A 57,671-nucleotide genomic window follows, 5' to 3' on the forward strand; every position below is an offset into this window, starting at 1 on the left:
GTGTACCACGTTGCCAGGGGCGACTGGCTCGGTCACGTCGCCGAACGCTTCCTTGGCGACTTCAACCGCTACCCGGAGATCCAGGATCTCAACACGAACCAGATCCCGCATGACTCCGGGCCGGACGGTCCCGACCACATCGAACCCGGCTGGCAACTCGCCCTCCCCGCCGACGCCCACGACCGGGGAGCACGCCCTCATGCCACCGGACAGGTCACCTCTACGCCATCCGGGACACCGTCGCCCGAGCCGCCCAGCCCGGGTCCCTCCACGCCGTCCCAACCCGCGGAGCCCGACCCCGACGGCGTCGTTCCCGAACCGACAACGCCTGCCACGACGGCGCCGACCACCACCACTGCGCCGACCCGGGAGCCGCCGGCGGGCCCGCAGACGGCACCCGAGGCCGATACCGGCGTCGAGATTCCCGGCGGCTGGCTCACCGTTCCAATGGCCGCCGCGATCGTCGCGGCCGCCGCACTGGTATGGCGCCGACGACGGAGCCGATACCGGCACCGTCCCATCGATGCCGGCGACCCGACCGACCCGGACCTGCGACCGCTTCCTCCAACTGTGGCGCGGATTCGGAACACTGTCCGGGCACAGGCACCCGATCTGCTCGATCCGCCGACGCCGCCACAGCCCACCGTCACCGAGTATGCCGCTGGCGACGGCCCCGACCTTGCCGAGCCTGGTCCGAGCGGACCGGAGCTCGCCGGCATCGGCGAACCGTTGCCGCCCGGAGGCATCGGACTCACCGGCCCCGGCGCCGACCCGGCGGCCCGCGCACTCCTCGTCGCCGCTCTGTCCAGCGGTACACCCGACGACCCGGACGCCCGCGGCCAGGTCATCATCCCCGCCGACGCGTTGACCACCCTCCTTGGGACCGGGGCCGTCGACCTCGGCCCGATTCCGAGGCTGCAGGTGACGACGAGCCTGTCGGATGCTCTGACCCGCACCGAAGAATTGCTGATCGAACGGCGACGACTGCTCGAGGACCATGACGTCGCCGACCTCACCGGCATGCGCGAGGCCAACCCGCTCCACCCGCCGATGCCGCCGGTGCTGCTGCTGTGCGAGCCGCCACCACCTGAGCTGAGTGCCCGGCTGACGACGGCCCTCCACCTGGGCGCACCGCTCCAGGTCGGCGCCGTCGTCCTCGGCGCGTGGCCCCGGGGAGACACTCTGACCGTCCGATCGGACGGGCGCACCGACGGCGACCGCCGTCTTGCGGTCCTCGACACCGCGACCGCGACAGAGCTGCTCGACGTCGTGCAGGAAGCCCAGACCGGTGAGCCGGGCCCCGCCGCGGAGGCGCCCGGCGCGGACATGACGACGCCGCCGTCGGAGCCGCAACCCGGGCCGTCGCAGACCGCGTCGGTCCGGGTTCGACTTCTCGGCGAGCCGGCCATCTTCGACCGCGACGGCGTTCCGGTGACCGGGTTGCGCCACCACGCTCGCGAACTGCTCGTCTACCTTGCCGTGCATCGGTCTGGCGCGAACCTGTCCGACATCATGGAGGCGTTCTGGCCTAACGCTACCGTCCCCCGCGCTCGTGAACGGCTGTCCACTGAGACGGGTGACCTGCGGAGACGGATCCGCCAGGCCGCCGGCGACAGATCCGTGCAGCCGGTCGTCAACACCGGCAGTCGCTATCACCTCAACCCCGATCTTCTCGACCTCGACGTCTGGCACCTGGTCGACGAGCTACGTCGCGCCTCCGCCGCCACCGAGCCGGACGAGAAGATCGCCGCCCTGCGCCGCGCGATCGACGCTCACACCGGCGTCCTCGCCGAGGGCCACGACTACGACTGGATCGAGCAGCCCCGCGAGCAGGTGCGTCGGAACGGTATCCGAGCACGCCTGCATCTGGCCGAACTTCTTGGCCCGTCAAACCGGCACGCCGCGGTTCAGCTCACTCAGGAGGCCGTTGCCATCGATCCGCTGAACGAGGACGTCGCACGGCGGGCGATGCGGGCGTTGGCCGCGGTGGGGGAGGTCATGGGTGTGCGGGCTCAGCTGGAGCGGTTGCGTGCCGCGCTCGACGAGATCGACGAGGAACCGACCGCGGAGACGCTCGCGTTGGCGGCGGAGATCCAGAGCCGGAGGGGCGCTGCAACGCATCGTGCGAACCGTGCCAATTGATCATCACTGTGACGATGCTGCGGTTCGCGTCCACGAACAGAGCCGAGGCTCACTAATCTGCCGTTTACAGGATGTCCGATCAAGCCACTCGGCGGCCCTGAGAAAATGCAATTAATGGCAGGCAGAGACTCGTCGCATACGCTACTGTCAAGCGCCGTGACTAGCGTTGCTGTTCCCGACAGTGCAGTGGTGAATGCGCCGGCATGGCTTTGGGGCGGCAAAGTCGACAAACTCTTCCGGACGGCTGGGTTTCGCGTTCGCCGTGAAGGGTCCGGAGGCGATCGTCGCATTCGCACCGTCGAGATGGAGAGGCGAGTCCGGCCCGATCTTCTCTCGATTGAAAATCTGGCAGGCCCCGGGATTCCTTTGCCCAGATTTCATAGGATTGTGGACGTTGCCCGGCGCGATGAATGGGAGGCCGTCGACAAGAGTATCTTCGAGGGACTCAGCACGAAGCGGCGAGCGTTAAGCTCGCAAGGCAACGATGTAATCGACGCTTTGAATCGCCTGCAAATCCAAATCGCAACCTCGTCAGCTGCCCAGTTGGAGCAAGTCGCAGGTGACGCCTACTCGTTGCTGCGGCGGATGGCCATTGAGACCGATTCAAAAGTTCGGCCATTCGCTAATGCTGGAGTTCATCTAGTAAATAGATCGGTTGAGCTTGTTCACCGCCTCAAGACCATCGGAATGTTCCTTCGACTCGAAAGTGAACCACAATTGGCGAGGGGGCTACTGGGAGCCGCAAGCAAGGCTCTTAAATCTGGGGAACATATCTTCGCTTCCGCCTTTGGCTTGACAAGCGGAGTAGTTACTCTCGATGCGTATCTTGGTCCACTAGTTGGAGCTTTGACTCCGTTCGTTTGGGCCGTGGCGCCGACTCGGACGTTCGGCTCCGTGATGTTTACGTTGGGCCAGCCGATCGTCGGTACCGCAAGTTCCGCTGCGGAGCCACTCAACCTTCTACTTTCGCGCGGTCCAACTGAGGCGACTAAGCTACCGAGGATTCAAGTGGATTCCTCAAGCGCCGCCGCCAACTGGTGGATTGAGCGTCTGAATCTCATGTTCGGAGTGCTGACGAATCCTGGGGTGCACTCGACCAGCGGGGAAAGATACTCGGCAATTAAGCATCTCCAAAACGCTGCGACCGTTGAGCAGCTATTTCGGCGAGTTGGCGCTATTCAGGCTGTTCACCGCGATCGCGATGCGCGTCAAGTCTTACTTTTTACAGTCCTCGACACTCTGGAAAGATTGACCGGTCAACCGATTGAGCAATTGTGTCTCCTTTCGAATGCGCGGCGCGCGTTGGTCCGTTGTCGGGCAGCTATTCCTTCCGGGGCAGCTGACGTCTTGATGCCTGCCGCGGAACGCTCCGTGGTGGCTTTGGAGGACGCTCAGAATGGATTCTATCTGCGACGTCAGCTTCGTCAAGCCAACGTAGAAATCCTGCTCCCGAGTGGCGCAACGCGTTCTTTGGAGCCAGAAAGGGCGGTGGCAATGTACGTGAAGGTACTTCGAAACGCGACCCACGGCCACGGCGCCAAGCACGCAAATAAGATTGAAATCACAAACGCACTGCTAGCGCATCACAACGGGGAACTTCCGCATGACCTGGGGCTCGTTGGATACCTGTACCTATTGGATCTGTTAGGAAATCCGGAGGCGTTGGCTGCGCGGCTTTACAGGGGAGGAAAGGATTAGGGCTGCGTAATTGGAAAAGCGGACGCGAAAAGCGGCTGTGTCGCGCGGACCGGTTGAGTAGTCATGCAGTCACCCGGAACTGGGCTTCCGAACGAGATGTCGTTCGCGCTCCTGCATGTCAACATTATTTGCAGCAATCCGATGAGGCCCGCGAGTACCGTCGAGGCCAATTCGATGCATGTCCAGCGCCGCGAACAGCGGCGTCGTTTCTCTGTTGCTCTTCGGCCGGCGTGGTCCTATCGGCTCGACGAACCATGGCCGCCTGGGCTATGGCCACGCCTTTCTCGTTCAGCCTCGCGGACACTCCCGACTGTCGAGCCAGACACCTTGTGCGATCCAATCGAAGTGTCGAGTTCGTGACGGGCTGCGTGCCGAGTTGGAGCGCAACCATCGACGGACCGGAGGCACGGTCCTGCCATGAGCCGTTCGGCCGTGCAGATCCGGCGTCCCGGCTAACGCGCGCAGCCGTTTCGCATGGGTAGTGCCTCCATCTGCACGAGGACCGGTTCTTCGCTCCGGCCGGCCTGTTCGGGGTCTACGGTGATCGTGTGGATCTCTTTCAGATGCCTCGACCGGAGCACTTGGCACAGCCGGCATGGGATTCGATCGAACTTGCGCTAAGCAGGCTGCGGCGCGCCTGGGAGTTCGATGATCTGCCGGACGTTGTGGGCAAGGCGAAGGAATTGGTGGAGACCGTCGCGAAGGTGACGGTTGAAGCAGCTGAAGGAGCTGTGGCCGACTCTGTTGACTTCCAGCCGATTGTGAAGGCCGCGCAGAAGGCACTCGGGCGCCAGCCGGGCAATGATCTTTCGCAGGATCAGAACCTTCGTGCTATGGCACAGGCGGCCCAGACAATTGCGATGAGCCTGGCGCCGATCCGGAACGGATACGGAACGGGACATGGCCGCGCGCGCGTCCCAGATGTTGTCGTGGAGATGGCAACGCTCTCGCTAGAGTCGGCCCTGATGTGGTCCAGGTGGGCTCTGCGGCGACTTGGACACTTGCTCGCCGACTATCCGAACGAACTCATTGCCGCCGTCCAGACGGGTACGAGTCGGACGGTACTGAGGGAGAAGTTCGACGCGAGTGCACTGGCTCAGCAACCGAGCGAAGTGCAGCACCGGATCGGCGTTGTGTTTGGCCAACAGTCGGCTGGCGGCTTCGGCAACGCAACTGAGGTCGGCGTGGACCCAGTGGTCGAGGGCGGATACGACGAGTATCCCGTCGATTATCGTCGCGGAGTCCTGGAGGGAATGCTGTTGACCGGCGGGGGCTTCATCGGACTCACTGACTTCTACGCGTCGCGGTTCGTCTCCGTCCTGTCGTCACTTCCAGAGCGCGAGATACAAAGCGTGCTCGAAAGTCTTCGCGAGAGCGTGACCGGGGCTTCGTGGATTGACACGTGGCGCGGCACTACCAAAGTCAAGCCGGCAGATGTCGTTTCAGCCCTACAGAGCGAGGTCGCGCGGCTTCCTTCGGAATGCGCGGAGGCTTTCCAGAGTCTGTGTTGTGAACTCCTGGCCACGGGCGGGTCGGCAGAACTTTAGGACGAAGACTGAAGGCCAGCCCTCACCGAATCGCACCCTCATGCCGCTGCCGGGACTCTCGCTCGCCACGATGATCGTCGCTGCTCGAGCTCGCCAGTTGCTTACGGGCATTCTGTTTCGCGCCGTCGTCAGACAGACAGAACCCAGCTCTCGTCTTCAATGAGCAGGTCGTACCGACCGGTCACCGAGTAGACCGATCGCTCCTCTCCGGCTGCAACCTCCACCGGTTGATCGTTTTACGACTACTGTCGATCCGCCTGGGCACACGAGCGGGGCGCCAGGACGGCAACTCGCATCCAGTAGCCACACAACGCCGACTCCGGCAGTGACTAGATCCGCCGGTACCTTGAATCTCCAAGCCAACCACCGCCGCCGGCGCGCATTCGCGTTGGTCTCGGCGGTCCTCATCTGTTGGCCGATGGACTCTCGTCGAGTGGCGTTGGCTGATCGGCACGCCTCGGCAAACTTCGGCGTCTCTCGAACGTTGTACTCGGGTTCTTCCGTGGCGATTGCTTCTTTCTCCGCCGACTCCGCCGCGGCTCGGTCGGAGTACCACTCGACCGTCATGGAGGCCATCCGTGCTCGCCACAGCTTCTCCTTGCGATGGTCTCGCCAGCGCTGCTCAGGATTGTGGCTCGCGCCGATGTACAACAGGCTCCCGGCGTCGTCATACAGGCGGTACACGGCGCAGCGGTCACCTGGGCTGAAATGCCGGGCACTGCTAATGATTGACTCCAAAATCAGGCTTGAGGAAGGGACCGAGCCGAGAAGAAGAGAGCGCCGCGGACGTGGGCAGAGGAGTTCACGGGTTTACCACCCTGGCTTCGAAAGGGGATTTGTGACACTTCCTGGCATCGGGCAGCACGAGCTTACTCATCTGCCGCTGTCCAGGGGCGCCGGTTCAATTAGGTCGCTGCGTGTGGATGACCGGCCGGTCCGGCGGCAATTCGGCCGGAACCTGGTGCTCAGGCTCGTCGTAGGCCCCGCTGCCCGGCTCCCGAGTCGGTGCGACCTCGTCCGTAGAGCGTTCTGCCTCCGGTTCGCGACCGCCGCGAGAGGGTACGTGCGACAGCGATCGCCGACGTGCATTCGTAGGAAGGTTCCGCGTCGAGATTGCGGCGCGGTCCCGCTGGAGAGAGTGAGGGCAGCGATGGCTGGCAAGTTCGAGGTGTACACCGACAAGGCAGGCAAGTTCCGGTTCCGGCTCAAGGCCTCTAACGGGCAGGTCGTCGCGACCGGCGAGGCGTACGAGACCAAGGCTGCGGCGAAGGACGGCTGCGAGGCCGTACAGCGCGCGGCGAACGGCGCACAGATCGTAGAGACCGACGCCTGATCTTACGCCCGTCCTCTGGGGCCCGGATCAACCAGACAACGAACCAGGGCCGCTGCCCGCGCGCATCCCGTACCGGGCGGCGGCCTTGTCCGTACTCCGCTCCGCCCAAGATCGAGGCACTACGTTCGACCTACTTGCGCTGCCGCGCATCATCGTCGCGGCCGGCATCCGGGCCTGCGACGACCTTTGCTTGATCACGCGCGAACATCTGCCGCTGGGCGCGTTGTCATGCGTTGGAGCCCACTCGTCCGTCAGCGGTCGACGGGCTAGTTCGGCCGCGTAGTGCCAGAGATGCGCGTTGTGCCGGTGATGATCGCGGCGGTGACACTCGGCATATCCACCAACGAGCGTGATCACGCAGCCCACTCACCACGCGCCTCGGCCGCCTCTGCCGCAGCCTGATTGAACGGTGCGTCCACCCGACGATCATCGCTCCAATAGCGTGATCGCTCGCACCGCCGATCGAAGAATAGGACTCCGACGCTGCCTCACCCTCACGTCCGGATCTGGCTAGTCGCGCGGCCCATCGGATTGGTCGCACGATCGGCGGCTGCCCACAGGTCACCACTAGGGCCATTCGTCGGTGATCTCGTGTCGTGTCCCCCGATGCCGGGCAGCGAGCGTGTCGACGCCGATACCGGCGCGACGACCGAGCCCGCAAGAACCTCGACCAGCACGCCAACTACATCCTCGCCGTCTTCATGGCCTCGGGAACACGATCGGCTCACGGTAGTCAATGAGCCCGCACTCGATCATGGCCACGAATGGGTGACCCGGTCTAGCCCTCGCCGGGCAACTCATCTTGAATGCATGAGAAACAATCTCATTGGGAGGACGGATCATGAATCGGTTTCGTCGGCTGTCGACAAGGTTTGCAGGTACCGTTCTCCTTGCTGCTGTGACTCTCGTGGGTTCCCCGGCTCACGCGGCCACGGTTCCCAACATGTACCACTGTTCGAACTACACGAAGCAGTGCTGGCAGACAAATCCTCCGCACGTCGCGTCGATTATCAATAGGTGCTATTGGTACAACACCTACGTCTACAACGCCGCATGGGCGTCGACCACATGTGACAAGTACACGCCGCGGTAACAATCGCGTGTTCTGCGCTGCCTACAGATTTGTGTCACCAGACACCCAATCTCCGAAGGACGGGAACAGTCGAGTGCAAGACCCGAGTATCTCTTGCTCATTTGCATTCAGACGCTTACATCCGCCGCGGGCAGCGCGGCTCTGCTGATCTGGCCCCGAAGAGCGTGGCTCTGCCGATCTGCTGCGCTACGCGCGCTGAACTGATCTGCCGCGATTGGCTCGGTCGCCTGAGGGTCCGGGGGAGGGTTGGCCGACGGGAGCGCCGATTCGTGATCAAGATGGCGGCGCCGCTAGGATCTGTGAAGGAGCCGGACTGCCATTAACCCGCAAGGATGGCGTTTGGTTCCTCGATCATGCTTCGTTACGGACATCCCACATTGGTCGCTTAGCGGCTACGAGGCGCACGGGCGTCTGTCCGCCGCCGGCGTCCTGCTGCACATCGAGACCGACCGCTTCGGCCACACAGCGCTGTCCTGCTGCGCGAACATTCCGATTACAGGATGTCGCCGATCGTGATGTCGTCCGTCAGGAACACTACGACACCCAATTACATCGCAGGGTGTAGATCATGAAGTCTGAGTGCAAGACTGCCGCAGCAGAGGGTGCAGTTGGCGCGTGGTTGAGCGGAGGCGACGATGAGATCTATCCGCTGGGAAGAAGTTGGACGGCCCTTGTCGCTTGCGGTGACCTGGGCGGCGCGATCACTTCGACAACCACCTGCACCGCAGCGCAAAGAGCGCCTCTCAATCGCGTCTGATCCGACACCAGCCGCCATAATTCAAGATCATGTAGTCGCTTTGATCCACGCCGAATCGATACACATTTCGGAACGCCACGACACCGTAATGCAAGGTCAGGAGCGGACGCTGGCTCTTGTTGTAACGGCCGTCGGCGCGACTCTCGCGTTCGCCGCAGGCGCAGATTATCCGGAGGTATACTGCGCTTTGCCTATTGCGCTATCCCTAATATTCACTTTTACCCTTCATCTGTATGCCGACGCGGCGGCGAAAATTGCCTATCATGAGTATCTTCAGACGCTGATAAACACTGCAATCTGGGCGTCAAGAAGCAACTAGTCGCTGACAATCCCACCGCTTTTGCCGATACGGCCGATAACTCCCTCCTCCGCTATAAGGCTGTGAGCGCGACCCGTGCCCCTGAGGTAAATCTAAGCCAGCAGCTTACGGTTCTCGCGCATGGCCTGATCGTGGTCATCCTCTTTTGTTGGGGCCAGTGGATCGCGTTGCGGAGTGACATATTTCCTGCCTGGGTCAAGTGGATCTATCCCGTGATAGCGATCAGCTTGTTGACCGTGGTGACACTGGCCGCTAAGGAGCTTAAGAGTGCTGAAGTACGAGCACGCCGAGCGTGCGGGATTGGTCGCTAGGTTCGACTCGGACACACTGGCCGGGTAGCCTGATCACTCCGTGTCTGCGACCGGACTCTCGCCACGTGGCCGAGGGTTTCGGCGCAGCTCCTTGGCCGCTACCGCGACCAGAGTTGCCATCACCGCCTTCGACCTCCGGATCCACCTACCGGTGCGGCGGGCGCTCGGACCCGCTGGAACGTTCGGTCCACCTGGTTCGAGGGGGTGGTGTACGTCGAGACCCGCGCGGCAGCCTCTACCTGGAGGGCCAACACGGCGGTGTTCCAGCATCTTGTTGCGGCGCGATCTCGGCATCGCCAGGTCCGCGGTCATCGCACGAATCGAGACGCGACCGACAACGACCCCATGCCGGTGATCGTCTGGCCGGAAGGATCGGACGGACCGTTTCGGTGCTGGTAGACGGCAGGCGTGCACTGGCTCGCAGCGGCGATACCACCGCAGCGGATCTTGGCGTCCGGATTTGCCGCTGACCGCTCGGCGTCAGCCGGTCGCGACGGAGTACGAGCGGATGTCCGCGCCATGGTCCGGCGCCACGAACCCGTACCCGACCCGCCCTGATCGAGGACCGACGGATCATGTCGAGTGCCAATGGATTGCCGCGAGAGCACCGAGCAGGATGAACGGACCGACGGCTACATGATCGCCACGTCGGACGCGGCCGGATGCCAGCATCGTGAGGGTGCAGGCCGCGGCGATGGCCGCGGTGGCCAGGGTCGACGTGACGAGGGCGTCAAGGCCTAGCCATCCGACGTTCATGCCGACCACGACGGCGAGCATTCCATCGCCGCGGCCCATGCCCATCGCGGACCACAGGATGGGCACCAGGTAGAGCGCGCCGAGCCCGACACCGCCGACGATCGCCCGCCCCAGGTGAAACGCGCTGCCGGTCGCGATAGCAGCGATTCCGAGCAGGCCCAGGCTGCCCACGCAGGCAGTCACGGTGAGAGTGTCGGGCAGACGCATGACTGCCACATCGACGAAGGCCAGAGCAACCGCCAGCAGCGCTGTCCACGTCCATGCCGCCAGCACCCAGCCCGACGGTGCCGCAACCGCTATTCCGACCAACACTGCCGCGCAGGTCAACTCGACGACGCCTGGCGTCGGACCGAGCGGCGACCGGCACAGGGGGCACCGTCCGTCGAGCGGTGCGGCGATAAGGAGGCCCGCCCGTGCGCCAACGGCAATCGCGCCGCAGGCCGGGCATCGGCGTCGTAGCGGCTGACGGTAGGCGACGGAATGAGCGAAGATCAGGCCGCGCAGCCACGGCCCGGTCACCAGGGCAAGCGCAGCAGCGAAGATCCCCGCGTCAGCGATCGTCATCCTGACCTGACAGGACCAGCAGTCCGCGGAGGTTGCTGCACGTTCCCAGTATCGGTTGGAGCGCTTCCTTACGGGACCCCGCACAAGCGAGGCCGACGTGAGGCTTGGCTGGAGTTCAGGTCAGCGGGGCGGCGACGGACGCCATGAACGGGACCGGGTCGATAGCGCTCGCCGACGTGTGGTCCCCGTCGTGTACCTCATAATGCAGGTGCGGCCCGGACGAGTTGCCCGACGAGCCGACCACGCCGATGACCTCGCCGACGGCGACGAGCTGACCGGGTGTCACGTACGGCTGCGTGAGCATGTGGCAGTAGCGGGTGATGATCCCGGCGTCGTGTTCGATGTCGACGTACCAGCCGCAGCCGCGGATCTGGGGTGAGCCGTCGACGTCGCAGCCGTGGCTGGCGGGGGAGACGTTGCAGCGGGCGGTGGTGACGGTGCCGGCGCTGGCGGCCCGGATCGGGGTTTCGCGGGCGGCGGCGATGTCGACGCCATGGTGGGTGGGGCGTTGTGGTGTGCGGAATCCGGACACGACCGTCCCGTTGACCGGTTGGGTCCACGTGCCGGTCGCGGCGGGGCCGCAGTCGAGCTCGGGCAGGTCGGTGCCGGTGATGGCGTGGACCAGCTGTGTGGCGTCGGGTTCGTGGCGGGCGTAGGCGTCGGGGTAGGCGCTGCGCTGGACGGCCTGGGCGGCCTCGGTGAGCGGTAGCTGCTCCCAGCCGTCGAGGGTGAGCAGCTTTTCGTAGAACCTACTGGCGGCGTAGGCGGGGTCGAGCAGCTGTGCGGCGGTGCCCCAGCCCTGGCTGGGGCGTTGCTGGAACAGCCCGACGGAGTCGTCGGGGCCGCTGGGCAGGTTTCGTAGGTCGGACTCCTGGATCGCGGTCGCCACCGCGATGATCCATCCCCGCTCGGGCACGTCCATTTGTGCGCCGGCGGCGACGATGGTGGCGGCGTGGGCGACCTGCTCGTCGGCGTACCGCCCGACGGTTGCCGGTGGGGTTGTGGCTGAACTGCTCGGGGCCCGGCTGCTGCAGCCGCTTCCCGGTCCGCCGCCGAGGATGAGCACGACGCCGGCTGCACAGCTGACGATGAGACCGAGGACGCCTGTGATGACGCTTCCGATCACTTTGCCGTTCATGTCGACCGGTCGGCGTGGGAGTCGGTCTGCGGGTGGGTTCGTGGTTCGGTGGTCACAGAATTCTCTCCAGAAATGCAGAAAGGGCGCGCTGTGCGCGCCCTTGAGGACGGATGAGTGGACAGGCGAAGTCCGCCGCGGTCAGTGATCGGGCGTGCTGGGCTCGCTAGCGGGGTTCTGGGTGAGCCGTTGGACCGGTGGGACGGGGGAGTCGAGGAGGCCGAGCTTGCCGGCGCTGCGGATGAACTCGACCTGGCGTCGGCTGAAGTCGTGTCGGCGGTTGACGTCGCGTTGCCGGATGGCGGTGGCGACGTGCAGCGAGCCGTCGGGGCAGACTTGGTGGTACGTGCGGATCGCGGCCTCGACGGTGTCGATGCCGAGGAGCAGTGCGGTGCGGTAGGCGCCGTAGGTGTCGCGGGGCGCGCCGAGGCCGGGGGTCCAGCGGCGCCAGCCGAACGCTGGCATTGCCCGGTTGCGGCGGCCGGTCTGACGTTGGAACCAGCGACGGAACCGGCCGAGGACGGCCTCGAGGAGCGCCGGCCCGGCGAGGGACATCAGCGGGAAGAACCAGATGGCGTCGGGCGCCGCGCCGGGTTGTTGTCCGTGGCGGAGGTTGGCGGTCGCGCTCGCCAGGGCGAAGCACCAGACGAGGACGCCGAAGACCCCGGCCGGTTCGCCGCGCCAGGCGCTGTAGACGGTCAGGAGAACACACACGCCGGCGGCCGCGTCGAGGCTGATGAAGACGGCCATTGGCCACGGGTCGGGCAGGTTGAGGCCGCTTGGTGCTGCGGCCCAGTCGATGAGGTCCTGCGACGACAGGGCGATCGGGGTGACGATGACGATGGCGAGCAGGACGACGACCATGGCGAGCATGGCGCCGATGGCGAACCGTGCGATGGCGGGCCGCTGTGCGCGTCCCGGAGGCTCATGTTCTCTCGACGGAGTCGCCGGCGGCCGTTCGGTGGCCTTCACAGGGAGACTGCCCTTCTGCGTGACGGCGGTGCCGGCGCCCGTCGGCGCCGGCACCGCCTGGTGTGCGGGATGCCGGTGCTCGGCGCGCCCTGGTCGATCAGGACCTGGCCGCGCCTACCCGGGCGAGAAGTGGATTGGTCAGGTGACCGTCGGCGGGCGGGTCAGCGGGTCGTCAGCGAGGAAGACATGCTCGTCGATGCGGTGCGCCGGCAGTCCGTTGACGAGCGCGGTGACCAGGAGCCGCGCCATCCCGTACTCCGGGTCGGCGTCGAGGGCGCGTTCCAGGGCGATATTGGCGACGGAGCCGTTGCCCATGCGCCACGCGGCGAAGGCGAGCAGGGTCGCCGGTGCGGCGGCGAGCGCCGGTTCGGCGCGCCGGGTCAGGTCCGTCCACAGGGTGACATGGCCGTCGTGGCCGTGGGTGCGTCGGAAGACGTAATCGCGGACCGTGACGCGGGTGAGCAGGACGGTGAACCAGGCGGCCTCGTCGTCGGTCAGCCGGTCGCCGTTGTTGTGCCGTTCGTACGCGGTGGCGGCGGCGTGCCGGCCGGCCTTGTCGACGATGTCGTCCGGGTCGTCGGCGCGGGCGGTGATGTGCCGGAGCCGGTGCCATGCCCGCAGGGTCGCCGCGTGCATTGCCGCTCGATCCTGGCCGGTGACCGGTTTGAACTGCTCGACGAGGGCAGCCCGGTTGGGTAGGGCGGCGGATCCGGCGTGAACCATGGCGGCGACCGTCGTGGTGGTGGCGTCGAACGGGATCCCGTCGGCGACGCCTTCGGCCGGCTGTCGGGGGTGGTACCTACCCTCGGCGACACAGATTGCCTCCACGACGGCGATGTCGTGGGAGGTAAGGAATCCGTGCAGCGTGTCGATGGCTGGCGTCATGTGCTGGAGGTCGCCGTAGCCGATGACGGCGGCGGAGTCGATGTTGGCGTTGCCGATCGGCCCGGCGAGGTCGTCGACCGCGGCCTGCAGCTCATGCGTCGTGGAGAGGTCTCCGAGAGGGCTGCCGGCGGTCATCACGATGTTGCTGGCACGCATTCCGACGACGATGACGTCACCGGCGGTCGGTACGAAGCCGAGCAGATGAGGGACGAGGGCGATGAGGTCGACGGGTCCGCGGATCGTGATCTGAGAGGGTTCGGACATTGCGTTCCTTCCGGATGTGGGCATGCCGGTGGCCCGCCACTGGGAGCCCAGGGGCGGGCCGGGCGATGCTCGTGGATGACGTGCTGGTGTCGCGCTACTCGGATGCCGGTGCTGCTTGGTAGCGGTCGGGCCGGTGCCGGGTCTGGACGGCTTGTCCTACGGCGACCCAGTGCCGGCAGGCCTTGCTGATCGGGGCGCGTGAGTTGGGTCGCCGCAACACGTTGGCGAGTTCAGCGGGGCTGAAGTCGGTGTTCGGATGGGTACGGAGGTGGTCGAGGACGGCTTGCCGGAGTGCGCCTCTGGGTAGCCGAGATTGCTCGCCGGCCCGTCTGTCGGTTCGCGAACTGCCGAGGTCGGCTCCGGCGCGGCGGTAGGGTCGCGCCCTCATGATGTCTTCCCGTCGGTGATCCGGTCAGCCGCCATGATCACCCTCGGTCTGGCAGATGGAGCAGGCAGAGCCGCCGATGCTGCCCGGGGAGGCACAGCTCGAGTCGTCCTGTTGGGGATCGACGACCCGGCCCAGCCTGGCCGCAAGTCGGCTGTACTCGGCATGACGGCTGCCGGCGTTGAGGTCTCGGGCCAGTGCTACGGCTTGGTGGACCAGGCGCGCGTCGGTGATGGACAGCAGGAAAGTCAGCAGATCGTCGGGCTCCGGATGCCACGTGTCATATCCAGTCGATGGGTCGATGTCGCGTCGGCGTAGGAGTGGCCGCGTTCCGTCAGCGTTGGGCTCGCCGTGCAGGGCCGGGTCCCAGATGCGGATCTGGTTGCCGCCGGCCTCTTTCGCCGCGTACATCGCGACGTCGGCCCGGGTCCGGGCACGTCGCGCGTCACCTGCGTGGCCGCTGTTGCTGGCGATTCCGATGCTGGCTCGTGGCTGCACCCGGCGGCCGGCGATGACGGCCGGGCCGGCCATGGCCGCGCCGATCGCCGTCGCCAGGCCTTCGGCGTCGGTACCGGGCACGACGATGGTGAACTCGTCCCCGCCTTGGCGGACCAGACATCCGCCGGCCGGAACGGCTCGGGCGAGCCGGTACGCGACGGCCGACAGGTACCGGTCGCCGGCGGCGTGCCCGAAGTTCGCGTTAATGGCGTGGAGGCCGTCGACGTCCGCCAGCGCGACGGTGACCAGTTCGCCGGAGCGGGTGGCGTCGTCGAGCCGGGCCTCGACGACGGCCCGGGTCGGCAGTCCGGTCAGCGGGTCGCGCAGGGCGCGGTCGACGCGGGCGTGTGCCCAGGCCCGCCAGTGGACGGTCGCGATGACGAATCCGGACGCGAACGCGGCACCACCGGCCGCGACAGGCGTACACACCGGCCCGCCGTAACCGGTCATGATGGCTGCGCCCGCGACCACCGCTGCGATACCGGCGACGGCGATCTCCACCAGCGCCGTGGCCCAACGTGTTGTCGATCCGGTTTCGGAGCGAGCCGCCTGGGCCTTCACCGGTGGCTCCCTGCGATCGCTGGCACCGTGGCTTCTGGAGCTGGTCTGGTGTTCGCGCCTACGCCGAGGCCGAGTCGGCCTCCGATGACCGGTCCGAGCCGGACCGAGGCGACCGCGGCGGGCAGGTGCCGACGTTGCCAGCCGGTCAGTGCCCCGCCGAGATCGGCGCCGTACTTCGCGACCTGGGTCAGCGCGGCGACGAGCCCGGCTGCCTGTTCGATGCCGTTGTTGACCCCACGTGCGGTGTGTGGTCGCACCGGAGCCAGCGCGTCGCCGAGCAGGGCGGCGTAGCCGTCTCCGACCGGCCACACCATCTGCCGTGGAGGCTCGATGTCGGCGACAGCGACCGCCGTACGCACCGTGGTGGTGTGCACGACGGCTGCCTGAGCCGCCGTCAGGGTGCCGGCAGCCGCGACGTCGACGTGATCGCGTGCCTCAGGTCCGACGTGGTGAGGCAGGACGAACGGGCGCCGCTGCGGCGAGGCGCCGAACAGGCGGGTGTACTCCGCCGGTGTGGCGTCGAGGTAGAGCGTCCAGTCGGCGCCGTCGGGCAGCGGCGCGACGTTGAACTGTACGCCGGGGCAGGGTTCGAACCGTTCGAAGTGGGCCAGACCCGCGACGGTGGGCGCCGTTCCACGGTGTGCGACGTATCCGGCGTAGCGCATCCGCCGGTCGGGTTCCAGCAGCGCCCGGCCGGTCGAGGCGCGACCGTCGGCGAACACCACGACATCGGCCCGACTTACCGAGCCGTCCGCGAAGTGCAAAGTAGGCATGCCGTGGTTCGTGCGCAGGTCCGTCACCCGGTGGCCGGAGTGGACGACGGCCGGGGGCAGGCGGCGTGCGAGTGCGGTGTGCAGCAGCGGCCAGGTTGTGTAGCGGCCCGGGTAGACCCGATGGGTCGTCTCGGTCCGGCCGTCCCGGATCCGGGTGTGGACAATGCGTTCGGATCGGACGTGGACGAACTCGGACTGGTCGACGCCGAGGCGGTCGAGCACGTCCAGCGTCGAGTGTTCGACGGTGAGCAGCCCACCGGTCTGCGGGCGCGCGTCGGGGACGGCTTCGTAGACCGTCACGTGCTCGAATCCGGCCTGCAGCAACAGCAGTGCTGTCGCCGGGCCGGTCAGGGATCCACCGACAACGGCGACTGACAGTCGTCGCGGGCCGGTGGGGTGATGGTGTTCGGTGCCCATCTCGGGCCTCCTTCGCAGATGAAGGAACCCGGGCAGGCCAGCGGCCGTGCCCGGGTTCACAAGAGGGTTGTGTGCCGGGTACGGCCGGACCGCGCCATTTATGGCCGATCACAGCGGTACGGGTCGTGCGGTCGGGACGTCAGCCGGTCAGGTCAGCGCCTCGTGCGTCTGCTTGACCGGATGGGGACGGGTCAGGTGTTGCGGAGTTCGCCGTTCAGGTCGGCCTTCTCCGGGTCCATCAGGTAGGCGTCCGGGATCGGGTCGTCCTCTCGGTGGACCCAGCCGTAGCCGTCGAGGCTGCCGCGCATGATGCTGCGGAATGTCGCGTCGAGCGTCGGCGTCGGTTCGCCTTCGGTGGCCGCCTCCATCGCGCGGAGCTGCGCGTTCAGCGTCTCGGCGGCGGCGACGAGCTCGTCGGTGGACAGGGTGTAGATGCGGCCGTGCCGGGTGATGGCCAGTGTCCGGGCCCGGTCGACGGCCTCGCGGACGAACGCGGGGAAGAACCCGGCCATGGCCTTGGCAACCTGCGCGTAGTCGGTGTCCGGGTCGAGTTTCCGATCGCCGACGACGGCCTTGATCAGCCGCTCGACACCGGCGGCGTCGAGGGCGGCGATCTCGATGACCGCGTCGAACCGGCCGGGCCGCAGCATGCCTTTGTGGATGCGGTCCAGGTGGTTCGTCGTGACCACCAGCATGATCTCCGACCCCTTGGACGTGGCCCCGTCCAGCGCCTCCAGCAACCGCGACACCTTCTCCGTGTCGCCGGTCGAGGTCTCGTTGTCGATGTCCTCGATGAACAGCACGGCCGGCTGGTAGAGCCGGGCGGTGCGCAGTGTGTCCTCGATGGAGTCCCGGCCGGCTTTGGCGAACACGGCCGTCCAGCCGTGCTCGACCGCCAGTTGTGCGGTCACCAGTCCGGCCGAGGTCTTGCCGGTGCCATACGGGCCGTGCAGGAGGACGGCCCGCTTCAACGGGATCCGTTCGGCGCGCAGGTCGTCGGCGTGCCGTAGCGGCGCCCACAGCGTGTTCTCCAGCAGCCTGCTGGCGGCAGTGGAGAACACGATCTCGGCCGGGTCGAACCCGGTCAGATCGATGAACTGCGGCGCGTTCGCGCCGACGATGGCCGAACCGCGGTAGATGCTGCCGCCGGCAAGTTCGGAGTCGATGTCGGCGAACAGGGCGTCGATCTCGGCGGCGAACCGGCGCGGGCCGGTGACGACGAGTCCGAAGATGTTGCCGTACTCCCGTTCGGAGGCCTCGTGCGCGATCAGCGACACGCCCTTCAGCGCAGGCAACGACAGCCGGCCTTCGGGCACCTGCGCCTTTGCCGTCGTGCTGATGTCGATGGTGCGCAGCTGCGGCGGTTCGCTGCCGAACATGTGCATCGTCCGTTCGCCGAACGCGCCGCCGTAGCGGCGCTTGAGCACGGACAGCAGGGCGTGGGCGCCGTCGTTGAACCGGTACGGGTAGACGCGGTGCCAGCGGGTCTCGGTGCCGGCCTCCCGCTCGGCCCGGTCGATGATGTCGCGGGCGGCCTCGTAGGTGGTGCCGGTGGGGACGAGGATCTTGGTCCCGTCGTAGAACTCGACTCCCTCCCCGGCGACCATCGCCGTGCTGCCGCTCATCCGGTCGGCCAGCACCTTCAGCAGGTCCTCCGCGCTGACGCCCAGGTCGGGCATCGTGGTGTTCCGGTCTGTCATCGCTGGTCCTTTCTGTTGTCGCCGCACGAGGTGCGCGGCGCGGGATTGTTCTCGGACGCAGCGCCGTCGGTGGCGGCGTCCGGATCGGCGGGGGGCAGGGTGCATGGCCCGCCGAGTTGGGCGATCTGGATCGGCAGCGCACTGACGTCACCGACCCGACGCGCGTAGTCGATGTGTTCGGCGACCGCTCTGCGGGTGGTGGCGTCGACGGCGCAGTGGATGAGGTGGCGGCAGCCGGCCTGGGCGGTGCGGTGCGCCGCCGTGTCGAACCTGCTCCAGTCACTCATCGGATCGCCCGCCTCAGCCGCGGGTGCGGTGGCGGTGGTCTTCGACCCGTCATGATCAGGACCTCCATACGGAAAGGGCCACACCGCAGCGGTGTGGCCGGCGACTGGCATTGGGCGGCGGGCCGTCCGAGGCCTACTGCGCGTTCGTTCAGGTCTGCGTGCGGGTGATCATTCGGGCCGGTCCGGGGCGGACCTGAACGTCGAGGAGGAACAGCCACCGGCGACGGCCGCGGTGCACGGCGATGCTGAGGTCGTCGCGGTGCAGCTCGGGATCGATGAGGGAGTCCGACATGTTGTCCGCTCGCCACTGCAGCCGGATGACGTCGCCGACCCGCAGGAACATCGCGATCGAGTGCCAGATCTCGTCGAGCTCGGCCGCGCTGATCCTCGCGAACGCCGTGGCCCCCGGCAGGTGCCGGTCGTGCCACCGTTGTCGGTCGTCGAAGCCGGCGATGTCGCCGCTGACGTCGATGCGCCGACGCCGGTCGAGCGCGTCCGCGTCGGGGAACAGCCGCTGCTCCATCGCCGTGTAGAGGCGCGGCTCGGTGATCGAGGGCGATTCCAGCCCGGCGTCGATCCACGAACCGGTCGTGCTGCTGTGGAACGTCACGTTGTCTGCCCGTGGTAAAGCCTGCACATCTCCGACGAACAGGGGCCTGACGGGGTCGAGGTCGTCGCCGGACAGCGTCCGGTGATGGTGTTCGACGGGTCGTTGGTCGGTCATCGATGCATTCCTCTCGTGATGGTCACTGGCGGATGCGCCAGTCCTGGCGGAGCTTGTGCCGCAGCTCGGTTTCCAGGTCGTCGATCTGGGTTGCGGAGATCGCCTCGTAGTGCGTCCGCATGTCCGCCAGCGCGGCGGGTCGCAGGCCTGCCTGACTCCACATGCGCGCGTACAGGCCGGCGGCGTGGGTCGGTAGTGGCACCTCGAGGCTGACCTCGGACAGCACCGCACAGCACTCGGCCGCGGTCCCCGGCCGGGTGTCGTCGCCCGTGGCGAGCCGGTCGAGGATTTCGACGCAGTGCGCCCGGTACAGGTCCTCGGTGCGAAACAGCGAATGTGTCGGCGCGAGCAGCCGGAAGCTTGCGTCGACGGCAGCGGCGGCGTCGGGATGCCGCGCCGCCGCGGCGGCAATCTCTTCGTCTGCCCACCGCAGTGGACCGGAGAGCTCCTGCATCGCCTGCTGGACGTCGGAGACGAGCGCCTGCAGGACGTCGGAGAGCTCGGTCGGCTTCACCGGGCACCTCCGTCCGGCAGCATTCCGTCGGGCGGGGCTGTAGCGACCGGACGTGCGCTGGCGGGATGGACGTTGGTGGCGGTCCGGATCAGGCGGATGCGGATCCGGTGACTCTGGATCGGATGGTTGCGCGATGTGCGCATGGTGGTTGGACTCCTTCCGTCGACTGGGACGCGCGTCGCTGAACCCGAATCGGGCATTGCCTGCGACGGCTGCGAGAGGACCCTGCATCGTGGTGCCGGTGAGATCGGCAGGCGTCGTCGGCGTTGGAAGAGCCGATGAGATGCTGGCGGTACTGCGTGGGCGAGGCGGGCGGACGGGGTACTGGTCGCGGCCGACCGGCCTGAGACGGCGGGTGGGCGAGTTGCGACTGTCCGGTCCGGCGGGCCATGGCCCGGGTGGAACGAAATGGTGTCAAGAGACGCTACGACCGTAGCCGGTCCACCCAACTGGGCCTCGCCGCCGCAACAGTCCTGACCTGCACGGTTGGGCTCTGCCGCCGCCCTCGGCCGTGCGAGTTGGGCCAGTTGGGTGACGGGACGCCGGCGGGATCCAGCCTGGCCTACTCGGCGGCCGGGTCCTGGTCCAGGAGGTACAGCGGATCCTGGTCAGCGGTCGGCGGCCCGGGATCGAAGGTGCCCACCGCGCCCGCTACGCTCGGCAGGTCCGCCAGACCGACCCTGTCGGCTCCGCCGCCGACCACTGTCCACACCGGACCGGCCGGCCCGACGTCGGTGGCGTACCGCCGGTTGGCCGTGGCGACCGGCACCACGGGCGGCGCCGTCGACGCCAACCGGGCCACGAGGTTCGCTTCCCGCGCCGGTGTCGGCAGCCAGAACAGCACCGGCCACGCGGGACCGCCGACGAGTCGCAGCCGCTCGTACGGGGCCACCTTGGCCGCCAGCACCGACTGCGTCTCGTTCCCGAGATCGGTCTCCAGGAAGAACGCGACCTGCCGGCCGGCGTCTCGCCATACGCCGTGTCCGTCGGGATGGACCCGCCGCCCGAACGCGGCCGCTGTGCGAGGCCCGGACCACCACCGGGCCAGCCGTGCGTCCGGCCGGCGGCGGGACAGGGCGATCAGGTCGACGAAGAACTGGTTGGTGGCATCGACATGCGCCAGGTGCGAGGTAGCCACGACCCGGTCCTGCATCTCCCGCACCGCTTTGGTGGTCGGTGGCCGTCCGCCGTCGCGAAGCGCGACGTAGCGGGCCGCCAGCAGCCCGGGCAGCCAGTGCGTCGGCAGACGGCGTCCTCGTCGGATCGGCACGAACCAGTCGACGAAGCCGAGCGTGCGTAGCGCAGCGAGCCGGTTGCGGCAGGTTCGGTCGGAGGTGAACAGGATCGCCGCGATCTGCGCCGTCGTCAGCGTGCGGTGCTCGTACAGCAGCGATGCGATGACGAGGTCACGCGGCTCAAGCCGCCACGACACCGCCCGCAGTGACTCGGTGAGCCGGGCGCCGGACGTCACCGGCGGCCGGATCGAACCGCTCTCTTTACGCCTCCTCCCCGGTCGGGAGGTAGTCCCCACAGGGATATTTCGGGGCGGGCTCGGATCGGTGACGTCGGCCTCCTACCTGTGCGTTCGCTTCGTTGAGCGTCGGTGGTTGCGGCACGGGGTCAGACCCGGGCCGGTGCCTACGGGTCTACCCGGGGTCATGCCCCTTACCGGATCGGCGTCTGGCGAGCTGTTCGATGCCGGTGGGCTGGTGCGGCCCTGTCCGGGTGACCGCTTGCCGCAGCGTCAGCGCCTCGCCCACGATCGGCAGGGGTGGCCGGGTGCGCATGGTGAACGCGGCGGTCTGCCGTGATCCGACGACGAGACGAGCGGCAGCGGTGTACGCGTCCAGGTGCGCCAGGTCGTGCGCGTCCAGCTCGGGTTCTGTGTGGCGGGCCAGCTGGTTGGCGTCCTCGGGTGAGCACGCGAAGTAGAGCTTGTTGCGGGCGTTCGCCGACAGCGCCAGTTGGGTCTCGCGGGGCAGTTGGCTGAGGTTCTGGTGGGTCAGCACGAGGGACAGGTGGTACCCGCGGGCCTCGGCGAGCATGTCGGTGACGGAGCCGGCGAGGTTGAGCACGTTGTGGGCTTCGTCGATGTAGCAGACGGCGTCGCGGCGCTCCTTTTCGGGGGTGCGGGCGCGGGCGGTGGCGGCCTGCCACACGGAGGCGAAGACGAACGAGCCCATGAGCTTGGCGGTCTCCTCGCCGAGTTGGCCTTTGGGGAGGCGGGCGATGAGGATGCCGCCGTCGAGGATTCGGCCCATGTCGAAGCTCGACTTGGGCACGCCTAAGGTCTGGCGGACGAAGTCGCGCAGCAGGAACGCCCGCAGCCTTGCCAGGACCGGTCCGATGACCTGGGCCCGCAGTGGTGGGGGAGTGGACTCGTACCACTCCCAGAAGCCGCGCAGGCCTTCCGGGTCGTCGAGGTCGGCGGTGAACCGGGCCCGGAACTGCTTGTCGTTGAGCAGCGGCGGGACCAGCGTCAGCGTGGCGTTGGCCTTGCGCATCAACGTCAGGCACGCCACGCGGAGGACGTCGTCGATGCGGGGTCCCCAGTGCCGTTGGAAGATCTTGGAGAAGATCGCCACCACGTTGTCGACCACCAGATCGTGGTCGTGCCCGGCGAGCGGGTTCAGGGTGGCGCCGCCGGGCTGGTCCGGGTCGATCAGGACCACCTTGTCGGCCAGCTTCGCGGGGATGCGGTCGAGGACGTCGAGGGCGAGGTCGCCTTTGGGGTCGATGAGGACGACACCGCGGCGGTTCTTGATGTCATCCATGATCATGTGGCAGAGCTGGGTGGACTTGCCGGATCCGGTCGACCCGAGGACGTGGATGTGTTGCCGGGCGTCGACGATCGGCACGGCGACGGCGTGGTCGCCGACCTCGGCCCGGCCGAGGACCTTGGTGCCGTGGCCACCGGTCGGTACGGCGACCGGTGCGGGGACGGCGCGGGCACGGGCCCGGTCGAGGCCGGGCACCGACAGGTCGACCGGGAGCCCGGCGACGACGGCGAGCTCGTCGACCGACAGCAGGAACCCGCGGGACAGCCGGCGTCCGGAGAGGACGGCTGCCGCGTGGCTCAAGGTGCGTCGCCGGAAGCGGTTGCGGCCGGTGTAGGTGCCGAAGGAGGACGCGATCGCGTGCGCGACGGTGGCCAGACGTCCCCCGGTGATGTCGGGCCCGCCGGACCGGTTGGTGGTGACGGCATATCGGATCGCGGTCTCCCAGTGGGGCCGCAGGCTCTTGTCGACAGCGGGTCGGGCGTCGCGGTCGCGGATCGGGTCCGCCGTCGGGGTACGGCCACCGGTGGTGCGGACGCGGCGGGGAGGTCCCGGAGTGGCGAGTTCGGTGACGATCTCGGTGATGAGACTGAGAGCACCGCGCAGCAGTCCGGTCGGATCCAGGAGCCCGCCCGACGGTTGCCCTGTGCGTAGCCCGGCGGCGGCGCGGCGAAGCCTTGCCGACCGTCGTGGGGTGGCGGGTCGGGTGAGGATCTGCACGCAGGCGTGTTCGCCGGTGCGCAGGCCGCCGAGTGCGGCGACGAGCGCCCGGGTCGGGTCGGTCGGGTGGTCGACGGTCAGCGGATACCAGGCGGGGAGCGCGGGGTGGAGGGTTCCGCCGACCACGTGGGCCGTGTTCGGGACGGGCGGGGCCGCGTCGGTGACGGTGACGGCGGCGCCGGGCCAGGCCGCCCGCACGGCCGCGGCGACCGGTGCGGCCGGAACGGTGCCGGGCAGCCAGACGACGATGGTCAGCTGCCGGCCGGTCCACCGGTATTCGACCGCGACGTGCGGCGTGCCCGACACGATCCGACGGCCCGGAGCGGGTGCGAGAAGTTCGCTCAGGTTGGTCCACCACGCCGCGGCGCCGGCCGGGTCGACCTGCGCCGGTGGCGTGACCGTGATTTGTTGCGCGCCCTCGACGAGGCGTCGGTGGCGTCGGCTCCGTACGACCGATTGAACGGTGGCGCCGGCGACAACGGCGGTCACCGCGACGGCGGCAAACCAAGGCCGCCCGACGATCGCCCAGGCCAGGTGGTGAGCAAGCTCCAGCACAGGTGGCTCCTCAATCGGTGTCGGGGTCGAGGTCCGCGACCCCCGCCGCGAGGCCGTGTTCGCGGCCGGAGGCGACGGTCTGGAACGCCACCCGGTGCGATCCGGCGAGCAGGAGCGCCTCACCCCGGCCGGCGGCGAGGAGCATGCGGGCCTCGCCCGCGGTGAGGGCGAACGTGGCGGTGATCCGATCGATGGCCTGTGGTGCCTGGCGCATCAGGATCTGGGTGGCGGCGTTGGCGATGACGGCCTGGCCGAGGTCGCTGCCGAGCAGGTCGGCGGCGTCCTGCGTGACGACCGCGACGCCGGCACGGCGTTTGCGAGCGGCTTTGGCCAGCCGGTACAGGAACTTGGCGCCTTCACCGTCCTTGAGCAGCGTCCACGCCTCGTCGACGACGACGAGCCGACGGACGTCGACATCGGCACGGTCGACGTCGCGCCAGATCGCGTCGAGGGCCAGCAGCATCCCGGCGGCGCGGAGCTCGTCGGACAGTTGCCGGGTGGACCAGACGATCAGGTGCCCGGCCGGTGCGGCGCTGGTGGGTCCGTCGAACAGCTCGCGGAACGACCCGTCGACCCACGGCGAGAGCCGCACGGCGAGGTGTCGGGCGGCTTCGTCGTCGGTGGTGCCGAGGGTCGCGGCGAGGTCGCGGAGCAGTGGTGCCGGCCGGGTCCAGGTGGCGGGGTCGTTGCTGATCCCGGCGGCCGCGTAGGTGGCCGTGATCGCCTTGTCCAGGGCGGCCCGTTCGCCGGGCGGGGGCTGTTCGCCGAGGAGGACGGCGATGAGCGTGTGCAGGAACAGTGCCCGTCGGGTCAGGGCGTCGGGTCGGGTATCACCGGGTGGGACGTCGAGCGGGTTGACCCGCACCCCGGGCGCGCCGAGTTGGATGGTGGTGCCGCCGACGGCGGCGCACAGGCGCAGGTACTCGTCTTCGGGGTCGATGACCGCGACCTGGACGCTGTCGTAGAGGCTGCGCAGGACGTCGAGCTTGACGAGGTAGGACTTGCCGGCGCCGGAGCGGGCGAGGATGACGGAGTTGTGGTTGTCCTGCGCCCAGCGGTCCCACCACACGACCCCGGCCGTCGCGGTGTTCACCCCGTACAGCACCCCGCCGGCCGGGACGCCTTCGCCGGGCAGCGGCGCCGGCAGGTCGGCGCACGCGAGCGGAAAGGTGGTGGCGAGGGCGTCGGTGTCGAAGATGCGCCGCATCCGCAGCAGGTCCGCCCCAAACGGCAGGGTCGACAGCCACCCCGGGAGCTGCCGCCAGGTGACCGGTTGGGTGTCGAGCAGCACCGATGCGGCGGCCGCGCGGACGTCGGCGACCGCCTCGGCGAGGTGCTCTTCGGTGGGTGCGTGGACGCACAGGTAGTGCCCGACGCGGAACAGACGGGCGGCGCCGCGGGCGAGGCGGTCGGCGAGGTCGGCGGCGTCTTCGGCGGCGGCGTCGGTGGACGGGTCGTTGAGCCGGCCCTTGTCGGCGTCCAGCCGACGCACGGATTCCAGCCGGGCCCGCTGTTGGCGCAGCCGGGTCGTGGCGGTGGCTGCCGGGACGGGTTCGATGTGCTGGACGAAGTCGATCCGGCCGGGCAGTGACAGCAGCACGTCCGGCCAGCCGAGGCCGACCTCGGGTGGGTAGCCGGTGATGGCGACGACGGCGGTCCAGCCGTCCCCGACCTTCAGAAAGCGCGGGGTGACCTCGACCGCAGCCGGCCCCACGACCTCGGCGAGCCCGGCGTCTGGGCGGCGATGCTTCATGACGACCTCGCTGCGGTGACCGGATCGTTCGGCGGCGTGCGGGGCCAACTGGCGTCGGTCGGTGCGAACGGGTCGACGGCGGCGGTCACGACGGCGGTGGCGGTGGCGGCGTCGAGAACGGCCGACCGGCAGCCGACCGCCGTCAACGATGCCGCGGTGTGCTCGGCCCGCCGGACCGCCTCGCCACGCGCACCGGCGGGTGCGACGCAGGCCACGGTGACGGTGCGTCCCAACGGATCGCGGTGCTCGGCCAGTTCGTCGAGGAATGCGGCGTAGTCGAGGGCGGCATCGGCCAGCGCCGGGTGTGGGAGTTCGTGGGCCGCGTCGGCGATGCGGGTGGCCTGGCTGGACAGATCGACCCGCTGGGTGGACACGACGACCTGGACCGGGCCGGTGAGGCTGTTCAGCCACCGCCCGTAGGCGCCGACGATCGCCGCCTGCTCCGGCCCGGTCCGCAGGTCCACGTTGACCGTCGTCGCGACGACCAGCGCCACCGAACCGGTGTCGGGCACGGCGATCGAGCCGTCGTCGTCGATCGCGGTGGCGGGCAGGCGCAGCACCGCCGGTAGTGGACGCCGCTCCGATACCGGTCCCCATCCGGACGGCTCGACCGGCTCGGTGGGTACCGCCAAGCGCGGTCGGCGTCGGTAGCGGACGGCGGCGAGTAGCCACGCGTCGAGCGGAAGCCCGTCGCGGCGGCCGAGTGCCAGCACCGCCGCGGCACCGGCCACCGGCACCAGCACGGCCGCGGTCACCGCGAGGGGTACGCGGTCGCCGATCGCCCGCCACAGCAGGTACGCGATGGCGGCGGCCGCGGCGAGGATGGCGATCTGGCGGGCGGTCAGCCCCCACAGGATGCGGTCCGGGGCCTCGACATCGGCGGGCACGCGCGCCGTGCACGGCAGGTCGGTCATCGGTTCGGTCATCGTGGCCTCCGGTGGTTGCGGTCGATGCCGGTGGTCGGCGGCCGGACGGGCCGGATCCGGGGCATCGCGGTCGCCGGGGTCACCCCGGCCGGGATCGACGGTCGGGGTCCGCGCGGTGTGTTCGGCTGGACGCCGGCGGCGCGGATCGGTGGACGGGTCGACACCGGCCTGGTGACCGGAGGTGGTGCCGGGCGGCGGGGCACGGTGCGTGTGTACAGGTCGACACCGGTGGCGAGTTCGTCCCTGGTGTACGGCCATACGGTGCGTCCGGTCGGCCAGGCGATGCCGACGCGGCCCTGTCCGGCGCCGCGCGGCGGCGGAAGCTGCGTCCCTGCGTTCGGAGCGCCGCGTGGCCGGGACATCCGGGCCGGCACCGGTGTGCGGCCGGTGGACGGGACGCGCACCAGCCCGGCCAGCCGCTGCACAGTCACCATGCGCAGGGCCATGCCGATGAGGTTGGTTCCGGCGCCGCCGTGGGTGACGTAGCGGCGGATCAGGGCCGGGATTCGGATGGTGGCCCACAGCAGGCAGATGACGATGAACAGGCGGACCGTGCCGGTCGGGTCGTTCGGTATGCCGAGGGCACCGGTGTCGGCGTTCGGGTCGAGGAAGATCGTCATCGTGGTCGACACGGCGAGGACCTGCAGCACCACCGTGGCCAGCGTGCCGAGCAGGGACCGCCACCACAGCCGGGCGGCGGGGTCGGTGAACGGGGTGGCATGGCAGGCCAGCGCTACCGGTGAGATCCCCACCAGGACGATGAGCAGCCCGACCCGGATCAGCCAGGTCGCCAGCAGCATCGCGGTGAGGACGGTGAGCATCGCGACGGCGATCAGGCCGAGGAGGGCGTTGGTCTGGTCGGTCAGTGCCGGCCCGACCAGGGTCCGCAGTTGGGCGATGGTCTCGTCGGTGTCGACGTCGCCGAAGGTCAGGGCTTCGGCGACGGCGTTGGCGGCCTCGATGAGGGCGCTGCAGATGGGGATGGCGAAGTTCGCGGCGATGAACCCGATCACCAGCCGGGGCGCGAGTTCGCCGAGGCTGTACCGGGTCTGCACCGTCCCGTAGCTCATCACCAGCACCCCGATGGTCAGGACGGCCACGATGAACGTCACGTTGACCACGCCCTGTGCGGTGGAGGCCATTGCCTCGACCTGCGCGATCGTGGTGACGTCGGGGGTGGTGAACGCGGATGCCGCTAGGTCCCAGAGCAGGCCGAGGATCGCGGCTAGCAGGGCGGTCAGGGCGGTGAGGATGCCTTCGAGGAAGCGGCCGGCCATGTCAGGCGGTCCCGAGGATGTTCTTGAGGATGGTCAGGATGACCGGCGCGAGGAGCGCCAGTGCGTAGCCGATCCCGGCTGATTTCAGTGCTCCTTTGGCGCGTTCGACCTCGGACGGGTCGTCGCCGGCCATGAGGTAGCGGGCGCCGCCGATGGTCAGGAACAGGGTGGCGACCGCGGCGAGGATGCCGGTGATCCACCCGGTCATGTTGTTGATCACCGTGGGGAGGTCGTTGACCGGTGGCGTCGACGGTTCCGGCTGAGCCACGGCGGCCGACACCGCACCGAGGACCATCAGTCCGGCGACGCCGGCGACGGTCACCAGGCGGGTTGCTGTTCTGTGCATGACTACTCACACCTCCGGCCCCGGGGGCGGGGCGGGTCGACTGGGAGGCGTCGCCGCTGTGGCGACGTCGGGGAGACGCGAGCACGACCGCGGGTCTGCTCGGTTTCCTTGCTCACCAAGGGCTTCGGTTGGGCACCCAACTCGGCCTCCGGAGGCGGGTCGGCACCCAACGGGGCCAACTGGCGACCGGTCAGGTGCCCGGGGCGGCGGCGAGGAGGCGGCCCCAGTCCAGTTCTCCGCCGCGGATGGCGTCGGTCAGGCGCCGTTCGGCGGCGTAGCGCCATGCGGTGGCGAGTTCGCGGGTGATGCCGAGCTTGTCCGCGACGGTCTGCAGGTCCACCCGGTCCAGGCGGGTGGCCGAGATCAGCAGGCACTCGTCGGGGTCGATGACCGCGGCGGCGACGGCCCGGCTGAGGACCCAGTCGGGGTGGTCCCACGGATGCTGCGGCGGCAGCGACCACGATCCGGCCACCCGGACGAGGTCGACGTCGCCGTCGGCCGCGTCGTCGTCCCGTCGGCTGTTCTTGACGCGGCGCGCACCGGCGTCGATGAGCTTGCCCACGATGCGGGTCTGGGTCAGGTCGATGGTGCGCAACCGTTCGACGAACCCGACCAGCAGGTCGGCGTCCCGGTCGGCCGAGTCGCCGCGGCGGCCCCGGCTCAGCAGCCCGGCCATCGCCCGCAGCCCGGGCAGAGCGAGCCCGGCTGCGGCGACGACCCACGCCGACCCATCGCGCCGGGTCCGGGTGACGAGTTCGCGCCACACGGCGTCGCGGACCGGTCGTGGGGTGCTGTCGGCGATGAGGACCGCTTTCAGCTCGTCCAGCGGCAGGACTTGTGCGGGTAGGCCGGGGAACGGGCGGCAGTCGAACGCCAGGGGCGCCGGCGGGCACACGAGTAGATCGAACGCGCGTTGCACGGCATCCAGGGGAGTGGCCGGCCACACAATCTGCACGAGGGCCTCCAAGGCTTCAGCGGGTGCGCCTGCCTATGGGTGCGGAAGGCGCGGGACCTGCCCATCTGCGCACGCGGACCCAACCGGTTGGCCAACCCACCAACCGGTTGGAATCGCGGTGACAGCCCCACGGCTCGCCGCGACGACGACCGGATGGGCCGGATGGATCGGATGGAAATCAAGGACCGGCAGCAGGGGTTGCGGCGGTTGCTGTGGGAGTGGGATCCGATCGGCTCGCCGAGTTGGCCCCCGACGACGAGTACGACCGCCTCGTGCTGCCGCTTCTGGGCCGGCTGTACCACGGCGCCGACCGGGCCGCGATCAGCGCCTACCTGAAGACCGAGGTCGGCGACCCGTCCGACCACGACATCGACGCGATCGCTGACCGCCTCGTCACGTGGTGGGCGGCTGCCCGCACGGACGTCAGAGACGTCCGGCCCGACGCATCAGGTCCTGGATGACCGCCTCCAAGTCGGCGCGTGCGTCGACCGGGACGGCGCCGTAGCCGAGCCACCGGCGCACGAAGTCGTCGTGACCGGTGCGGGCGGTGGTCGCGGTGTCACCGACCTGGCCGAAGTCGTTGCCCCTGCCGGGGCCTGACAGGCGCGCGACGGCGGTGTCGGCGTCGAGGTCGAGGAGGAACACCGCGTCGAACCGGTCCAAGAATTGATGCGCGTTGTCGGCGCGTCCGCAGACCCAAGCCGCCGGCACACCGGCGGTGGCGGCGTCGGTGAGGACGGCGTCGAGCCGGTCGGGATCCCACCGCCACTCGTGACCGGCCAACCAGGCCGTATCGGGGTGCGCCGGCCGGGGCACCGGTCGGCCGCTGTGGTCGGTCCAGGAACACAACCGGTCGTCGCCGTCGGCGCTGACCGCCCACTGCCCGGCGGCCGCCAACCGGCGGGCAACCGTCGACTTGCCCGCTCCCGATACACCGGTCACCAGGAACGCCCGCACCGGACCAGCCTCCCACCGGCCCGGGACCGCCGGTCGGCGAACCGCCGAGCAGCGGCACACGCCCGTACCGTGCGGTCCGGTGAGCGGTACCGGACAGTCAAGCCCGGCACCGCCCGGGCGTCGCTACGGTCCTCGGTCGGGACCGGGCACCGGCGACCCCGTACCGCCTGCGGACCGGTCGGCCGCCGGTTCCCTCGCCGCGGTACCTCAGAACCGACCGGCGCCCGCGCACCGGTTCTGGTGCGGACCGCAGTCCGGCCAGTTGGGTACCCAACTCGCCCGTTGACAGTCAACCAGCCAGTTGGGCACCCAACCGGCGACAACTGACAGAGACGCCGTGGGGCGTGGTTGGGTCGGTTGGGTTCGTCGACGGTACGGCGGGCCGGCAGTTGGGTGCCGGTGGGGCCATGGGTAGGCGTGAACCCATCCGACCCCAACCCGCCAGACCCGGCCGATCTCGCGTCGTTCGCCGGCGTCGACGGCGAACCACCCGTGCCGGTGACGGTGTGGCACGTCACCGACCTGCGCCGCCGCGGCGAGACGCGCAGCGGTGACGAGTTCAGCCCGGCACTGGCCGGGCTGCTCGTCGCCCTATACACCAGGCCCGGCGACACCGTCGTGGCCCTCGGCCACGACCCCGCCCTTGCCGGCGCCGCCGGTGCGCAGGGCTGCACCTATGTCGCCGTTGACGACCCGGCGGACCTTGCCGACCTCGACGCGGTCGCAGGCACCGTCCGGCTGATCGTCGTGCCACCGCGGACGACACACCGCATCCGCCACAACACCGCCGCGGCCGTCGACCTGTTCACCGCATGCCGCACCCTCACCGTCCCGGCCGGCTGCACGATCGTCGCCCTCGCCACCCTGCCCACCGGCGCCACCGCCTACACCGACCTCACACCCCTGCTCATCCCAGCAGCACGCCAGGCCGGGCTGGAATGGCTGCGGCACATCGTCGCCGTCACCGGCGCCCTGACCGACACACCCGAGTCGACGTGCACACCGGCCGAAGCAGGCGTGAGCATCCACGTCGATCTACTCGTGCTAAGCGTCCGGCAGGACACCCATGGCTGACCGGCGCGACGATCCAGTCGACGCGTCGCATCTCACAAACGGCGTGTCGCGGCCGTCGGTCCTCTCCGTCGGCCGGCGCGGTCTCGCCGCGCAGCGACGGGGACGGTACGTCGCCGGGTCCGCCGGTCACCCCGCCCGGACGGCGCCCGATCTCGCCGCCACTCTGATCGGGGAGTACACCCGACCCGGGGACGTCGTCCTCGACCCGATGGCCGGAACCGGCACGACCCTGGTCGAGGCCGTCCACGCCGGACGCAACGCCGTCGGCGTGGAGATCGAACCCGGGTGGTGCGCCCTCGCCCGGGCGAACCTCGCCCTGGCACGCGGCCAAGGCGCCGCCGGACACGGCCGGGTCATCCGCGGCGACGCAACCCGCCTACCGGCCGGCGTCCCGGTAGAGCTGCGAGGCCAGGTCGACCTGGTCCTCACGTCGCCGCCGTGGACCTCGACGATGTCGACCCAGTCCGCGCCCGGCGGCCGGGTCCGGCTTGTGGAGGGCACGACCGCGGTCCTGGCCGGGTGCGTCCCGCTGTTGGCGCCCCGCGGTGTGATCGTCGTGGTATCCAGGCCATCGCGGCAAAGCCGCACCCTCGTGGACCTGACCGCGGTGGTCGCCGAAGCGGCTGCTGCTGCCGGGCTGGAGCTGGTCGACTGCCGCCGCGCCATCCACGCCGTTATCCGCGACGACCGGTTCGTCGCGCGACACACGTCCTGGGGGTCGACCGGTGTGTGCGACGGTCGCGCGACGTCGATCAGCCAGTGCCTGTACGACGACATCACAGTTTTCACGTCGCGAAGGACGCCGTGAACCGTCGGTCCGACGATGCCGCCGAGGGCTTCCCCGGCCAGGAAGAGTCGGGCTATCGTCCCGCGGCTCGGGGCAGGAGGCCCGCACCCGAACCGCCCGCCGTGCGCGTCGAGATCGTGGTCGTCGATGGCCCGGACGGTCGCCAGCTCCGAGCCACACAGGTGGCGGCGATCCGGAGGGCGTTGCGATGGTTCACCCAGCACAGGTCATGACCGGGCCAGCGGAGGAGCAGGTCAGTCTGCTGTCCTGGCTTCGTGAGGTGGCCGACCAGAACGTTCCGGACGCGTTCGGCCCGGCGGCGGTTCCGGTGGCCTGGGTGGCCCGGACCTCGACCGACGACATGCAGGACCCCACACTGTCCCTGCCCCGCCAACTCGACTCTGTGCGGCGCGTGCTGCCGGACGGGTTCGTCATCGTCGCCCATTTCTACGACGTGGAGTCCGGCCGTACTCCGATGGAGATGCGCGGGCGTAGTACCGCCCACCAGCAGTTCGACATTCCGATCCCGCGTGACGGTGGCCTCGCCGACCTGATGGAGGAAGCGAGGAGACCGGACCGGCGGTTTGTTGCGGTGGTCTGTGAGTCGGTTGAGCGGGTCGCCCGGACGATGTACGGCGGCACCAAGATCGAACACGAGCTTGAGCAGGCTGGTGTCGCGCTCCTGGCCGCCGATGAGGGCATCGACCGTGCGGCCGTCCCGGCTCTGATGGCGGGGGCGGCGCCGGCGAAGCGGGCCACGCCGACGCTGACCCGGCGGGTGAAGCAGGCCATCGCCGAGTTCTACGTCCTGAACATGCTCGAACTCTCGTGGGGTGGGCTGAAGGCGCACACCGACCAGGGCTACAACATCGGTAAGCCGCCCTACGGCTATCAGGCCGACCGACTGCGCCACCCGGTCAAGGCGCAGGCCGCCCTCGGCAAGGTCAAGCACAGGCTGATCATCGACCCGACACGTGGGCCGGTCGTCACGCAGATCTTCCAGTGGCGGGCGCTGGAACGGCTCAGTTACGGCGACATCGCCGAACGCCTCAACGCAGACCCCGACCGCTATCCACCGCCGGATCCGATTCCGGGCCGGGGGAGGCGGCGGATCGGGGCCTGGACCCAGAGCAACGTCCGTGAGGTTCTCGACTACCCGAAGCACACCGGGTACATGGTCTGGAACCGGCGCAAGAACCCGCGTCAGAGTCGCGGGCTACCAGGAAGGGTGAACCCGCCGAGCCAGTGGGTGTGGTCGTCGAGGCCGACTCATGAACCTCTGGTGACCCGGGCGCTGTTCGAGGCGGCCTCAACCATCGGCCGGTTCCGCAAGGGCTCTCGTAGCGGCTCCGGCCGGAATCCGAACCCGATCACCACCCGCACCTATGTCATGCGCTCGTACGTGGTCTGCGATCTGTGCGGGCGGCGCATGTGCGGCCAGATGCGCAAGCACTACACCTACTACCGGTGCGGAGTCAGCCAGAGCAACCACGGCCACCAGCCCTGGTACGCCACCCACCCGACCAACGTCCTCATCCGTGAAGACCTGATCGTCGAACCCCTCGCGAGGTTCTTCGCCGAGCGCATCCTCGGCCCCAACCGCGCAGCGCTCCTCGAAGCCGCACAGCCCGACGAGCGTGAGAACCAGCGGCTCCACGCCCTCCACGCCGAGATCGCCGAACTTCGCCGCCAGCGGGCCAACGTCGCCGAGGAGCTCCAGACCTACCGCCCCACCGGCGACCGAGACGTTGACAGCGCCTGGCGGGACACCCTCCGCGGCCAGTTCGCCGCGCTGGTCACCGCAGAACGGACCAAAACCGACCTACTAGCCCAGCTGGTCCGTGAGGACAACAACGATCAGGCAACAGAATTGATCAACGAGATCCCGCAGTCCAAGATCGACATCACGGCGCTACCAGAGGCCGACCAACGGCAGCTCTACGACGCGTTCCACCTACAGATCCGCTACGACGCCCACCACCACGAGCTGATCTTCCGCGTCGCCCTGGACGCCGACACGGCGGAAGCGCTGGCAAGCCTCATACAAGAAGAAGTTTGCGATGCTTCGCGTGCCCCCGGCAGGAGCCAGAGCAAACCTGGACGGTCAACCAACGCGCCTGACCTGCCGGGTCGACCTGCCGTGACTGATGTGGATGTATCGTCGCCTGCCGGTGCGCTGCGACCGATGCGGCGATGGGCTAGGGACCGGTTCCGCGGCTACGCGGCGATTAGGTCGACGCCCACTTTCCTAGATCTGCGTCAACCACTTGATCGCACCTGGGCCGGCCTGCGGAGCGAGCCGGATCGCGGCGACCAGCAGACGCCCGCTCATTCCGCTGAGCAGGCCACGGGTCACCATCTGCCGGGCTACAGCCTCGTCGTGTGTGGTGGCGACCTCGGCCATGTCGCCGAAGATGCCGGCTCGCTGTCGTCGCGGCACCCTACCTGCGTATTCCTCAGCCAAGTCCCATAACCCGGCCTGGGCCGCGGCGCGGGCGAGGGCTCCGGCGTCGGTCTGTCCGGCTGCTTGGGCCTTGAGCAGCCTGGTCGCCTTGTCGACACGCCGACTCTTCGCGGCGGCGATGGCCAGGTCCGTCAGGTTTGGACCGGTCACATGCTCGGCGAGCAGGCTGTCGACGATCCGGTCGGCCAGTTCGAGCTCGTCCAGATTGTAGGCGACCTCGGCGACCTCGACCGCCGCGTCCGGACCGGCCCGGCGGGCGTCCCGCGCCGCCTTGGCGCACAACCGCGCTCCGAGAACCCGACCGGCCGAATGTTGAGCGAGTAGCAGGACGGCCGCGCAGCGCTCCTCGGCGTCTGCTGTGCGAAAGGCAGCACCGACCGCCAGCCGGAGGGCCGCTGAGGCGACCTCCGGCAGCTCCAGCTGGTTCGCGACCTGCGCGGCGTCCGCGAAGATTCCAACGCGTTTGTGTCCGCCATTCAGGTGAGCGGTCTCAGCCAGCACCTGGCGGAGCACAGCGGCCGGGTCGTCCCTTTCGTCGCCGGGCGTCATCGCTGCCGCCACATCGACCAGCACGCCGAGGCGACGCGCGTCGTCCTTGATTCCGGCGGCGATCCCGGTCGCGACATCGATATAGCCGATTTCGGCGAACGCCCTAGCCGCCATCGCTAGTGGCGCGAACGGGATCATCGGGTTGTACCGGCAGCGGCGCAGCAACTCCATTCCCTCATCGACTGCGCCTGACCGGATCGCCTCGTAGACGGCGGTGGCGTCCACGACGTCACGCTCGAAGTTGGACCGGTCGCTTACCAGCTCGACAGCGTCACGCCAGCGCCCCTCCTGCGCCCACAGCTGACCGATCGCCTCGTGGACACCGAGGCCGACGTTGCGATCCGTCCCAGCGAGTAGCCGTTTCGAGGTGGTGACGTCACCGGCTCCGGCCATCCCCACCGCGAAGCATCCCGTGATCAGTGCTTGTCGTTGCGGCGATCCGTCGAGTCGGACCGCGTCGAGCGCTTCGCGCTGGCGCCCGTGCCGCCACATCTCCTCTACCGCCCGGATCAAATCGGCGCCACCACCCCGCACGCTAAGATCCAAGGCGGAGTTTTGCTCAGCACTCTGCTGCGCGTTCTTCCGCCAGTAATCCTCCGCTGCGTATGCGAACACCGCCGCGCGTGATCCGTGGGCCAGGGCCGCCCCGTGGGCGAACTCGGCGACCGTGTCGACCCAACTAGTGAGGTGGTCGAGGAAGCGGACGGGATGAGAACGGAAGTTGGCCAGCAGGTGAGCCGCGTCGCGGGAATCGCCGCGTTCCAGAGCGGCTTTGATCCGGCCTAGGTAGATCCGGTCTGGGTCGCTGCCCGCATAGGAACTGATAGTGGACAGCGCCTGACGTCCGTGCACCGCTGGCGGCGAGAACACCGAGTGGCCGGCGATCGCGTCATCGAGGTGCCTGCGGCGGATCTGCTCGTCGCTACTCAACTCTTGTCCGGTCAGGCCGCCCATCAATGCCTTGGCATGGCTTTGATCGCCGAGGATGACGGCTAGGCTGGCCGCCTCCAATACCACCGACGGCAGCAGATCGTCCGATGATCTCGCGATCAATGTCGCGATGGAGTGGTTCAAGCTGGACGCCAAGCTGATCTGGCCGATCCGGTAGGCGCTCAGCCCGAGGCGGGCTGAAAGCCGCACTACGGCTCCCGGCTCCTCCGGTGGGGGGTCTTCGGTCAGTTCCGCGGCCGCCTCGGCTGCCAGCAGCAGCAGCGTGCGAGCCTGGAGGCGGTCGATGCGCTCGAGTGGCTCTGTGAGGGCCATCAACGCCTCGGCCCGCCGATCGGGCCGGGTCAATTGCTGAGCTCGCAGTTGCGCATGCTGAAGCTCACCGGCCAGGCCGAAGGCGAGAATCAGGTCGTGTGGATAGTCGTCGAGGCCGGGCGCAACCTCGCTGAGCCGCAATGCGACGTCGATCAGCGCCGGCCATTCTTCGAGCCGCACGGACCCGGCCGCCGCGAGCGAGCGTCGTAGTACGTCGGCCGCGCCGGGCAGAGCCCCGGTCTGCCGCTGGTGTTGCTCCAGCCAGAGCGGCGAGGTCACGGTCGCGATCAGCTTGGCCAACGCTCCGTGAGAGGCGAGCATGACCGGATACTCAGTTACCAGGAAGGCCGGTGTGGTGGTCGGCCAGCCGGACGTTGCGTACTGCTCACCAAGTCTGATCATCGACTCTCGGTAGTCCTCCGGCGGCGTGGCGCTGCGCGCCAAGACGATCTCGCGCAGGTTCTCATGCGCGAACCAGAGCAATGGAGGTTCGGTCGACGGCATCGGCACCAGAATCCGCCCGCCGGGCTGTCCGGCAAGTGCTTGGCGAAGCCGGTCGCGATCCGCCGGGTCCATATCGAGCGCCCGGCCGAGATCGGCTTCGGTCAGCCGGCCGACCGCGGCGACGCATTCGCAGGCGCGCCATGCCGGGCCGCCTTCGTAGTACAGCGCATCCAGGTCGAGCGTGGCCCGTTCGCGGATCTGCTGTGCGTACGGACTGGGCTGCAGGATGACGTCGTCTCGCGTCTGGTCGCGGCGCAGCGCGTGGTCCGGGCTGACCAGCGTGGTCACGTCAGGCGATGGCCGGCTGAACAGCAGGACGGACAACCCCTGCGTTGGCGAGTTCGGCAGGGAGCCCAGCAGGCGCTGCAATTCGCGGCGGCGGGCGATCTCGTCGAGGCCGTCGATCAGCAGCAGGATCTGTCGGCCGTCGCTCTGCTGGGCGATGCGGGCGCGGTTAAGGAGATCGTCAAATTCGGCCGCCGGGTCGGGCGGTCGCGTCTCGTCTAGCAGCGCGGCGACCTGGTCGGCGATCTTGGCGAGTACATCGTCGGCCGAGGTGGGATTGCCGCCCTCGGAGAAGTAGCACACCACATCGACATCGGCCGGGGGGTCGACCGCGACGGCGGCGGCGATGGCGCTCTTGCCCGACCATGGTTCGCCGGTCCAGACGGCGTACGGGACGTCGCCGGTTATCCATTGACGCAGCCGGTGCAGCTCAGCGTCACGGTCACGCAGCGGCTGATGTGTGCTTGTGACGTTGCGAAGCGTGGTTTTGTAGGGCTGGCGATGAGTGACGGGGCAGGCCATGTCAACCTGATGGTCCGCTAGTACCTGCCGGAACCGTTCGATGCTTTCCGGCGGCTCCCGGTAGCTCGTTGCCGGCGAAATCTCTCCGCCGAGCAGCGAGCCTAGCGGTAACGCGTCGAAGGTGCGGCCGTCGGACGTGGTGGTGGTGACCACTCCGACCAGACGCCGCTCGAAGTACAGCGGCGCGCCTGAAATTCCGCGCCAAGCACTTCCTTCGGCGACATAGTTCCCGCTGATGCCGACGGTGATCCGCCCGGTCCGGGCGTTCGCCTCGCGCACCGTGCCGGTCACGGTCAGCGTGTCGCGAATGGGCCGGCCTTCCGCCAGCCATCTCTCCTGCACCTGCGGATAACCGGTGCAGCTGACGTCCTGTCGCCAACGGGGTCGCAGGACGGACCCAGGCGGGGTTCGCAACCGGCCGATACCAGGCGGCCGTACTATCCCAAGTCCGAGACCCGTTACTTCCAGCAGAGCGATGTCGATCCCGGATGCTTCGGCGGCCCAGACGACCTGCGCTTGCAACCAGGTATCCGCCATGATGCCCCGTCGCACCTCGACGCTTATCAAAGCCGGTGGAACGACGTGCCGTGCGGTGAGCACCAGCCGCGGCGCAAGCAAATAACCGCTGCCGTAAGACCACTTGCCCTCCGGCCCGGATGCGGCCAGCACCTCGACATGCTGGTCGAGCTGGGCACCGTCGGCGGCGGTCACCCCGGACGCCCGGCCACCTCGTCGCTGACCTCGAGGACCGAGCCGTCGGCGAGCCTCGGCGCCAAGGTCAGTCTGAGCCGCTGGGTGCGGCCGCGCTGGGTGCGGCCGTCGATCCCGGCGTCGACGACCCAGAATTTGATGCCTGCCTTCGCGCCCACGTCGCGGGTCGAGGCCACCTCGACCTCCAACTCAAGCTGTTCAACCTGCAGGCGAAGCTCGTTGCCGGCACCGGCCTGTTGCGCCTCGGACAACTCGGCGCGAAGGGAGTCGAGCCACTCGGAAAGCGAGATAGAGAGACGGTCGGACACAAGTCCTCCTGCTGGTGGCACCGTACTGGTCACTCTCTGACCACAATCGCAGCACTCACCGCAGTTTTCGATAGCCAACCCACTGTCAGCGTTATGACACCTTCAGTGTCTGGACAATCAGGTCGGCGTAGGGATGGTGTAGACCGTGTCGATACGGAGCCGCCATGCCGAACATGATCATCCACTATCCTCCGGCCGAGCGGCGATGGGCCGAATGGCTCGCCGTCGAGTTCGAAAGTTGCAGCCTGGACGTGGCCTTGCGGCGCACTGACCGGATCGATCCATTCCGCGGCTTCGTCAGGCACACTCCCGATGCGGAACACGTCCAGCTCGCTCCAACCTGGACCGGCCAGCCACCCCGGGCCGTGGTCGACATTGCGTCCGACCGCGTGCCGGTGGCGATTGTCCTGGTAAAGCCGCCGCCCGCGGGCGTTCGAGTGCACGATTTCGCGCTGGACCTGTCCGACGCCGACGACGAGGAAACGGCCCGCGCCGCGGTATGGGAGCATTTCGACCTTCGGCCCGGCGACGGGCCGCCGACCGCAGGTCTCTTTGGCCTGGAGCGGCCGGGGTTCCCGCCGGACCTCTCCCCAGTGTGGGGGATTGGCCCGCGCCGAGCTTCACGCGACAGCCTGGATCTGCTCGAGCGCGAGCTGGCCGCCAACGGCACGGACGAAATCGTCCGAGTGGCGATCGGCGGACCGCCCGGATCGGGCCGCAGCACACTCGCCGCCCATTACGCCCACCGGAACGCCGACCGGTACGCCGGCTGCGTCGCGATCGACGCGGCACTGCCGGAGACATTGCCGCTTCAACTGCGGACCGTCATGAAACCGCGCGGCGTTTTGCAAGAGGACGTTGACGTCTGGTTGCTCGTGATCCACAACCTGGCTGATCTCGCACAGCAGCCGGAGCTGCCACCCGGCCGCTGGCACGTCCTAATGACCTGCGAAGAACCTGTGGCCAATAGCTCTCCGATCCCTTGTGTGATCCTTTCCGCCGACGGTACTTCGCCCGCACCGATCCTATCGTCGACCGCCCACTCGCTTCTGCAGCTGCTGAGCGCCTTCGCGCCTGCACCGATTCCGCTGACGCTGCTGGCCGCCGGCGCCGCCGCCGCACCTGGCGACCTGGCCGAGGTGCTCGATTCGCCGCAACGCACCAGCGAGCTGGTCACCGAACTGTGCACCGCCGGGATCGTTCGGCGTACCCCCGAGACCGTGCGGGTCCGTCCGTCAATGCGCCCGCAGATCAACGATCGGTCGACGGGACATGCCGCGGCCGTAACCGCGCTTGCCTTGCCGGTCCTGCTGCACGACGGCAGTCACCCGGAAGACTGGCTCGTCGCTGTGCCCCATCTCGTACGCTGCCTCGACGTCCCCATCGAGCAACCGCGGCACGCGACCCTGCGAGAGTATGTGGACGCATGGGAGGATGGTCGCCCCCAACCGGTTCCGATGGCGGCCGCCATCGAGGTGGCCTCCGGCGTCCTGTCAGAAATGGACGCACCGGAGTTGGTCCTGCGGCTGGCCGAGCGCGGCGCGCAACAGACGGCGGAGCCGGGTAAAACTTCAGAAATGGCCCGGATCCGATCGCTGACCGTCCTCGCAGGCAGCTTGCTTGACAACCGCAGACCGCACGAGGCGCTCAACACTGTGCTTGAGGCCGAACGGATCGCCACGGCCGAGATCGATCCCGATTCGGGCTCCGACCGGGAACTGCCCTACTCACCGGCTTATCTGTCTCATATGAAGGCGCTTGTGCTGGCCGCGCTGGGCGAACACGACGAGGCACTGGAGACGCTGAGGATGATGCGGCGGATGGCTGGAGTCGGCGGTCCGCAACTTCCTGCGGACGACCGGGCTATCCGGCGGCTGCACGCGGAACTGTTGCTTCACGCCGGCCACACCGCCGAGGCGGCCGATGTCTTGGATTTCGGTTTCCGCGACGATCCGAACGACGACTTCGAGGCTGGGCTTATTCGACTAACCCAGGCCAAGATCCTGCTAAACAGCGATCCGGCGACCGCTCGGGAGCTGGCCGCCGACGCCCGAAGGATCCTCATCGAACACGGACGGCGTCGCGAAGCAGTGGACGCACGACTGGTCGAGTCTGGCGCTGCGATGCGCCTGGACGCCACCGCCCAGGCGGCCGACCTGGTGGACGATGCGCTTCTCGAGGCCCGCGAACTCGACGATGAACACCTGATCAGCGAGGCGCTACGCCACTCCGCGGAGTGCCGGGTAGCCAGCGGCGATGACCTGGGGGCCTATGAGCGTTTCGACGAGGCGGCCGCGCAGGCCGATCGCCGCAGCCTGGACGCCCGTCACCGAATCCAGCTCGACCACCATTTCGCTAAGTTGTTGCTGCGAACCAAGCGCCTGGACCGCGCCGCCGAACTGCTGACAAGATCGGTGGCCGGGTGGCGGGATGACCCGGACCGGATCCGCCCATTGGACCGCTACAACATCGCCGAAATGTTAGCCGCGGTCGAGCATGCGCGGGGACGGATGGACGCGGCGGCGGAAGCGCTGAAGCTGGCCCTGGACTCGATCGACCCGGCCGAGGCCGATGCAGCCGAAGCCGAGGGCAGGACCAGACTAGGGCTGGCGCAGCTACTCCTGGCCGCCCACCGCCCAGCGGAATCCGAGGCCGTCGCCCAGCGGATCCCGGACGGGTGGGCCGGACGCGCGGAACACGCGGCCGACATTGCGCAGCTGCGGCTCGCGCGCGTCGAAGCACTCCACGCCGAGGGCCGCACGGCCGATGCACAGCAGGCCACCGATCAGTGCGTTGACGAGGCCGCGCAACTACTCGGCTGGGCCGACACCCGGCTCGGAGACATTCTCGCCACTGTCGTTGACACCCTCCTGCGAGTGAATGAAATCGAGCAAGCTCACCGGTACGCCCTCGCTGGGCTCACGCTCGCCCGAAATGTGACCGGCGACGCCTCTCCGCAGATCGCAGTCGCCCTGGACAATCTCGCCCGCACGCTCGTCGCACGCGGCGAGGCAGCTCAGGCAGTCGGCATAGCCGAAGCGGCGACCAGGATCGCAATCCAGTGCTACGGCTGGAACCACCGCGAAGTCGCAGTTCGAATGTTCAACCTGGCAGACACCTACGGACATCTCGGGCGATGGTGCGAAGCCGCGGACCTCCTGACGCAGGTCGTGGAGATCGACCAGCGAGCTTACGGGCCGCAACACAGCGAGGTCGAGTTGGATCGTCGAGCACTGGCCAAGGCCAAGGCGATGTGCCAGGGGGCGTGACCCGAGGCGCTCATCCGGTTGGCAAGTGCGGGTTCGAATCATCGATTGGCCCGACGCTCCACCTCCGTCCGCTCTGACATACGAGCGTTTGGCAGGCACAAGGCTTGGAAGGTAGAGGGCTCACGTGTGGGTTCGAAGCCTCGGCAGGAGCCAGAGCAATCATTGACCGCCAGCCAACACGCCTGACCTGCCGTGTAGGCCTGCCGTGACTGACCGCAGGTAGACCCGCAAAGCGGCCATCTGGCGGGCGCGGGTCAACGGCGGGCATCACGGCGCTCCGGGCACCTGATGCCTGGTCTGAGATCCTCCCTGGTGACCCTAGAACTCATACCAATCTTGAATGGAGATGACATCCGACCGCGTCGTGCGGACAGTCGTGCCATCCGGGAACAGGCCCAAGTCTGTCAGTGGAGCCTGAGGATCGTCTGAACATCGTCGCTGAGTCCCCCGATTCGATTTTGCTGGATCGCGCTCTGCTGTCCTGGTCGACATGATCTCCCGCTGGGCGATGCGCTGGAAACCAACGTTGTCGGCCTTCCCTATGACTTTCGAAGGCCGACTCTCTTAGTTCGCAACCGGATTCAGCCACACGATCTTCTTGACAGTCGCGCCGCTGGCCGAGACCGTCCAGCACCACCTTAAGATTCGCACGATCGTTAAGCCGAACGGGCGCCGTCCAAGTGGGCCGCAGCCCGCAGGGCGTCACCTGCGGGTGTCGCGTGGCCTTCGTTAGTCATACAGGACATCTCGTCATGCGGATGGAGCGGGTGAAGGAAGGCGTGGGTGTTGCCTCGGGCCCTCGGTGCCACGCCGAGACGTCTGGGGCACGAGTCGTGAAGCTTAGAGCCTGGGTCAGGACAGCAAGCGCGACCACGGCACTATCACCAATTTCAAACGACGTGCTGGGTTTAATGCCGACTCGACGTTCTCAATTTCACCACGATTGGAAGGACAGATCACGTGTTATCGACCAGTGACCTGCAGAAAGATCAAGAACCCCGGCGCTTGGGTCGGCAGGTACAGAGGGTCGCAAAGGTGCTACCTTATCATCGGCAGATTCTCGTCAACTCTACATTCTGGACAAAAGGTGCTATATATTTCAGGGCTTCTATGCGTCGCGCCGACTGGCTGACCATCCTCGGAGCGGCTGTCACTGGGGCGCTGTCGATCAGTCTGATCGTCGCTGGCTTTCTGTCGGAAGGGAATGCCTTAGGAGTGCTTGTCGGCCTCGGCGGCACTGTGGCTGTCGCATGCCTGATATTCGTGGTGCAAGTTATCCACATTGTGGCGCGAGAACGCCAGGCGCCGGCGGCGCCAAGCATTCCGTCAGAGACTAGCCGTGCCGAGACTCCATCACCTGGAGCACCCTCCTCAAATGAGGAACAATTTGCCTCTAGGCAAAGCGTAAATGCTTGGGATCCTACGAAATCTGCTTCGTCGGTCGTATACAGAGCTGTATCTGCAGCGCCATCAACGACCGATCTCATTTCACAAGCCGAACGCGAAGTTCTTGCAATGGTAGTGTCTGGTCGGAACTTCATCCAGCCAAAGCTGTATCACACCGTCCTTGAGAAGATGAAAAGTCCAAACGACCGCACCGTATTCCGTCTTCTTGCCCTGAATCATTTCTCCGATACCCAGTTCGTTGATGCGCGAAACCGCATGATGGATATGAGACGGGGCGCCGAATTCGTGCCCATATATCAAAAGAATTTTGAAGAATTCAGAGAGTATACGTCTCAAATTACCGGCGAAGATCCCACTCGCGCACGGTTCGACGTTCGATTCTACAGCCATATGCCGACGACCTACTTCTACATCATAGATGATGTCTTGTACCTCAGCTTCTTGCTGTCGAAGCCGGTATCGAGTTCTCCGATGGTTGTAGTCCGTCCGATTGATGCCGAGTCAAGGGCGGCGATTTCGGCGTTTCGCTCCCACTTCGAACATTACTGGAGCTCTTCCCGGTTCTTCGTGACTCTAATCGGGCTGACCCCAGACGGCCAAACTCTATTGGTTAGAAATCGAAAGCGGGGTCTAGAATGGCCGACGGGGTTTATCGAGCCCAATGAGAATCTTGCCACAGGCGCTGCTCGTGAGTTTCAGGAGGAAACCGGATTCAAGGTGGGTCACCCAATCGAGATTGGGAAAACACCGATGGGCTACTTTTTCGCCGGTCGAATTGGTGATCGGGTTGGCGAGGGTTCCGCGCGCGAAATATCAGAAGCGGTGTTTGTTTATGATCTTCCTGAACGGCAGGAAATGTCCTTTAACCAAGACTACGGTGTCTTTGTTCAATTTCTTCAGATGGCCCGAAGTCGCTTCTCCGCGCTACCGGAGCCCTAAAGTATATTGTTGCAGCGCATTAGCTTGAGACTCAATTGAACGCTGGGGTCGGGGTGGCAGATCTAGGGAGTCAACGGTTTCTGTTATTGTCAACTGAACCGGAAGTGTCCCCTCGCTCCATAGACTTAGAACATCCGCTATTCCGGCTAGGTCGTGAATCTCAACGCGATAGACTGACGGGCCCGTCAGTGATAGATCGAGGGCGACTGGTTGACCTCCAGAGGAGGCATGCATGTGATTGGCGAACACAACGTGGAGAACTTTGAGATTAGAAGTCGCTAACCACTCTGCCGCCGGTGACCCGAGAATTCTGTTCCCGTCTCCCTCAATAACGACGGTCGGGAGGTTCGAGAACCTGTTGAATCCAACTGCTACGGCTGCGGACATTCCCATCGCGCCTTCAAGAAGTATCGCGGGAACATCTTCAAGGAGGTTTCCGACCCGGCGGGACAAGTCGCCGTTTCCAACGATTAATGCGGCGCCCGCATTCTTGATCGCGTCCCCGATTAATAGAAGTGCACGATCCCGCCGTTGGGAAGCGTCCTGCGCAGTCATTCAGAGCTCCCAACATGTGTGGGCTCATCGAGAACGATCGCATGAAGCTCACGGTGCCGAATTCTTGTGGCGATCAAGTCCGTGATCTGCGCTAACGCGTTGGAAGAGACGCGCATGGATGGTATCTGCAATGCGCTAAGTAGCGGTCCTAGTGTTTGTTGCCAAACTCGATGATGTTCGGGTAGGAGTTCATGTTGACCGGCAGTACTGACCAACAGAGTGAGTGGAAGCCGAGAAGTCTTGAAAGTTGTCAGTAAGGCGTCAAGGCAATGTCCGAGACCGGCATCTTTCATGAATACGCACGCACGCCGGTTGGCCAGGACCGCTCCAAATGCTGCTGCTACAGCAAGATCCTCGCGGGGCGCTATATGTGGCAGTCGTCCCGCAGCCGATAGACACTCTAGAATCGGTGCTAAGCGTGAGTCTGGGACGCCGACCCAGTAGTCGACATAATAAGGTTTGTCGATTGCCAGGATTAGGTTCTGAGAACTGACCATCGGCGTCATTACGGGAACTCTATCTCCGATCGAATCTGAGAGAACGGACGATAAGGGCCGTCGAGCGTCCTGTCTCCGGATAAAATTTCGTCCAGTAGTTTCACCCCTTCGAGTACTCGCTGAATGGTAAGAATGTTGGGAATTATCAGCGTATCGATTGCGTGTGATCGGAACTCGCCTATCGTGCGACCCGGCGAAAGAGTTGATAGTGCTACTAGAGAACGAATCGGAAGTCGGTTGAGAAGAGCGCTCGCGCCTTTGCTGACAAGGTCGTAGCCGTGGATCAGTAGTTGCGGTGGATCTAGACCTTCTACGTCAAACAGTTCTCTCAAGTAGATGATTGTTCCTTCGATGTCTCCGTATATGCGGTAATGTTCCGTTCTCAGGCACACGCGAATAGACGGAACATCTCTGCTTTTACGGCTCCAGAAGTGTAGGCGGCTTCTTGTCTGTTGGAGATCGGCCAGCACGTTCCCATTTGGTGAAAATGAGTTCACCCTCGGAAAACGCGTGTCGTCAATGACGATCGTGACGGCTCGATTGAGCGAATCGGCGAAGTGCGCCAGCCGATCGTTGCCATAACAGACGCCGTTTGAGGCGTCAATGATGAGTGGCAGGGCAGATCCACGGCAAACTGCTTGGATCCGTTCGCAGAGCTGCTCAAATCGAATCAAGTCGCTATCTGGAACTCCGAGTGAGCATGATATCTCGAAGCTTGATATCCACAGGTGATTGCACGTTGGCACCCAGTCTAACGTACGCGCAGCAACGGCGTCCACGGCACCAACCGCAATATTCATCTGCTTAGAATCGTCTCAGGTAGGCTGCTGAACACTTCTTTGAGCGCCGTCCCTTTGGAGCGTTTGTACGGCTCGACAATCTCAGCCACTGCCTGAGACCTTTTATATAGGTCCGCTCGGTTAGTTGAGTACGCTCGAGCCACTGGACCATCTGGCGTGATCCACGCGTGAAACGCTACGTAGAGACATTGAAAGATGCTTGAAATGGGGCCGGAGTGAGGTCCATCTAGTTTCGGCCATAGCTCGACGGCCGGCGGATATGATTGATTCAAGCTAGTAGCTCCGGCGAAGAAGTCGGCTGTCGCAAAGTGGAGCCGACGAAGCCCATTTATCACGATTGCTCCCATGCACATCAAGCAGGGCTCGATCGTGCTGTAGAGAGCGTCCGGAACATGTTGAGTTACAGTCGGGATTTGCGTCAGGGCATTAATGGCGGCATGTGCCAGGCTCGTGTCGGCTAGCTCCCGCGCGTTTGTGTCAATCGTGCGTACGCGATTATTCGCCTGCGCGACAATAGCCCCGGCAGCGTCTAATATTACGGTACCGGCTGGACAGCAATCGTTCTGGTAAGCTATCCAGGCCTGATTGAATGCAAGCTGCCAAGGTTCATCTAGCTTCTCCCATGCCTCGCGCAAGCCAGTCATGGCCGAATTCTACAGCCAGAGGCTGCGTAGGCGGCGGACTATTTTGGGCGGTCGACCCCTGCGGGGGGATGTACGAGAGTGTCGCTGCGACATCGACCTGGCTCTCTGAGGCCCACGCGCTCTTGATCGTGACCGGCGCTGCCCCAGGACGAGTTGGATGACGACGATCGCGGCGAAAATGGCGGTGACTCGTCATAGGCAAGGCGCGCGGTCGGCCAGCACTTCCAGGTCTTGGGGATGGCGTTGACCCGCTCACCTGGAGTTCGGAACTTGGCGTTGAGCCGTTTTCATCCTGGCTGGCGCTGCTCCTCGATGAGTTGAAGGACGAAGATCGCGGCGAGGAGCGGAGTCGCTCGTTGTGGGCAGCAGTGCAGTCTGGCCAGGACTTTCCAGGTCTTGAGGGTGGCGTTGGCGCGTTCGCCGAGGGCTCGGATCTTGGCGTGGGATCGGTTGACGGCCTTCTGGTTACGGGACAGCGCCGGCCGCGGGTGGTGCCGTTTGTCCGGCGTGCGGACGGTGCCGCCAGCGCCCTGGTATCCCTTGTCGGAGAACGTCATCACGCCCTTGTCTGCCAGGGCGTCGATGATGCCGTGCTCACGCGCGGCGGTCAGGTCATGCGTGGAACCGGGTAGCGCCGGTGACACCCACTTCAGCCGGCCGGCGCAGTCGGCGATCACCTGGACGTTGATGGCGTGGTGGCGCGGCTTGCCCGCGCCACCACGCCTAGTAGCGCCGGTTCGCGGTGCCGCCGAGCCGGTCGATACGGATCAGGGTGCCGTCGAGGATGGCGTAGGCCAGCCGGGCGATCCCGGCCATCGCCTGCGCCAGCGTCGGTGCGGTCGCGGCGAGGAGGTCGACAGCCTCGCGGATGTAGCGCCACGCGGTTGTGGGTCCGATGGCGAACCCGGTCGCCAGTCGGGCCGGGGTGTCGCCGTTTCGTAGATGCGCCAACGCGAGCAGCGCCTGCCGCCCGGCTGGCAGCCGGCGCCATCGTGACCGCAGTTCCTTGCGCCGGGCACGGATCAGGTCGGCCATGTGGTTGAGGCTGCGGGTGGACAACGAGATCGACGACGGGTAAGACAGCATACGAGAGGCTCCCTGGCGAGGGGTAGATCTTGGTCGACTGCTGTCTTACCGGGAGCCTCTCGCTCTGTCGACCCCGATCGATCCCACATCACCGCCGACTCGGCTGACCTGCGCGATCAGGTTGGAAATGGCTCAGTGTGGGTTCGGATCACCCATCTCGGCCCGACTAGCAACCTGCCGGTCCTTCGTTATCGAGCGTTTCCGCAGGTAGCGGACCTGGACGGTAGAGGGTTCAGGTGTGGGTTCGGAGGCTCGGCAGGAGCCAGACCAGTTTTAGACGGGCCGATGCGGCTGCGACACCGTGTCGGCCTGGGTTGATCGATTGGGCGTCGGTTACAGGTCAAGGTCGTGGATCGGTGAGCTCGTCGGTGTCAACATTGCCCGAGAAGCGGCGCTGACCTGTGGAAACAGACATTAGGAGAGTGCAGATGGGTAGACAACCGTTAGAAGCCGTTCGATGTAGTGGACTGTAGTCCGTTGCACCGTGCGGAATTTCCATGATCGCGTCTGTTCGGGAGCAGTCGACCTACCGCTGGCCTGGCGGCCCGATTCACGACGGCGGCTGCTCCCCGGCCCAGGCCAACGACGCCTCGGCCACCGACGCAAGCCCCCCATTGCCCGACCGACTGCCGCTCGCATACCACTCCGCGTCGTTGACGGTCCACGGCGGCAGCACAACGCAACCACGGCCCACTAGTCAGGTGTTTTGCGTGTCCACCCATCGTCGAAGCTCGTGTCTGATGATGCCAAGCGCATCGGCCGTGTGCGCGCGGATCGTGTCCCAAGCGTCGTGCCAGTTCGGCGGAGCGTCATGGATGCCGAGCGCCCTGAGTTTCGGGGTCAGCCCGCCGTCGACCTTGCTGTGCTGCATGGCGTTGCGCGCCTGGCGCACTAGGCGGAGTTTCTGGATGGCATTGTTGAGCGCCGAATGCTGCTCCGGTGGCAACGCGTCATACAGTGCCTCGGAGAGCCGGTTGATGCTGCCGTTCTTCTGCTCGTCGGTGAGTCCAGTTGGCAGCAGGCTGTCATCCACTTTCATGATGTCGATGAGGTCGGCGAGGGCGCTGAGTCGGGTCTCGAACTCCGGGCGGTTGGTGCAATCGAGCGCCAAGGCGGCTGGGCCGACGCTAGTGCTGAGGTTCAGCAGTCGCTGGCGGCGGCCGAACGCGAGTCGCCACATGGCGTCCAGTACATCGAACGCCTCTGGCAGCGCCAACGGGGTGACCAGCGTGGGCCGTTCGTCTTCGACCTCGACGACTCGCTGCCAACATTCGTGTCCGCCAGGACGGCATAGCTTCGGCTCGCTGACCTCCTCGTCGCGGCCGCGGTCGCACATCGCGTCAACGACGCTCCTTGCTTGGTAGTCGTTGGTCACGACTGGGTGTAACAGGTGGGAGCATAGAAGATCGTTGCTCGGCAGCTCACACGCCCTGCAGAGCGGTCGCGAAGTGGGCGCGCTCAAACGCCCACCGATCTCAAACTTGGCAGTGACATCGTCTGGCGACGCGGCTGTGCAGTAGAGATCGCGTGTTTGGCGTACCTGGTAGCTACAGCTCTTGTCCTCGATATAGGCCAAGAGTTCGTCGACCTCGTCAGTCGAGACTGACCAGGTTTCGCCTGTCGCGGACGGTGGTGCGCCAACGGCCAGCATCTCGCTGACCACCATCTCTAGTCGGCGCATGCCGTACTTGAGGAGCGCCTGATCAATGTGCGTGAGCGGGTTGCCGCGCCACACCCCGCGCCGTTCCAACTCGGACCGGGCGTTGATGCCTGCTTCCCAACTCATGCGCACTTCCACTTCCAGCATCTGGCGGCCATCGACTGTGGCTGCAAGATGCGGCGAGTATGGTTCCCAGTGCGTTGACGGGACCGCATTCGGATCACGCTGGGGCAGCTGGCCAAAGTGCTCGATCACAACGTGGGCCATGAGGACTCCTGTCTACCGGCCTACCTCAGGCCAGTCGGGCAGCGTAACCCCGCAGGCGTCAGAAGTCGTCTTGTTTGCCGGCGCGTCACATGGGCTCCGCCTCCAACTTTCCCGGGGTGGCTCAGGCGAGGCTTCCTCGGTGGCCAGCGTCTGGGGGTGGTCGAGGCCGAGGACGCGGAGCCTGTCGGTCAGGCGCACTCTGAACCTTGCCTTGCTGATCTTGGATGGTGTGACTAACCCAAGGGGTCAACTCCCAAAGCACCGCGGGATCGGTTGCGCGGAGCGTCGACGACGCCGCAGCCAGAGCCACAACGGACCTAGTCGATCTCCGGGCGACTACTGCTATTGCATGTTGGACTGAACGCATGGAGTGCGTACACACATGGGCACAGGCCGAGAACCTGATACGCCAGATGAAGGCGGCTGTAGACGCGTTCGAGAGCCTTCCGAAGGGCTTCGCCGGTGATACGGCCCCCAATACGTCCGGACACGTTGACTGGACGCCGAAAAGAAAGGCCGCATTCGCCGAGATCGGCAAGCACGCCGAGGCCCTCAGAGATTTGGCGTTGAAGCATCCGAACTGTTTCCCAGATGTGAGCTGACCGCAGGTAAGCCGTGTAAGAGCGGCCACTAAACGCGGTGCTCAGAACGGGTGCACGGCGGCGGTCAGCGCGCGGATGTTGCTGGCGTGGACGGCGTTTCTCAGCAACGACGGTGAAGTCCAACTTCGGATCGAGTCGGCGCTCGCGCGCGACCCCGATCTCCTTGACCCTATCCTCCTCGGCATAAGTGAGCATTCTGAACAGCACGACCGCTCCGCCGTCGGGGGGCCGCCGGACATCGACGTGCATATCGAAACCGTGCCGGCATGGTTTCCGCGATCCGCCGTTGTGGCCGAGATCCGACGCCGTTATCCGGATCTGCAGCCGACCCAGATGACTCCCAACCTGAGGAGGGCGAGGACGGGGGCACTCGCCGTCTCGCCGCCCACGTCCTGCACATCGAGTCCCACTCCACCTGACGGGAACGCGGCCCAGAGCATGCCCGACCGTCACAGGACTGTCAGTCGGACGGTGTATGACGGGCCGCTGCCCGCCTCGACTCGGTAGGTGATGTGCTGGATCTGCTGGTCGTCGTCGAATAGGGCGACCGTCGCGAGGTCGCCGAGGTGGGACAGGTCGAGGCTGGGTGAGATGGTTCGGCCTTGTAGGACGTCGCCGATGCCGCCGAGGAAGTTGGTCGCGTCGGCCAGCGGTCGCGGTGTGGGGGAGCGGACCACGACGTCGATCGCGATGTCGGTCTGGACGTTGACGCGGACCCAGCCGGTCTCCGCTGCGGCTGCGGCTGCTGCGCGGAGAAGGTGTTCGACTCGGTCGCGGTGGGCGTGGCCGGCGGCAAACAGGGATTTCGCTTCGTTCTTGACTGGTGGCCAGCCGGTCACCTCGAACTTGACGGTGGTCATGCGGCGGCTCTCCCGCGTTGTGGTCGTTGGGCGGTCCATATGGCGTGGTCGACCATCCAGGCCGTGACCGGTCGGCCGAGGCGGACAGTGAGTTCCGCGGCGGCGTCCTCGACGATCGCCCGGGCCTGATCAGGGGTCGCATGGATGCCGTGGCGGGCGAGCCAGCGCAGGATCATCCGGTCGGGTTTGCTGACGTCGTCGCAGCCGCACAGCATCCACAGGTAGCTGCGCCGTACGCCGTGGGCGCCTTCGCCGGGAACGCCGGCCAGGGCTCGGTTGGTGTCGGACCAGCGCTGCGGGTCGGCCATGAGGTCGGCTACGCCGGCAAGGTCTGTGATCCCGTGGCCGGTGAGAATGTGGGCGTAGCGCAGTACCGCTTCGGCCTTCTCGATCCCGCCGCGGGTCGAGGTCCGCTGGCCGTTGGTCACCGCGCGCAGTGCCGCAGCGTCGGGGTAGCGCGCGAGCAGGAGGGTCAGCGGTAGCGGGTCGGGCGGCAGTAATGCGGTCGCGTCGATTACCGGGTGTTGGTCTGCGTTGGCGGCCGCGACACGGCGCACCAGTGGCGCGACGACCGCGTCGTACTGGGCGGAGATCGACCAGACGGCGTCGATCACGCAGTACGACAGGCTGCTCCACCGCCGGTATCGAGGTGCGATCTCCATTCCGGCCAGGACGTCGACGAGCGTCTTTAACGACATGGTCCAGACCTTGCCCGACCGTCGCAGCCCTGGGGATCGGGCAACCGACCGGGTGAACGGGCAAACCAGCCTGGCCGTCCGGGCGACATGGCGCCGGCAGGCCGGGCCAGAGTGTGGGTCCGGATCACCGGCATCGGCCCGACGCCTCGACTTTCGGTTCGGTCGACATCGAGCGTTTCCGCAGCTAGCGAGTCCGAAGGGTAGAGCGTTCAGGTGTGGGTTCGGAGCCTCGGCAGGAGCCAGAACAGATTTAGGTTCGCCGATGCGACTGCGGGCGCCGCGTGGATCTGAGGTAACGGCGGAAATCGGTGCCCTGTACTACCCGCAAAGGTTCACTGATCATTCTCGGTCGATGTAGCGAATTGCGATGTGAAGTTGGTAGGCCAGCAGCTTCCTGCGGCCAGCCAGCTCGGGGCAACGAGGTGGCTGAGAGACCCGGATCCAACAGACCGAGGCGATCTACGGCCGAACCTCTCGCTAAGCGACGGTCCGATGACTTAATGTTAATATATGTCGATGGCTGGACGTGACTGATGCGCGCCGGCGCCGCAGCTAGCAGCGGTGCGGCCCGGGATGGACCGTCCTTTGCGGCCGATCGATCGGGTGGCACGGAGGCTCTGCGGGCGTCGCTCGACGGTCTGACGCTCGCTGAACTCAAGCGGCTCTGCCTCGTCCTGACGGTCGAGATGGGTCTCGTCGTCCGCGAGGCCCAGCCTTACGGCCGTCACCTGGACCTGACACTTGAATCGACCGTGCTCCTGCGTCCCCGAAATGTCCTGCTGCGGCTCACTACGGCGGTAGCCACCGAAGACGACCTTCGTGCGCTGACAACCGACGCCAACGACGCTGGCTGTGCGGACTACCTGCTGCTGTCCACCAGGACCTCGACCGACCCGTCGGTCACCGCGTCGCAACACTTTCTGGGGCCGGGCGACCTCGTCGACCTCTGCAAGCGCTCGCATGCCGTCGGCTGGGTCGAGCGACGTCCCGTGGCACGCGACGATATGTACGTTCAGACACGGCGTCGGGCCGCGGACCTCGCCGAGCTGGACACGCTGGGGCTGTCCTGGCTTCCGGCCCTGTCGAGGAACCGGCTGCCTTGGGCGCTTCGGGATTCGTCCGTGCCGGCAGACGAGTGGTTCGAGGTGACCACGTTCGGACTCCTGACGCGCCTGTTCCGCATGGAGGGCCGGCGCCTAGGCGCCGCGAGTCGTGGCAAGCGCGTCGGTGACGCGTTGCTCTGGCGGCAGGACCACCTGTTCCTGCTCGATTGCAAGGCGGCGCAGGACGGCTACCGGCTTGAGATCAATGACGAGCGGCGGCTCGTCGAGTACGCCAGGCAGCGGCATGTAGGTCTTCCAACAGACCGGGTCGGGTGCGTGGTGCTCGTCAGTTCGGGTTTCCCGATCTTCGAGGCTAGCCGCCGACGATTCGAGCAGCGGCGCCGTGAGTTCACCGGTGTCGGGAGTGACTTGGCCTGCGTGCGTGCCGACGATTTGGTCGATGCGGCGATCCTTGTCGCACGCAAGGGGGACGAGACCCGGCACATCGACACGCTGCCGTGGCACCGGATCTTCGCTGAAGGGATAGTCACCAGGGACGAACTGCTCGGCACGATCTCGTCTGCGATCGCCTGCTGATGGGTACGTCGGTCTCGCCACGCTCGCCTACGGGCAGCAGATCATGGGCGATGGTCCGGGCGCTGATCCAGCAGGGATCGCCGTCGTCAGAGGTTCTCGCCGCCATGATGGCGGCCGCGGTGTCCGACCATTGGCTTTCGATGCTGCAGAGTCCGGCACTGACCCGGTATGCGGAGGCGGCCGCGCGAGCGTGGGAGAGCCTTCCGGAGCAACTGAATGGAGGCGACCGGTACGACGTGGTCAGTGCCATGGTCGCGGCGGCGCGTGACTCTGCGTTAGCCGAAGCCGGTGGTGGAGGTCCGGCGATCGGGCTCGCCGAACGGGCGCTGACCAGGCTCGTGCTGGAACGCACAGCACCGGGTCCTGCCGAGGGTCCTTTGAGGTCGGCAGCGGATGTGTGGCGGGAGAACCGTGGGCCCAGTCCGGGCGACCTTGCCGGGAGCTTTCTCGCTGAGACGTTGCGGCAGATGGCCCGCCACTTCTTCACCCGCGATGCGGCGGAGTTCACCGGCTCGGCGGCCATACCTGACGTGCGAGCACTGCGTGCCCTCGCCAGATCGATCGGCGAGGCGGCCGCGGAGACGGCCGAACCGGCAAGGCCGCTCCTCAACCGGCGCGGCACCTCCGGCTGGGCCGAGGGCGTCCGAATAGCCGTATTGGCGGGAGGGGCGAGAAAGCCGCCCGCTCCATGACGACCAATCGGGTGATCGTCAACGACTGCGCGTCGCCGCCGGTTCGCGGTCTCACACATCTGCGCACCCGCGACACCGACTACGGCCCACAGAACGCGACGTTCGTCTACGACAGGGTCGTCAACGGATTGCCGGATCGTCTCACACCTCTACAGCAAGACTGGCTCGATATCCTCAGCGCGCTCTTCGCCGCAGACCTGACGTGCCTTCGCGGCGCCGAGCGAGACTGGGCCAGGGACATCGAAATCTGGATAGGCGTCCGTCAGCCCGATCACTGGCGCCCACTCGCCGACCACTTCCGCCGCGTCTTCAGTGCGCTGACATACGACCGCATTCAGATCAACTTCGAGGCCGCCGCCTCTCACCGACCGCCGCCGCGGCAGCACAATCGCGCTTTCCGAACGCCGACAGCGGTAGCGCTCCTGTCCGGAGGGTTAGACAGTCTTGTCGGCGGTGGCCGTCTGGTTGCCGACGGCGAGATCCCACTGTTCGTCAGTCATCAGAACAGCGGCATTGTCGGGCGGGCGCTGGAATCGGTCACGAAAGGCATCGACTGCCTTGGCCCGACGTCCGGCCGTCGGTCGTTCACCGCGCAGGTTCATGGTACGCGGACCGAGAACACCCAGCGAAGCCGGTCCATGCTGTACATGGGGGTCGCCTGCCTGATGGCGTCCAGCTTCGACCTGCCCGACGTCTACCTCAACGAGAACGGCATCATGGCGATCAACGCCGCGCTGACCGAGGCCAGGGCCGGTTCCTACAGCACACGAACTGCCAGTCCGCCGGTCGTTCGCGAGTTCGGACGCCTTGCCTCACGGGCACTCGACCACCCATTGACGGTGAGAAACCTGCTCGTGCGATCGACCAAGCCCGAAGTCGTCCAGGACGCGGTCGACCTCAGCCTTGAGTCGGTGGTGCCGGAGACGGTCAGCTGCTGGTCGATCGGTCGACGAGCGAAACATTGCGGCTACTGCGTTCCGTGCCTCGTGCGTCAGATCTCCTGCGAGTACACCGGCGTCACGGACGCGCCCTATAAACACCGGCCACTGGACGACATACCGGATTCCGCGCCGTGGCGCCGGACCGCGATGGACAACATCGTCCACCTCGGCGCGCAGGTCACGGCGATAGCGGAGGCCGACGACGCTCAGCTTGAACTCGACCTCACCGACCTGGTGAACGGCGGAGACCAGATCACCCGTGACGAATCATTCGAAATGCACCGAAGATGGGCAGACCAGGCAATCGCAGTCCTGCGGGCACATCCGGTCTCCGCGCGTCTACTCGGTATCTGACCTGCCACATCTTCGGAGCAGACACATGCGAATCTCACCAGGGGACATCCGCAACGCGATCGTGAATCCGTCCTACCGGATCCCGAAGACGCGGCCAGAGATGAAGTCCGCCGACAGTGTGTTCCGGAAAGCGATTCGGCTATACCACACGCGCGGCGTGGAGGAGGCGATGCACTACATCGAATCGGCGCTCGCGGGGGAGGCGTGGCAGGCCGGTCGGGGGGCGACCCTGGCGAAGAACGCGAGGCAGGACCTCGACGCCTACATCGATCTCGCAGCACCTGACCGGCGGGTTGCGGCCACAGTCGGAAAGAAGCAATCTGTGCACGTCGGCGAACTCTCGGTCGCAGCGGACGTCGACGTCGTTCTCGCCGCGGATGGGACCTATGTCGGACGCATGGCCATCACGGCCAACCTGGGCCGGCGTCTGAGAGCAGACGAACTGGCCCTTATCGCTGCGGCGCCGCTTCGTGGGCTCATCGAGGATTTCGAGGGCGGACTGTTTGATGACATCGTCCAGGCGATCGAAGTCTGGGAACTTCGGCTGGCCGCGGCCTCTGTCGTTGCGCGGAGCGACGCAGAAGCCGCCTGGCCGTCGCTGGTCGAACACCTACGGCGTGCGGCGTCCTCCTAAACAACTGACAGTGATCCGCTGCAAGGCAACTGATCCACCGCGCGATGCCGTTTGAGCCACTCCGCCGCGGCATGTGAGGCCGAGGAGAATTGCGGCGTTGGCAGCGCCGTGTCGCCGCACGCTTCCGCTGCTTTTGCATAGGATGGAGCATCGTGCAGAATGGCAGCACCGAGGCAGTCGGCGATCGGTCGGCGTCCGCCGCGTCTGCTGGGGGCGCCGCGGGGGCCTCCGGTGTTGGGCTGCAGAATCGCGTGTTCGGGTGGGCCGCGGCCGCGATGGCCGCAGAGCGGCACTTGGCCGTTGTGGGCCTCGTGGCCGGCAAGGTTATCCGCGTCGGCGCCCAGACCGGCTTCGACCTCGACGATGTGGCCGTTCATACGGACGCCGACAACTTCGCCTTGTTCCAGGTCAAGGCTGGCTTGAATTTGAGCAGGACCCCGAAGGGTCCGCTCGCCAAGGCGCTAGAGCAGGCAGTGGGGCAGTATCTCGACGGCCGACTCCCGGTCGCTAACGGGACCGATCGCGCTGTCGATTCGGCGCGCGACGCCCTCGTGCTGTGTACGGATAAGGCGGCATCTGAGTCCGTTCGGGTCCATCTGCCGTATGCGCTGGCGAAGACGGCATCGCAGCCGCCCGGTACGCCGCTCCTGGACAACCTGAGCAAGGATCAACACAACGCGCTGAAGATTGTGCTCGACCACGTTCGGCCGCTATGGGTGGCAGGCGCCCATGCCGCACCGAACGATGAGGAACTGCGAAGATTCCTACGGGCGCTCCACGTGATCACGGTTGATGCGAATGACGGTGAGTCTGACCACGCCGCCGCGGTCGCCATCTTGAAGACCGTTCTCCCCGCTGACGAAGCGGACCGTGCATGGTTAGTGCTGGTCGCCGAAGGCCAAGCGGCGTCAGTAGCCCAAAACTGGCGGGATCGAGCGGCAATCGGCGCCGCTCTGTCGCGGCACGACATCTACTTGGCGCCCCCAGCCCGGCATGCCATCGACATAAGTAAACTTTGCGAACTTTCGACGGCGAACCTGAGAGCCTGGTAAATAACCGGTTCAGGGCCGACGTTCAGGCGTGATCATCGATACAGCTGGGTGCCGTGGCGTGTCGGGATGGCCGTGAGGTGGGTCTTCGAGTAGGAGCAGTAGCGACCAAACCATTGCCCTGTACTCGAAGACCCGACCTTGAGTATCCATGTCCTGACCGGGCAGGGTGCACCGGCGGTGCCCGGGCCCGGTGACCACCTGCCTACCCGCCGGCCGCGGACGTATCCGTCGGACACCAGCGAGGCGGAGTGGCGGATCCTGGCGCCGCTGGTGCCGGCTGGTGGTACCAGGCCGGGCATCGGTGGCCGACCGGTGTCCTACCCACGCCGCGACGTCGTCGACGCGATCCGCTACGTCATGCGAACTGGCTGCCAGTGGGACGCGTTGCCGGTCGATTTCCCGCCGCATCCGCTGGTTAAGCACTACTTCACCGCCTGGACCCGCGACGGCACGCTGGGCCGGATCCACCACAGCCTGCGTGAGCAGATCCGCCAGGTCGAAGGCCGCACCGCCGACCCGAGCGCGGCGTTGCTGGACTCCCAGACGCTGCGGGGCGCGGAGACCGTGCCCCGCAGCAGCCGCGGCTACGACGCCGGCAAGAAGGTCAACGGCCGCAAGCGGCACATCGTCACCGACACCACCGGACTGCTCCTGGCGGTGCTGGTCACCGGCGCGGGCGTGCAGGACCGCGACGCCGGCCACCTCC

General features: G+C 66.9%; 44 protein-coding genes and 2 pseudogenes (2 of these 46 cut by a window edge). 17 read left to right on the forward strand and 29 right to left on the reverse strand.

Going from position 1 to position 57,671, the window contains the following annotated elements; all coding sequences use genetic code 11:
- The 3 genes from Voc01_RS44900 to Voc01_RS44910 all read left to right on the forward strand — a co-directional run.
- Positions 1-2,142: the 3' portion of an AfsR/SARP family transcriptional regulator gene (locus Voc01_RS44900; protein WP_203933881.1), read on the forward strand. Its footprint begins 450 nt before the window's first position; 2,142 of the gene's 2,592 nt are visible here — the last part of the coding sequence; its start codon lies beyond the left edge, outside the window; it ends in the stop codon at positions 2,140-2,142.
- Between the two features lie 156 nt (positions 2,143-2,298).
- Entirely contained in the window at positions 2,299-3,840 is a 1,542-nt protein-coding gene (locus Voc01_RS44905) for a hypothetical protein (protein WP_203933882.1), read from the forward strand.
- 548 nt (positions 3,841-4,388) lie between these two features.
- Positions 4,389-5,387, forward strand: a complete 999-nt coding sequence (locus Voc01_RS44910; protein ID WP_203933883.1) for an abortive infection family protein — start codon at positions 4,389-4,391, stop codon at positions 5,385-5,387.
- Positions 5,388-5,543: 156 nt separating this feature from the next.
- Here Voc01_RS44910 and Voc01_RS54880 read toward each other — a convergent pair whose 3' ends face one another.
- Positions 5,544-6,071: a GIY-YIG nuclease family protein gene (locus tag Voc01_RS54880; protein WP_203933884.1), complete on the reverse strand. Its 528-nt coding sequence runs from the start codon at positions 6,069-6,071 to the stop codon at positions 5,544-5,546.
- 466 nt (positions 6,072-6,537) lie between these two features.
- Between Voc01_RS54880 and Voc01_RS44920 the strand changes: the two genes are divergently transcribed.
- Both Voc01_RS44920 and Voc01_RS44925 read left to right on the forward strand, forming a co-directional pair.
- On the forward strand, positions 6,538-6,720 hold the full coding sequence (locus Voc01_RS44920) for a YegP family protein (protein WP_203933885.1): 183 nt from the start codon (positions 6,538-6,540) through the stop codon (positions 6,718-6,720).
- A gap of 1,728 nt (positions 6,721-8,448) precedes the next feature.
- Positions 8,449-8,889 carry a hypothetical protein gene (locus Voc01_RS44925; RefSeq protein WP_203933886.1) on the forward strand — a complete coding sequence of 147 codons (441 nt, stop codon included), beginning with the start codon at positions 8,449-8,451 and terminating at the stop codon, positions 8,887-8,889.
- Between the two features lie 884 nt (positions 8,890-9,773).
- Here Voc01_RS44925 and Voc01_RS44930 read toward each other — a convergent pair.
- The 17 genes from Voc01_RS44930 to Voc01_RS45010 all read right to left on the reverse strand — a co-directional run bounded on the left by Voc01_RS44930 (position 9,774) and on the right by Voc01_RS45010 (position 28,944).
- Positions 9,774-10,520: a prepilin peptidase gene (locus Voc01_RS44930; RefSeq protein WP_203933887.1), complete on the reverse strand. Its 747-nt coding sequence runs from the start codon at positions 10,518-10,520 to the stop codon at positions 9,774-9,776.
- A gap of 115 nt (positions 10,521-10,635) precedes the next feature.
- Positions 10,636-11,658, reverse strand: coding sequence for a M23 family metallopeptidase (locus Voc01_RS44935; protein WP_203933888.1), 1,023 nt, complete (start codon positions 11,656-11,658; stop codon positions 10,636-10,638).
- Between the two features lie 138 nt (positions 11,659-11,796).
- Positions 11,797-12,528: a DUF2637 domain-containing protein gene (locus Voc01_RS44940; protein ID WP_203933889.1), complete on the reverse strand. Its 732-nt coding sequence runs from the start codon at positions 12,526-12,528 to the stop codon at positions 11,797-11,799.
- A gap of 237 nt (positions 12,529-12,765) precedes the next feature.
- Positions 12,766-13,776 (reverse strand): DUF4192 domain-containing protein, encoded by a 1,011-nt coding sequence (locus Voc01_RS44945; protein WP_203933890.1) that lies wholly within the window; start codon positions 13,774-13,776, stop codon positions 12,766-12,768.
- A gap of 412 nt (positions 13,777-14,188) precedes the next feature.
- Positions 14,189-15,109: a GGDEF domain-containing protein gene (locus Voc01_RS44950; RefSeq protein WP_203933891.1), complete on the reverse strand. Its 921-nt coding sequence runs from the start codon at positions 15,107-15,109 to the stop codon at positions 14,189-14,191.
- A gap of 107 nt (positions 15,110-15,216) precedes the next feature.
- Positions 15,217-16,410 carry an FAD-dependent monooxygenase gene (locus Voc01_RS44955; protein ID WP_203933892.1) on the reverse strand — a complete coding sequence of 398 codons (1,194 nt, stop codon included), beginning with the start codon at positions 16,408-16,410 and terminating at the stop codon, positions 15,217-15,219.
- Between the two features lie 191 nt (positions 16,411-16,601).
- Complete coding sequence (locus Voc01_RS44960; RefSeq protein ID WP_203933893.1) at positions 16,602-18,110, reverse strand: AAA family ATPase; 1,509 nt, start codon at positions 18,108-18,110, stop codon at positions 16,602-16,604.
- Positions 18,107-18,397, reverse strand: coding sequence for a hypothetical protein (locus tag Voc01_RS44965; RefSeq protein ID WP_203933894.1), 291 nt, complete (start codon positions 18,395-18,397; stop codon positions 18,107-18,109). The genes Voc01_RS44960 and Voc01_RS44965 overlap by 4 nt, the downstream gene beginning before the upstream one ends.
- Before the next feature lie 148 nt (positions 18,398-18,545).
- Entirely contained in the window at positions 18,546-19,007 is a 462-nt protein-coding gene (locus Voc01_RS44970) for a hypothetical protein (protein ID WP_203933895.1), read from the reverse strand.
- A gap of 136 nt (positions 19,008-19,143) precedes the next feature.
- On the reverse strand, positions 19,144-19,635 hold the full coding sequence (locus Voc01_RS44975) for a hypothetical protein (protein ID WP_203933896.1): 492 nt from the start codon (positions 19,633-19,635) through the stop codon (positions 19,144-19,146).
- Between the two features lie 562 nt (positions 19,636-20,197).
- Positions 20,198-21,106 (reverse strand): replication-relaxation family protein, encoded by a 909-nt coding sequence (locus tag Voc01_RS44980; protein ID WP_203933897.1) that lies wholly within the window; start codon positions 21,104-21,106, stop codon positions 20,198-20,200.
- A gap of 175 nt (positions 21,107-21,281) precedes the next feature.
- Positions 21,282-23,687 (reverse strand): type IV secretory system conjugative DNA transfer family protein, encoded by a 2,406-nt coding sequence (locus Voc01_RS44985; RefSeq protein WP_239160941.1) that lies wholly within the window; start codon positions 23,685-23,687, stop codon positions 21,282-21,284.
- A gap of 10 nt (positions 23,688-23,697) precedes the next feature.
- On the reverse strand, positions 23,698-25,440 hold the full coding sequence (locus Voc01_RS44990) for a VirB4 family type IV secretion system protein (protein ID WP_203933898.1): 1,743 nt from the start codon (positions 25,438-25,440) through the stop codon (positions 23,698-23,700).
- A complete protein-coding gene (locus Voc01_RS44995; protein ID WP_203933899.1) occupies positions 25,437-26,366 on the reverse strand; it encodes a PrgI family mobile element protein in 930 nt (309 codons plus the stop codon). Before Voc01_RS44995 ends, Voc01_RS44990 begins: the two co-directional genes overlap by 4 nt.
- Entirely contained in the window at positions 26,363-27,643 is a 1,281-nt protein-coding gene (locus Voc01_RS45000) for a hypothetical protein (protein WP_203933900.1), read from the reverse strand. The genes Voc01_RS44995 and Voc01_RS45000 overlap by 4 nt, the downstream gene beginning before the upstream one ends.
- Position 27,644: 1 nt before the next feature.
- Entirely contained in the window at positions 27,645-27,989 is a 345-nt protein-coding gene (locus tag Voc01_RS45005) for a pilin (RefSeq protein WP_203933901.1), read from the reverse strand.
- 190 nt (positions 27,990-28,179) lie between these two features.
- A complete protein-coding gene (locus Voc01_RS45010) occupies positions 28,180-28,944 on the reverse strand; it encodes a hypothetical protein (protein WP_203933902.1) in 765 nt (254 codons plus the stop codon).
- 218 nt (positions 28,945-29,162) lie between these two features.
- Between Voc01_RS45010 and Voc01_RS45015 the strand changes: the two genes are divergently transcribed.
- On the forward strand, positions 29,163-29,405 hold the full coding sequence (locus Voc01_RS45015; RefSeq protein WP_203933903.1) for a hypothetical protein: 243 nt from the start codon (positions 29,163-29,165) through the stop codon (positions 29,403-29,405).
- Here the strand turns inward: Voc01_RS45015 and Voc01_RS45020 are convergent.
- Complete coding sequence (locus Voc01_RS45020; protein ID WP_203933904.1) at positions 29,368-29,901, reverse strand: hypothetical protein; 534 nt, start codon at positions 29,899-29,901, stop codon at positions 29,368-29,370. The genes Voc01_RS45015 and Voc01_RS45020 overlap by 38 nt on opposite strands.
- A gap of 417 nt (positions 29,902-30,318) precedes the next feature.
- On the opposite strand from Voc01_RS45020, the gene Voc01_RS45025 reads away from it, so the two are divergent.
- From Voc01_RS45025 to Voc01_RS54495, 3 genes are all read left to right on the forward strand, one after another.
- Positions 30,319-30,975, forward strand: coding sequence for a hypothetical protein (locus tag Voc01_RS45025; protein ID WP_203933905.1), 657 nt, complete (start codon positions 30,319-30,321; stop codon positions 30,973-30,975).
- On the forward strand, positions 30,968-31,783 hold the full coding sequence (locus tag Voc01_RS45030; RefSeq protein WP_203933906.1) for a TRM11 family SAM-dependent methyltransferase: 816 nt from the start codon (positions 30,968-30,970) through the stop codon (positions 31,781-31,783). The genes Voc01_RS45025 and Voc01_RS45030 overlap by 8 nt, the downstream gene beginning before the upstream one ends.
- A gap of 208 nt (positions 31,784-31,991) precedes the next feature.
- A complete protein-coding gene (locus Voc01_RS54495) occupies positions 31,992-34,235 on the forward strand; it encodes a recombinase family protein (protein ID WP_203933907.1) in 2,244 nt (747 codons plus the stop codon).
- Positions 34,236-37,514: 3,279 nt separating this feature from the next.
- Here the strand turns inward: Voc01_RS54495 and Voc01_RS54500 are convergent.
- Together Voc01_RS54500 and Voc01_RS45040 are read right to left on the reverse strand one after the other, a co-directional pair.
- Positions 37,515-38,060: pseudogene (locus Voc01_RS54500) on the reverse strand (trypsin-like peptidase domain-containing protein); the annotation flags it as partial.
- Positions 38,057-38,368: a trypco2 family protein gene (locus tag Voc01_RS45040; protein WP_203933908.1), complete on the reverse strand. Its 312-nt coding sequence runs from the start codon at positions 38,366-38,368 to the stop codon at positions 38,057-38,059. The pseudogene Voc01_RS54500 and the gene Voc01_RS45040, both read right to left, overlap by 4 nt.
- 164 nt (positions 38,369-38,532) lie before the next feature.
- Between Voc01_RS45040 and Voc01_RS45045 the strand changes: the two genes are divergently transcribed.
- Positions 38,533-41,637 carry a tetratricopeptide repeat protein gene (locus Voc01_RS45045; protein ID WP_203933909.1) on the forward strand — a complete coding sequence of 1,035 codons (3,105 nt, stop codon included), beginning with the start codon at positions 38,533-38,535 and terminating at the stop codon, positions 41,635-41,637.
- A 960-nt stretch (positions 41,638-42,597) separates the two neighbouring features.
- Entirely contained in the window at positions 42,598-43,983 is a 1,386-nt protein-coding gene (locus Voc01_RS45050; RefSeq protein ID WP_203933910.1) for an NUDIX hydrolase, read from the forward strand.
- Here the strand turns inward: Voc01_RS45050 and Voc01_RS54885 are convergent.
- From Voc01_RS54885 to Voc01_RS45090, 8 genes and pseudogenes are all read right to left on the reverse strand, one after another.
- On the reverse strand, positions 43,969-44,538 hold the full coding sequence (locus Voc01_RS54885; protein WP_203933911.1) for a thiamine pyrophosphate-dependent enzyme: 570 nt from the start codon (positions 44,536-44,538) through the stop codon (positions 43,969-43,971). The two genes, Voc01_RS45050 and Voc01_RS54885, sit on opposite strands and share 15 nt — an antisense overlap.
- Positions 44,539-45,043: 505 nt before the next feature.
- Positions 45,044-45,835: an isocitrate lyase/phosphoenolpyruvate mutase family protein gene (locus Voc01_RS45060; RefSeq protein WP_203933912.1), complete on the reverse strand. Its 792-nt coding sequence runs from the start codon at positions 45,833-45,835 to the stop codon at positions 45,044-45,046.
- Positions 45,832-46,479 (reverse strand): deaminase, encoded by a 648-nt coding sequence (locus Voc01_RS54890; protein ID WP_203933913.1) that lies wholly within the window; start codon positions 46,477-46,479, stop codon positions 45,832-45,834. The genes Voc01_RS45060 and Voc01_RS54890 overlap by 4 nt, the downstream gene beginning before the upstream one ends.
- 287 nt (positions 46,480-46,766) lie before the next feature.
- Positions 46,767-47,565, reverse strand: a pseudogene (locus Voc01_RS45070) (transposase family protein).
- Between the two features lie 697 nt (positions 47,566-48,262).
- Positions 48,263-49,492, reverse strand: a complete 1,230-nt coding sequence (locus Voc01_RS45075; RefSeq protein ID WP_203933914.1) for a hypothetical protein — start codon at positions 49,490-49,492, stop codon at positions 48,263-48,265.
- Positions 49,493-49,809: 317 nt separating this feature from the next.
- Positions 49,810-50,343 carry a hypothetical protein gene (locus tag Voc01_RS45080; protein ID WP_203933915.1) on the reverse strand — a complete coding sequence of 178 codons (534 nt, stop codon included), beginning with the start codon at positions 50,341-50,343 and terminating at the stop codon, positions 49,810-49,812.
- A gap of 200 nt (positions 50,344-50,543) precedes the next feature.
- The gene (locus tag Voc01_RS45085; RefSeq protein ID WP_203933916.1) at positions 50,544-50,954 is read right to left on the reverse strand and encodes a hypothetical protein; all 411 of its coding nucleotides are present in this window, start codon (positions 50,952-50,954) and stop codon (positions 50,544-50,546) included.
- Entirely contained in the window at positions 50,951-51,652 is a 702-nt protein-coding gene (locus Voc01_RS45090; protein WP_507772767.1) for a DUF8548 family protein, read from the reverse strand. Before Voc01_RS45090 ends, Voc01_RS45085 begins: the two co-directional genes overlap by 4 nt.
- Before the next feature lie 533 nt (positions 51,653-52,185).
- Here Voc01_RS45090 and Voc01_RS45095 point away from each other — a divergent pair.
- The 6 genes from Voc01_RS45095 to Voc01_RS45120 form a co-directional block, all read left to right on the forward strand.
- On the forward strand, positions 52,186-53,292 hold the full coding sequence (locus Voc01_RS45095; protein WP_203933918.1) for a restriction endonuclease FokI C-terminal domain-containing protein: 1,107 nt from the start codon (positions 52,186-52,188) through the stop codon (positions 53,290-53,292).
- A gap of 50 nt (positions 53,293-53,342) precedes the next feature.
- Entirely contained in the window at positions 53,343-53,984 is a 642-nt protein-coding gene (locus Voc01_RS45100; RefSeq protein WP_203933919.1) for a hypothetical protein, read from the forward strand.
- A gap of 11 nt (positions 53,985-53,995) precedes the next feature.
- The gene (locus Voc01_RS45105) at positions 53,996-55,279 is read left to right on the forward strand and encodes a 7-cyano-7-deazaguanine synthase (protein ID WP_203933920.1); all 1,284 of its coding nucleotides are present in this window, start codon (positions 53,996-53,998) and stop codon (positions 55,277-55,279) included.
- A gap of 25 nt (positions 55,280-55,304) precedes the next feature.
- On the forward strand, positions 55,305-55,913 hold the full coding sequence (locus Voc01_RS45110; RefSeq protein ID WP_203933921.1) for a hypothetical protein: 609 nt from the start codon (positions 55,305-55,307) through the stop codon (positions 55,911-55,913).
- Between the two features lie 152 nt (positions 55,914-56,065).
- Positions 56,066-56,965, forward strand: a complete 900-nt coding sequence (locus Voc01_RS45115; RefSeq protein WP_203933922.1) for a hypothetical protein — start codon at positions 56,066-56,068, stop codon at positions 56,963-56,965.
- Positions 56,966-57,103: 138 nt separating this feature from the next.
- A protein-coding gene (locus Voc01_RS45120) for an IS5 family transposase (RefSeq protein ID WP_203933923.1) crosses the window boundary here: on the forward strand, positions 57,104-57,671 show its 5' portion. Its footprint extends 347 nt past the window's final position; only the first 568 of its 915 coding nucleotides appear in the window; its start codon is at positions 57,104-57,106; the stop codon falls past the right edge of the window.

It is taken from the genome of Virgisporangium ochraceum, assembly GCF_016863655.1.
Lineage (GTDB): Bacteria > Actinomycetota > Actinomycetes > Mycobacteriales > Micromonosporaceae > Virgisporangium > Virgisporangium ochraceum.

Coding starts and splice junctions, on each gene's coding strand:
- Voc01_RS54890 (WP_203933913.1), bottom strand. CDS start 46,479: ATGACTGGCTTGCGCGAGGCATGGGAGAAGCTAGATGAACCTTGGCAG.
- Voc01_RS44930 (WP_203933887.1), bottom strand. CDS start 10,520: ATGACGATCGCTGACGCGGGGATCTTCGCTGCTGCGCTTGCCCTGGTG.
- Voc01_RS44990 (WP_203933898.1), bottom strand. CDS start 25,440: ATGAAGCATCGCCGCCCAGACGCCGGGCTCGCCGAGGTCGTGGGGCCG.
- Voc01_RS44945 (WP_203933890.1), bottom strand. CDS start 13,776: ATGTCCGAACCCTCTCAGATCACGATCCGCGGACCCGTCGACCTCATC.
- Voc01_RS44995 (WP_203933899.1), bottom strand. CDS start 26,366: ATGACCGAACCGATGACCGACCTGCCGTGCACGGCGCGCGTGCCCGCC.
- Voc01_RS54495 (WP_203933907.1), top strand. CDS start 31,992: ATGACCGGGCCAGCGGAGGAGCAGGTCAGTCTGCTGTCCTGGCTTCGT.
- Voc01_RS45030 (WP_203933906.1), top strand. CDS start 30,968: ATGGCTGACCGGCGCGACGATCCAGTCGACGCGTCGCATCTCACAAAC.
- Voc01_RS44950 (WP_203933891.1), bottom strand. CDS start 15,109: ATGACCGGTTACGGCGGGCCGGTGTGTACGCCTGTCGCGGCCGGTGGT.
- Voc01_RS45085 (WP_203933916.1), bottom strand. CDS start 50,954: ATGACCACCGTCAAGTTCGAGGTGACCGGCTGGCCACCAGTCAAGAAC.
- Voc01_RS54885 (WP_203933911.1), bottom strand. CDS start 44,538: ATGACTGCGCAGGACGCTTCCCAACGGCGGGATCGTGCACTTCTATTA.
- Voc01_RS45090 (WP_507772767.1), bottom strand. CDS start 51,652: ATGTCGTTAAAGACGCTCGTCGACGTCCTGGCCGGAATGGAGATCGCA.
- Voc01_RS45005 (WP_203933901.1), bottom strand. CDS start 27,989: ATGCACAGAACAGCAACCCGCCTGGTGACCGTCGCCGGCGTCGCCGGA.
- Voc01_RS45000 (WP_203933900.1), bottom strand. CDS start 27,643: ATGGCCGGCCGCTTCCTCGAAGGCATCCTCACCGCCCTGACCGCCCTG.
- Voc01_RS45045 (WP_203933909.1), top strand. CDS start 38,533: ATGCCGAACATGATCATCCACTATCCTCCGGCCGAGCGGCGATGGGCC.
- Voc01_RS44935 (WP_203933888.1), bottom strand. CDS start 11,658: ATGAACGGCAAAGTGATCGGAAGCGTCATCACAGGCGTCCTCGGTCTC.
- Voc01_RS44960 (WP_203933893.1), bottom strand. CDS start 18,110: ATGACAGACCGGAACACCACGATGCCCGACCTGGGCGTCAGCGCGGAG.
- Voc01_RS44920 (WP_203933885.1), top strand. CDS start 6,538: ATGGCTGGCAAGTTCGAGGTGTACACCGACAAGGCAGGCAAGTTCCGG.
- Voc01_RS44955 (WP_203933892.1), bottom strand. CDS start 16,410: ATGGGCACCGAACACCATCACCCCACCGGCCCGCGACGACTGTCAGTC.
- Voc01_RS44940 (WP_203933889.1), bottom strand. CDS start 12,528: ATGCTCGCCATGGTCGTCGTCCTGCTCGCCATCGTCATCGTCACCCCG.
- Voc01_RS44925 (WP_203933886.1), top strand. CDS start 8,449: ATGAGATCTATCCGCTGGGAAGAAGTTGGACGGCCCTTGTCGCTTGCG.
- Voc01_RS45080 (WP_203933915.1), bottom strand. CDS start 50,343: ATGCACGTCGATGTCCGGCGGCCCCCCGACGGCGGAGCGGTCGTGCTG.
- Voc01_RS45075 (WP_203933914.1), bottom strand. CDS start 49,492: ATGGCCCACGTTGTGATCGAGCACTTTGGCCAGCTGCCCCAGCGTGAT.
- Voc01_RS45060 (WP_203933912.1), bottom strand. CDS start 45,835: ATGAATATTGCGGTTGGTGCCGTGGACGCCGTTGCTGCGCGTACGTTA.
- Voc01_RS44965 (WP_203933894.1), bottom strand. CDS start 18,397: ATGAGTGACTGGAGCAGGTTCGACACGGCGGCGCACCGCACCGCCCAG.
- Voc01_RS45095 (WP_203933918.1), top strand. CDS start 52,186: ATGCGCGCCGGCGCCGCAGCTAGCAGCGGTGCGGCCCGGGATGGACCG.
- Voc01_RS45110 (WP_203933921.1), top strand. CDS start 55,305: ATGCGAATCTCACCAGGGGACATCCGCAACGCGATCGTGAATCCGTCC.
- Voc01_RS45100 (WP_203933919.1), top strand. CDS start 53,343: ATGGTCCGGGCGCTGATCCAGCAGGGATCGCCGTCGTCAGAGGTTCTC.